Source organism: Streptomyces sp. NPDC021012, assembly GCF_044333355.1.
Classification (GTDB): Bacteria; Actinomycetota; Actinomycetes; order Streptomycetales; family Streptomycetaceae; genus Streptomyces.
The window spans coordinates 115,344-170,635 of record NZ_JBIRQU010000002.1 but is presented as its reverse complement, the minus strand read 5'-3'; the positions used below and the strand labels follow the sequence as shown (position 1 = coordinate 170,635).

Genomic DNA, 55,292 nt, shown 5'->3' with positions numbered 1-55,292 from the left:
CGCCTCGGCGAGGACGGTGACGGTGTCCCAGCCCTCGAAGGCGACGAACGAGGGCGCTTCGCCCAGCCGTTCGCGGAGCTCCTTCGCGACGCGCTCGCCGAGCGGGCCGAGGCGCTCGGGCAGGTAGCGCAGGAACGGGATCCCGGCGCCGTCCTCGCCCAGTGCCTCGGCCCATCCCGCGAACTCCGGCTGCCCGGCCGGGGCGCCGACCAGCAGCTCGGTGAGCCGCCGGTCGCCACGGACGGCCCGGACGATCGGCACCGCCGGCTCCGGACTGCCCACAAGCAGCAGGAGCGCGGTGACGCCGTGGTCGACGAGCGCGTCGCACAGGGCCCCGGGGGCGAGCGCGTTCGCGTCGAGCTCGACGACGCTGCCGCCGAGCGGGGCGAGGCGGTCCCGCAGGACGCGGGTGCCGGACGCCCAGTAGACGCTCGGCTGCGTCGCCACGGCGATCCGGTGCCGGCCCGTGGAGAGGAGGAAGTCCGCGTAGGTCCGCCAACCGTGCGACTGGGCCGGGGCCACGCGCGCGACCCACTCCGTCGGCTCCTCGGTCAGCCCGTCGAGCACCGCGGACGAGCAGAGGAACGGCAGCCCGAGGGCATCGGCCCGGGCGGCGACGGCGCGGGCGACGACGCTGTGGTACTCGCCCACCACGGCGGCCACGCCGAGGCCGGCCAGTTCGTCCACGGCCGCCACGGCGCGTTCCGGGTCGGCCGCGGTGTCCCGCACCACCAGCTCCAGGGGCCTGCCGTCGATCCCGCCCGCGTCATTGACCTCGCCCACGGCCAGGTCGAGCCCCGCGAGCAGGTGCCGTCCCGCCTCGACCCAGCCGGGCCGCGTCAGCGGGACGAGGGCTCCCAGGCGGATCGGTGATCCGGCTGCGGACGGCGACGGGGGCGTGTTCATCGGGGTGGTGTCTCCCTCGGACCCGGGTGGTGGTGCCGGTCATTGGAACCACGGGTGTCGCCCCCGGGCAACCGATTATCCGTTCGACGGCCCGACGGGTGCCGAGGTGGCGGTGAACAGGGCGTGCACGGCGGCCCGTACCTGGGTGGCGACCACCTCGGGGGAGGAGGCGTCGAGCTTGCCGTCGAGGTGCAGGAACGCCAGGCCGTGGACGAGGGCCCACACGGTGGTCGGAAGGGCGCCCGCCTCGTCCGTGCCGGGGAAGGCGTCGCGGACCATGCGGCGGACGTACTCCAGGATGACCTCGGTCGCGGCGACCCGTTCCTCGTCGGTCGGGTCGCACGGCTCGGCGAACATCGCCCGGAACAGGGCGGGGTGGTCGAGCGCGAACCGGACGTAGACGACGGCGACCGCGGCGAGGTCCTCGGGCGTCGACGGCGCGGGACGGGCCGTGGTCAGGTGCTGGGCGAGCTCGCGGTACCCCTCCGCGGCGACGGCGGAGACGAGCGCGTCGCGGTCCGCGTAGTGGCGGTAGGGAGCCGTGGCCGAGACGCCGGCCCGCCGGGCGACCGCGCGCAGGGAGAGCCCGGCGCTGCCGTCCTCCTCAAGGAGTTCCCGCGCGGCGCGCAGGCAGGCGGCGCGCAGATCGCCGTGGTGATACGTACCCGTTTGCGACATAGGTCACCCTCTCGAATGTTTGCGCCGCTTACATGGTGTCCTAATGTGAGTGGTGTACACATCGTAGGCGATCGCCATGGAAGAGGAAATCCACAGATGACCAGTGAGCTGTTCTCGCCGCTGCCCCTGCGCTCCGGGCGGACACTGAACAACCGGATCGCGAAGGCGGCCATGGAGGAGAACATGGCCGGTGACGGCCAGCTCCCCGACCGGCGGCTGATCACGCTGTACCGGCGCTGGGCCGCCGGCGGCACCGGGCTGCTGATCACCGGCAACGTGATGGTCCACGCCGAGGCGCTGACCGGCCCCGGCGGAGTCGTACTCGACGAGCACGCGCCGCTGGAGCCGTTCGCCCGCTGGGCCGAGGCGGGCAAGTCCGGCGGCGGCGCGATCTGGATGCAGATCAACCACCCCGGCCGCCAGGTCGCCTCCGACATGCCCGGCGTCGTCTGGGGCCCCTCCGACATCGGCGTCGACCTGGGGAAGCACAGCGGCCGCTTCGGCCGGCCGACCGCCATGACCGCGCGGCAGATCGAGGAGACCGTCGCCCGGTTCGCCGTCACGGCCCGGCGCGCGGAGCAGGCGGGGTTCGACGGGGTCGAGATCCACGCCGCGCACGGCTACCTGCTGTCCCAGTTCCTCTCCCCGCTGGTCAACAAGCGCACCGACCGGTGGGGCGGCTCACTGGAGAACCGGGCCCGGATGCTCCTGGACGTCGTCCGCGCCGTGCGCGCGGAGGTCTCCCCGTCCTTCGCGGTCGCGGTGAAGCTCAACTCCGCCGACTTCCAGCGCGGAGGCTTCGACGCCGACGACGCCCGGCAGGTCATCGCGATGCTGGAACCGCTCGGCGTGGACCTGGTCGAACTGTCCGGCGGCAGCTACGAGAGCCCCGCGATGACCGGCCGTCCCGCCGACGACCGCATCCGGGCCCGCGAGGCCTACTTCCTCGACCTCGCCGAGGACCTCGTCAGGACCAGTCCCGTCCCGCTGATGCTCACCGGCGGCATCACCCGGCGCGACACGGCCGAGAAGGTCCTCGACAGCGGAGTGGCGGTCGTCGGGATGGGCACAGCCCTCGCCGTCACCCCGGACCTGCCCGAGCGCTGGCGCAGCGGCCGCGAGGCCGACCGGCAGATGCGGCCGGTGACCTGGTCCGACAAGACCCTCGCCTCGGCCGCCGGCATGGCGGGGGTCCGCCACCAGATGCGCCGCCTCGCCCGCGGAAGGAACCCCAGGCCCGGCACCCACCCCGCGATCGCCCTGATCTCCGAGCAGCGGAAGCAGCGCGTGGCCCTGCGCGGCTACCGCGCCTGGCTGACCACGCCGCGGACCGGCGCCGGCCGGGGATGAGGGCCGGTCCGGAAGCAGGAACCTCCCGGACCTCCCGTACGTTCCGGAGGGCGACCTGATCGTTTTGACGTGTGACACGGCGGCGGCGCGCCACCGTCGGGGGAAGTGAGCAAGCCATGGCCATGGTGGGCCTGTTCTGGATCGCCGAGGGCGACGTGTACGTGGGCGCGAAACCGACCGGCCAGGCACCCGGGGTACGCCTGACCCCCGACGGCGTGGTGGCCCTCGGAGACGGACAGTCCGGCCTCCACCTGTGGGAGGACGTGCGCGCCCTGACGGTGTCGGACGTCCCCGTGAAGTCCCTGAAGCGACAGGTCGGCGTGGTCACGGAGGTGGCCCTCGACATCGTGATGAACCTGGCCATGACCCTGGGGCCGGGCGTGGGCGGCGAGGTCCCGCCGATGATGACGCTGGACCTGGAGTCGCACGACGGCGCGTACGAGCTGAAGGCCTACGTGGCCGCGGCCGTCGGCTACTCCCCGGCGGAGGTCGAGCTCTCCCTGGCCCTCCTGTCCCGCCTCACGGAGGGCGCCGCGACGATGGCGACGACGCTGGCGGCCATGGCGGAATGGGGCCGCTCCTGGGAGGGCGGAACACCGCGCGGGGCGCAGCGCGAGGAACTGCTGCGACGGTGGATGGGCTGAGACCGCCCCTCGGACGCGGGCCGGGACCGTCCCGGCCCCCGCCGGCATCGGGTTGCGCGCGCACCGCAGGCGGGGAGCATGGAAGGAGAACAGGGAACCGTCACGCACCCGCATCGGCCGGCAGCGACCGCACTCCCCTCAGGAGGCGCCATGACCGAACCCGACGATCCGCTCGGCTCCTGGACGGGTCGCTTGCTCCGGCTCGGCGTCGGCATCTCGCCGGACGACGCCCGGAAGTTCGTCCACGACCTGTACGCACGGGCCCAGGCCGATCTCGACGCGGAGCGGGCCGAGGCCGACTTCGAGCGGGAGGAGTGAACCCGGACGAGAGCCGTCGTGGACCTGGGAACGGATGAGGGCCCTGCCGCAGGAACGGAGTTCCACATGACCGAGGTGGAAGCGTGGGGCGACGACGTCTACCAGCCCGACGGTAGCGACGTCCAGGACGACGTCGGCCTCCTGGACTACGAGGACACCCTCGAGGGGCCGGCCGGCGACCCCCTCGACGCCGGGTACTCGCCGCCCGAACGGCCCCTCGGGGCCGAGCACACGGGGGTGACCGCCGCCGAACGGCAGCGCGGTGAGTCCCTCGACGAGCGCCTGGCGGAGGAGGAGCCCGACCTCCCGGTCCCCGACGGCGACGGCCTCGGCGACACGACGGACACCGACGGGGAACTCCTCGACGACCAGGTCGGCGGCCGTCGCGCGGGCCGGCTGATGGCCGAGGACCAGGGCACGGGACCCATCAGCTCGGAACTGAACGCCCGGGACCTCGGGCTCGACGGCGGCGCCGCGTCCGCCGAGGAAGCCGCGATGCACATCGTCGACGAGGAATGACCCCGCCCGGTGGCGGGGCCGTTCAGTTCGCCCCAGGATCGCGCACCGCGAGCAGCGCCGCGCCGATGTCCGCCGTCGCCCGCGGATCCGAGAGGGACCGGCCCGTCAGCTCCTCCACGCGCCGCAGGCGGTAACGGACGGTGTTGGGGTGCACGAACAGGGTCTTCGCCGCGGCACCGGCCGAGCCGGCCGCGGCGAACCAGTGCTCCAGGGTCCGCAGCAGCCGGGACCGCTCCGCGGCCGGAAGGTCCAGCACCGGCCGGAGCACCACCTCCATCAGGTGCGCGGCCTCGGCCGGGGCCGCGGCGACGACCATGGCCAGCGGGTTGTCGTCGAAGCGGGCCACACCGGGGCCGGTGCCCCCCAGACCGGCGAGGGCGAGACGGGCGAAGCGCAGGGCCTGCGGCGTGTCCCGCAAGGAGTGGAAGCACGGACTGAAGCCCACTCGGGCGCGCGTCCGGCGCAGGATGCGCAGACAGGCGGCCTCCGCCGCCGCCGTGGGCAGGGCGATCAGGGCGAGCTGCTGGTCCGGCAGGAGCCGCCAGGCGGAGGGGAGGTGCGCCTGGCGCAGCGCCGCCTCCGCCCCGACGAGCGGTTCCTCGCCGGGCGCGCCGGCCTTCGCGGCGGCGACCGCATAGGGCCCGTGCTCGGGCAGCTCCAGTTCGCGGGCGGTCTCCCACAGCGTGCGGTCGGTGGCGATGCCGGTGAACAGCGCCTCCACCAGGGCCGAACGCCTCGCCTGCCCCTGGGCGGTGAGCTCCGCGGCCGCCTCCCGGTAGGCCACCGCCACCTCCTCCGCGTACAGACCGGACAAGGCCCAGAACTCCGTCGACTCCGACAGCAGGAGACCGTCGGAGATCTCGGGGCGCGCACGGGCCTCGGCGAGGATCTCCGTCCACAGGAGCTGCGAGCCGATCCGGTACGCGTGCAGCGTGTCCGCCAGCGGAACCCCCTGCTCGGCACGGTGCCGCCCGGTCTCACGGGCCGAACTCGCGTCCGGGGCGCCTCCGAGGCGGAGGTGGGCGAGGATGAGGCCCGCGTTGGCGGTGCAGGAGCGGCGCAGCGAATCCAGCGGGATCAGCGCCTCGTCCTCGTACGCCTCGACCTCCGCGCGGATGCGCAGCGCCATGCGCTCGCCCAGCTCCGGAAGGCCCGCCTGAAGTGCCGCCGCCACGCCCGAAAGGATCATCAGCGCAGCTTAACGCCACCGGATTGTGACCGGGGACAATCCGGAGGGCAGTCCCTTGTCCCACCGGCCATAGGCCGGGGCCGCAGGCGCCTGCAATATGTCGACGATGTAAACATTCGGCGATTCCGTGTAACGGAGGCGGGTCATGGCCAATCTGGCAGGGTTCCTCGTGGAGACGGCCGGGCGGCAGCCCGAGCGCCCCGCGCTGCGCCTGGGGGAGCGGGTCATCACGTACGCGGAGCTGGACGAGCGCAGTGCCCGCGCCGCCGCCCTGCTGCGGTCCGAGGGCGTGCGGCCCGGAGACCGGGTCGCCCTGATGCTGCCCAACGTCCCCGAGTTCGTCGTGCTGTACTACGGCATCCTGCGCGTCGGCGCGGTCGTCGTGCCGATGAACCCGCTCCTCAAGACCCGGGAGACCGAGTTCCACCTCGCCGACTCCGGCGCGGTGCGGCTCTTCGAGTGGCACCAGGCGCCGGGCGAGGGCGCCCAGGGAGCCGCCGCCGCGGGCGTGCCGCACACGGCCGTCGAACCCGCCGCGTTCGCCGCGACGCTGGCCGGGCACGAGCCGCTGCCCGAGGTCGCCGACACCGGCGACGAGGACATGGCCGTCCTCCTCTACACCTCCGGGACCACCGGCCGCCCCAAGGGCGCCGTCCTCTCCCACGCGGGCCTGCGGCACAACACCGAGGTCAACAGCGTCCACGTCCAGCAGATGACGCCGGACGACGTGGTGGTGGGCTGTCTGCCGCTGTTCCACATCTTCGGCCAGATCTGCACCATGAGCGTGGCCGTCCGCAGCGGCGCCTCGCTCGTCCTGATCCCGCGCTTCGACCCGGGAACCGTCCTCGACGCCATCGCCCGCGAGCGGGCCACCGTCTTCGAGGGCGTGCCGACCATGTACGCGGCGCTGCTCCAGCACCCGTCGGAGGCGGACGTCTCCACGCTGCGGATGTGCGTCTCCGGCGGCGCCTCGCTGCCGGTGGAGATCCTGCACGGCTTCGAGCGGCGCTTCGGCTGTCCGGTCCTCGAAGGCTTCGGCATGTCCGAGACCAGCCCCGTGGTCACCTTCAACCACCCCGAACGGCCCCGCAAGGCCGGCTCCATCGGCACCCCCATCCGGGACGTCGAGGTACGGATCCTCGACGACAAGGGCCAGGACGTGGCCCAGGGCGAGACCGGCGAACTCGCCGTCCGGGGACCCAACGTGATGAAGGGCTACTGGAACCGCCCCGAGGAGACCGAGGCGGCGATCCCCGACGGCTGGCTGCGCACCGGCGACCTCGCCCGCGCCGACGAGGACGGCTACCTCTACATCGTCGACCGCAAGAAGGACATGATCATCCGCGGCGGCTACAACGTGTACCCGCGCGAGATCGAGGAGGTCCTCCACGAGCACCCGGCCGTCGCCCTCGCCGCCGTGGTCGGCATCCCGCACCCCGCGCTCGGTGAGGAGGTCGCGGCCGCGATCGTGCTCCGCCCCGCCGCGGAGGCCACCCCGGAGGAACTGCGGGAGTACGTCAAGGACCGCGTGGCGGCCTACAAGTACCCGCGCCGGGTGTGGTTCGTGGACGCGCTGCCGCTGGGACCGAGCGGCAAGATCCTCAAGAGGGAGATCACCGCGCCCGCGGAGTGAGGATCCGGGGCGGCCGCGGCGTCTCCCCGATCCGGCGCCCGGGCCTCAGTCCGCCCGCTTCCTGCCGTGGAGGTGGAGCGAGCGCAGGGCCGCCTCCAGGGCGAACCGGTGGTCGGGATCGAGGAGCCGGTCGCCGAAGTGGTTGTCCAGGTTCCGCAGGCGGTAGCGGACCGTCTGGGCGTGCACGCCCAGCATCTCGCCGACCTGTTCGGCGGGGGCCCGGGTGGAGACGTGGACGCGCAGGGTCTCGACGAGGCGGTCGCGCCGGGTGCCGGACAGGCCGTCGAGCGGTGCCAGTTCGCGCCGGGCGAGCTGGTCCATGAGGGCCGGGTCGGACAGCAGCCACAGGGTCGTCAGGTGGTCCTCGCAGCGCACGACGGGCGCGTCCGCCACGATGCCCTCGTCGATCAGCTGGAGGACCCGCCGGGACCAGCGCAGCGAATGGGCGGCCTGCGCGGTCGGCACGGTCAGCCCGAGGACGGCGGGAGTGCCGGACAGGGCGGCGTCGAGCATCGCGAGGCGCTCGCCGGTCAGCGGGCCGGGGACGAGCAGATACGGGTTCGGAAGGTCGGGATCGGCGAGGACGTCCCGGTCGAGCCGGGAGGGGATGACGCCGGTGGCGGGCGGCCGGAGCGCGACGACGGTGCACTCGGCGGGGAGCTGCCAGGACGCCTCCCGGCAGAGCTCGGCGATGGTCGCCCGGGGCAGCGGCGGTCCGGCGACGACCAGGTGGAGCAGCTTCCTGCGCAGCGCGGCCACGTCGGAGACCGCCCGGGCCTGGACGGTGACGTACCCCTCGCGGGAGAGGGCCTCCAGCTCGTCCACGTACGCGAAGAGGGCGTCCGCGAAGGCCAGGATGAGGGTGGGGGAGAGGTTGTAGGTGCGGCCGATGCTCTTGGCCCGGCGTAAGGCGACGCGCGCCCCGAGGCGGTAGGCGCCCTGCAGCGTGTCGAGGTCCCGGCCCTCGTACGCCTCCACCCGGCCGAACTGGCGCAGCAGTTCGTCGCGGAGGGCGGACTTCGTCCCGGGGTGGTCGACCCGGTCCACGAAGGCGGACAGGGCGTGCTCCACGCCCTGGCGGATGGCGTCGGAGTGGGGTCCGTTGAAGAGATGGGCGTAGACCGGGTAGGCCCGCTCGATCTCGACGCCGATCTCCTTGATGAGGCCCGGGATCTCCGGTCTCATCAGCGCGGCGAACTCTCTGGGCAGCGGGTCGAGCGGCTCACCGAGCGCCGGTGACTGTGCGATGGAGGGCATGAACCGATCCCTTGCTCTGCTACGCGACCGGTGGGGAGCGGCAGGGCGGCGCCCGACCTGGAGGGTCGGGCGCCGCCGTGGCCGTCAGGTACGTACCGATGTGGACTGCTGAAAGCTAGGGCAACTGTTGTGTGCTGTACACAACTTGAGCAAGAGTCAGGTCTCCAGGGAGGCGGTATGCGGCCGAGTCGTCCGGTAATCGCCCCTGAGTGGCCGTTAGTTGACGGCGGAGTGCCAGCTCTGCGAGAAGACCTTGCCGGCGTCGGGGGCGAGGACGCCGGGGGCGAAGAGGCCGGTCAGGTGGGTCTGGGTGTTGTTGAGGACGAGCTTGTTCTTCCCGGAGGCGGCGGGCAGCCCCGTCTTGAGGTTGACGGCGCCGTTGACCAGACCCAGCCCCAGGCCGCAGCCGCTGGCGCCCGGGACGGCGAAGGTGTCGTCGTACTGGGTGGAGCCGAGGAGGTTGAGGCGGCTCAGGTCGCCCTCCTCGTTCGCGGAGCCGTCGCCGTTGAAGCGCTCGACGCCGAACTCGGGCGCGTTCAGGTTCCGCGGGCGCAGCAGGATCGGGTTGGACTTCGTCCCGATGTAGCAGTTGTCGCCGAGGAACGGGTTCTGCAGGTGGATGCGGACCGGGATGGTCACGATCGGCTGGTCGGTGAGGACGCCCGCGATCTGGTCGAAGGCCGAGGGGGTGCCGACCGACTCCATGGTGGCGGTGATCTTGTTGAGGCTGGCGTCCGACAGCTGCCGGCAGATGTCGGTGATGAACGGGATGTCGCTCGGACACATCAGGCCCAGCAGACCGCCGGGGACGGTGGCGGGGTCGGCGATGAGCGCTCCGCCGGCGGGCGCGACGACCGAGTTGGTGCCGTCGGCGTTCTGCACGACGCCGATCTGGAGGTTGGTCTTCCCGGTCGGCACGGTCGTGTTGCCCAGCTTGATGGAGCCGCTGAAGGAGTACGAGACGACGCACTGCGGCGAGGTGTCGAGACCGTCCGAGGAGATCATCGCGCCGGCGTCGACGGGGCACCGGGTGGACGGCGCCCAGCCGCCGTTCAGCACGGGGGTGGCCGCGGTCGCCGTGCCCATGGAGGCGAAGGCGCCGAGCGCGGTGAGGGCGGAGACGGTGGCCAGCTTCGTACGGGCGGAGACGAGGGGCATGGCGGAGGCCTTCCTGGGAGACGGGGATGAGGGGTGGGGCGGCGTGGGGCGGGGCGGGTCAGCGCTCGGGCTTGGGGACCACGTACGGCTGGTGGTCCTCGGTGCACTCCGGGTCGGCGGGGGGGAACGGGTTGAGGATGTTGCAGGTCTGGCCCTGCATCTGCTTGATGTAGTTGCCGGGCCCGGAGATGGAGGCGGTGAAGAGCCGGTCGAGGTTCTCGCCGTTGGTGCCGCAGCCCTTGAAGGCCGGGATGGTGACCTCACCCGTGAGGGGGCCGCCACTGGTGAGTATGTAGCCCTTGGGCGACCCGCCGACGGGCATCATTCCCAGGCCCAGCAGCACCAGGTGGTCGCCGGGGTGCTTGGCGGGCTCGGGATCGGGTGAGGAGAGGGATTTCTCCGTACGGCAGGAGGTGCCCACGTCCAGCTTGACGCCGTTGACCTTGGCATCGAGGACGTGCAGGACGAGCGGGGCTCGAACCGTGTTCTCCAGGTAGTTGTCAAAGGTGGAGAGGGGGATGCGGAGCAACGTGTCGACCGCGATGGGTCCCGTCTGCTCCAGGACCATGGTCGCCGTGACCGGCTGGAAGCCGAAGGCCAGGAAAGTGGAGGTGAACGGTGGCGTCTGCTTGCGCCCTCGGTAGGAGAGGTTGCCCGGTGAGAAGGCGGTGAGGCGGAGCTCCCCCGGAGGGACAGGGTCGGTGGGTGGCTCCATGTCGCCCTGCTCGAGCAGCATGCAGGACAGCGGGAGGAGCGAGGCGCCGTTCAGTTTCCGTACGTTGGAGTAGCCGGTGATGTACGCCGACAACGACTTGGTGGTCGGCTTCTCGGTGATGCAGGGTGGCGCGGCCGGCCGGGGCGCCGGGGTGCCGGGGGCGTCCTCGTCGGCTCCCGTCGGTCCCGCATCCGCCCGTGGCCCGACGTGCGGGCCCTTCGAGGCCTCGCCCGCACCGTGAGGGATTCCCGGCCGGTTCGGGGCCGTCCGGTCCGGCGGAAGCGACGGCAGGGGGCGACCGGAGGGGGAAGGTGAGGAAGGGACCGGGGCGGTCGGCGTCGGGGGAGGGGTGCTCGGCTCCCCGGTACCGGTGCCGACCGGAACCTCGGCGAGCGTCGTACGGCCCTCCGCGTCCGGACCGGGGACGCAGGTGACGGAGAGGGAGGCGGGGTCGGTGGCGGCGCCGTCGGCCGTGCTCGGGGCGAGGTCGACGGCGAAACCCCCGGCTGTGAGGGTCAGTTCGCCGGCGGTGTCCGTCGTCAGGGAGGGCACGTCACCGGTCGTGGTGAGCACGAGGGGCCCTTCGGTGGGCACGGCGAGGGGCTGCGCCGTACCGCTCCAGGTGGCTTCCGCGCGCTGCTCGTCCTGGGCCATGCCGACCGTGAGCCGCGTCTCCGCCCGTACGGTGGCGGCCTTGAGCGCCCTGAGGTCGGCCACGGCCGCCGCCGGGAGCTCCACCGTCGTGGTGACGTCGGTGGGCAGGATCTCCTCGCCCACGGCCGCCCTTTCGGGGAAGGCCGCCGTGATCCGTACCGTCGCGGGCTGCTGTCCCGAGGGCAGGGTGCAGACATAGGGCAGCGCGGCGTCGACCTTCAGCGTCCCGACGGCGACGGCCGCCGCCGGCAGCAGGGGGGCGAGCGCCACGAACGCGGCGATCGTCGCGCCGCGCACACGGGCGCGGGAGGATCGAGGGGTGGGCCGGGGGCCGCTCATCTGGTGCTCCGCTCGGGTCGTGCGCGAACGCGGGGGCCTTGCAGGTGCGGGGAGTTACGGGTGGGTGCCGACGGTCGTCATGACGCGGGGGTCCCTGAGGGGGCTCGGGAACGCGGACAGGCCCGCGCCCGCCCGGCCGGGGGCGCCGGCCGGACGGACGCGGGTTGCCGATCCCTTACGGGTTCGAACCGACGATCGTCGGGATGGTGGTGCCCACCTTGAACAGGTAGGTGCCCTTGAAGGTCGGCTTGGCGCCGACCGGGACGGCCGCACCGCAGCCGGACGAGGAGACGACGGTGAGCTCGCCCGCGACGCTGTTGACGGCGAGCGCGCCCGTCGAGTTGGTGTACGTGCCGGACGCCTGTCCCGTCACGGTGAAGTTGCAGGCGCCGACGCTCACGTTGGCCTTGACGTTGCCGACGTAGCCCTTGGTGACGCCGGTCGCGGCGGTGTAGTCCTGCGCCACGATCGTCCAGGGGGTGACCGCCGTCGCGTTCACGTTGCCCAGCACGCTGGTGCAGGGGGCCCCGGTGGCGCCGAAGGCCATCGAGTTGATGTTGCCGATGGTCGCCGGGTTGCCGGTGGCGCTCTGTCCGACGCCCGCGCCGTTCGACTTCGTACACGTCATGGCGATGCCGTTGACGCTGAGGACGACGTTCCCGCTGTTGACCGCGGTGATGCTGGCCGGGGACGGGCTGACGGTCCAGACCGTCGAGGGCACCGCGGAGGCGGGGCTCACGGCGAGGGCGAAGGCGGCGGAGGCGCCACCGGCGACGACGGCGAGGTTTCTCAGGGACTTCTTCATGGCTCTGGGGTTCTCCTTGGGGATCGTCCGGCAGAGGGTGCTTCGGTGGGGGTGTGCCGCGGCGGGTGCGGACGTGGCCGGCGGCCAGGCCGTCCTACCGCTGCGAAACCAGACGTTACTTGCGGGAAACTTAGCCGAACAATGGCGCGAACCAAGATTCTTTGAAGATGCCCGATTGCCTGTCAAGAGGGTGAGCGATGGCGGGAATCCGCTTGGTTCCGAAGTGCGCAATGTCGACAATTATGATCGATCATGCGAGGTCGGGGAGGAGCTCTTCCGGTCAATATCGAGTTTTCCTGCGGCCGGTGACAATCCCTCACGTCGAATTGTCTGGCGGCTGATAAGTGGCCTCCTGCCCGGCCCTGTTCCGCGAAAACTCCGGATCCGGTATTGCCCCACGAGGTTACCCGGCCGTAGCGTTCCCGGAGTCGGCGCTCAGTCGCAGGTCGGCGCAGCACTCTGTCGTGGCGGTGACAAGAACATCTCCCGACTTTGTCTCCGTGGTGACAAACGCGGGAGCGGATCAATGAATTTGCGCCACAGCTATTGTCCGGGTGATCCAGAACGGCCTACCGTGCGCCCGCGGCGCACGCGTCACGCACGTCTGCTGGAGGTGGGATGGGAATCGAAGTAGTCGTCGAGGGGCTCACCATGTCCTTCGGCAAACAGAACATCTGGCAGGACGTGTCACTGACTCTCCCGGCCGGAGAGGTGAGCGTCATGCTCGGCCCTTCCGGAACCGGCAAGACGGTCTTCCTGAAATCGCTCATCGGGCTGCTCAAACCGCAACAGGGCCGTGTCCTCATCAACGGGGTCGACATGGTCAGCAGCCCCGAACGCGACATCTACGAGACCCGGAAACTCTTCGGCCTCATGTTCCAGGACGGCGCCCTGTTCGGCTCCATGAGCCTCTTCGACAACATCGCCTTCCCGCTGCGCGAGCACACCCGCAAGCGGGAGTCGGAGATCCGGCGCATCGTCATGGAACGGATCGAACTCGTCGGCCTCCTCGGCGCGGAGGACAAGCTGCCGGGCGAGATCAGCGGCGGCATGCGCAAACGCGCCGGCCTGGCCCGCGCGCTCGTGCTCGACCCGCAGATCGTCCTGTGCGACGAACCGGACTCCGGGCTCGACCCCGTCCGCACCGCCTACCTCTCGCAGCTGCTCATCGACCTCAACGCGCGGATCGACGCGACGATGCTGATCGTCACCCACAACCTCGACATCGCCGCCACCGTCCCCGACAACATGGGGATGTTCTTCCGCCGCAGACTCGTCACCTTCGGGCCCCGAGAGGTCCTCCTCACCAGCGACGAACCGGTCGTCACCCAGTTCCTCGCCGGCCGCCGCGAAGGCCCCATCGGCATGTCCGAGGAGAAGGACGCCGCCCTCCTCGCCGCCGAGGCGGTCGACCCCGCCGGCCACGCGACGGCGCCCCGGGTCATCGTCCCGCAGCTGGAACCCTCCCCCGGCCTGCCGCCCCGCGCCGCGGTCACCCGGCGCCGGGAGCGCGTCCTCGGCATGCTCGACCAGCTGCCGCCCGCCGCCCGCGCCGCCATCCGCGACACCTACGCGCGCAGTGCCGCGGCGCCCACCCTGACCATGCCGGCCCCCGGGAGCGGCTCGTGATCACCGGCGCGCTGCGGCAGACCGGCCGCCTCTTCGCCCTCGCCGCCGAGGTGAGCCGGGCCGTCTTCCGGCGGCCCTTCCAGTTCCGCGAGTTCATCGAGCAGTTCTGGTTCGTCGCGAGCGTCACCATCCTGCCCGCCGCACTCGTCTCCATCCCGTTCGGCGCCGTCATCGCTCTCCAGGTCGGCTCCCTCACCCAGCAGCTGGGGGCCCAGTCGTTCACCGGCGGCGCCAGCGTCCTCGCCGTCATCCAGCAGGCCAGCCCGCTCATCGTGGCCCTCCTGATCGCCGGCGCCGGCGGCTCCGCCATCTGCGCCGACCTCGGCTCCCGCAAGATCCGGGAGGAGCTCGACGCGATGGAGGTCATGGGCGTCTCGCCCGTCCAGCGACTGGTCGTCCCGCGCGTCCTCGCCACCATGGCGGTCGCCGTCCTCCTCAACGGCATGGTCTCCGTCGTCGGCACCCTGGGCGGCTACTTCTTCAACATCGTCCTCCAGGGCGGCACCCCCGGCGCTTACCTCTCCAGCTTCTCCGCCCTCGCCCAGCTGCCCGACCTCTACATCAGCGAGATCAAGGCGCTGATCTTCGGGTTCATCGCGGGCATCGTCGCCGCCTACCGGGGACTCAACCCCCGCGGCGGCCCCAAGGGCGTCGGCGACGCGGTCAACCAGTCCGTCGTCATCACCTTCATGCTGCTGTTCTTCGTGAACATGGTGCTGACGGGCATCTACCTCCAGATCGTCCCGCCGAAGGGAGGCTGAGACCGATGGCCTCCCCCTTCGTCTGGCTCGACCGCTCCGGAGACCAGCTCCTCTTCTACGTACGGGCGCTGCTCTGGATACCCAGGACCCTGCGCCGCTACCTCAGGGAGGTGCAACGGCTGCTCGCCGAGGTCGCCTTCGGCTCCGGCGGCCTCGGCGTCATCGGCGGCACCATCGGCGTCATGATCGCGATGACGCTGTTCACCGGCACCGTCGTCGGCCTCCAGGGCTACGCGGCCCTCGAACAGATCGGCACCGCCGCCTTCACCGGATTCGTCTCCGCGTACTTCAACACCCGCGAGATCGCCCCGCTCGTCGCCGGACTCGCCCTCTCCGCGACCGTCGGCGCCGGATTCACCGCCCAGCTCGGCGCCATGCGCATCAACGAAGAGGTCGACGCCCTCGAAGGCATGGGCATCCGCTCCATGCCGTACCTGGTCACCACCCGCATCATCGCCGGCGTCGTCGCGATCGTCCCGCTCTACGCGGTCGGCCTGCTCTCCTCCTACCTGGCCTCCCGCTACGTCACGGTCCTCTTCAACGGCCAGTCGCAGGGCACCTACGACCACTACTTCAACCTCTTCCTGTCACCGACGGACGTCCTTCTCTCGGTGCTGAAAGTGCTGATCTTCAGCGTGATGGTGATCATCGCCCACTGCTACTACGGCTTCCGCGCCTCCGGCGGCCCCGCCGGCGTCGGCATCGCCGTCGGTCGCTCCGTACGCAACGCCATCGTGCTGATCAGCGTCACCGACTTCTTCCTGTCGCTGGCCCTCTGGGGCGCGACCACGACCGTGAAGGTGGCGGGGTGAGATGAGCGACTCAACGGCCGAGACCGTCCGCCGCCGGTTCGCCGGCGTCGTCTTCCTCCTGGTACCCGTCCTGCTCGCCTCCCTCGCGGTCGCCGTCTACGACAAACGGTTCACCGACTCCGACCCGGTCGTCGTCGAGACCGGCAGCGTCGGCAACGAGATGCACCTCGGCGCCGAGGTGAAGCTCCGCGGCGTCGTCGTCGGCGAGGTCCGCGCCATCGACGCCACCGACGGCGGCGCCCGGCTCACCCTCGCCATGCGGCCCGGAGCCCTGCGCCACGTCCCCTCCGACGTCCGCGCGCAGATGCTGCCCACCACCCTCTTCGGCGAACGGTTCGTGGCCCTCGTACCGCCCGCGAACCCCTCCGCGAAGACGCTCGGCCCCGGAGACGTCATCCCCGAGGACCGCTCCGGCAACGCCGTCGAACTCCAGCAGGTCCTCGACAACGTCCTGCCCCTGCTCACCGCCGTCCAGCCGGAGAAACTGTCGGCCACCCTGTCCGCCGTCTCCCGCGCCCTGGAGGGCCGCGGCGACAAGCTCGGCGAGACCCTCAGCGAACTCGACGCCCACCTGCGCGAGTTCAACCCCCACCTGCCCGCCCTCACCCGCGACCTGAAAGAACTCGTGAAGGTCAGCAACCTCTACGCGGACGCCGCCCCCGACATCGTCACGGCGCTCACCGACTTCACCACCACCAGCGGCACCCTCGCCGAGAAGGAGGGCGAGTTGGCCGGCACCTTCGGCGCCACCACCCGGACCGCGCAGGACCTGACCGCCTTCCTGCGGCAGAACAAGAACAACATCATCCGGCTCAGCGCCACCGGCAGGCCCACCCTGGAACTCCTCGCCGAGTACTCCCCGTCCTTCCCGTGCACGCTGCGCACCCTCGCCCAGTTCGTGCCCGCGATGGACAAGGCGCTCGGCAAGGGCACGAACCAGCCGGGACTGCACGTCGAGGTCACCACCGTCCCCTCGCGCGGCGCGTACGTCCCCGGCCGTGACACCCCCTCGTACGGCTCCGGCGGCGGCCCGCACTGCTACCCCGTGCCGTACCTCGGCGTCCCCGCCGCACCCGCCGCGCGGGCGTCCGCCGCGGCCGACCAGCAGCTCGGGCCCGCCAACTCCCCGCAGGAGAACGACCTCGTCAACGAACTGCTCGCGCCCGCGGCGAACAAGCGGCCCGGCGACCTGCCGGACTGGAGCAGCCTGCTGGCCGGCCCCGCGTTCCGCGGCGCGGAGGTGACCCTCCGATGACGACGAGACCCGCCCACACCCGACGGCGCGGCCTGACCGGGACCGTGCTGAAGTCCCTCGCGTTCGTCCTGGTCACCGCCCTGGCCACCACCGTCCTCGGCTTCAGCATCGCCAACACCGGCGTCGGCTCCGGCACCCGCTCCTACAAGGCGCTGTTCACCGACGTCACCGGGCTCGTCGAGGGCGACTCCGTGCGCGTCGCCGGAGTGAAGGTCGGCGAGGTGACCGACGTGCGCGTCGTCGAACGGCGCACCGCCCAGGTCACCTTCACGGTCCGAGAGGACCGCACCCTGCCCCGGTCCGCGACCGCCGCCGTGAAGTACCTCAACATGGTCGGCCAGCGGTACGTCTCCCTCGGCCGCGGCACCGGCGACCTGACCGGCACCCTGCACGCCGGGGACACCATCCCGCTCGACCGCACCACCCCCGCACTCGACCTGACCCTGCTCTTCAACGGCTTCAAGCCGCTGTTCGAGGGCCTCTCGCCCGCCGACGTCAACGACCTCGCCGGCTCGCTCGTCCAGGTCCTCCAGGGCGAGAGCGGCACCGTCGACAGCCTCCTGCGGCACATCGGCTCCCTCACGAAGACCGTGGCCGCCAAGGACAAGGTCATCGGCGAGGTCGTCACCCACCTCAACACCGTCCTGACCACCCTCAACACCCGCGAAGCCGCCTTCGGGGACCTCGTCGTCACCCTCCAGAAGCTCGTCACCGGCTTCAACACCGACCGCAAACCCCTCGGCGAGGCGGTCAAGGCCATCGGCGACCTCACCACGACGACCGCCGGCCTCCTCCAGGAGGGGCGCGCCCCCCTCAAGAAGGACATCCGCGAACTCGGCCGGCTCTCGGGCACCCTCGGCGACCACACCCCCGACATCGAGAACTTCCTCGCCAACACCCCCGGCAAGATGACGGCCCTCGCCCGCCTGTCCTCGTACGGTTCCTGGTTCAACCTCTACCTCTGCGAGGCGCGCGTGAGCGGCGTGGGAACCTCCGACGGCTCCAAGCCGCCGACCGGCATCGCCGTGACCGAGCCGAGGTGCCGCCGATGAGCCCGCGCCCCCTGTTCAAGCCGGTCAAGGAGCGCAGCCCCGTCGGCGTCGCCGTCGTCGGACTCGTGTTCCTCGCCCTCATGGCCGTCCTGGCGTACAACGTGGAACGGCTCCCCCTCGTCGGCGGCGACACCGCCTACAGCGCCGACTTCACCGAGGCCGCCGGACTCGACGCCGGCGACGAGGTCCGCATCGCCGGCGTCAAGGTCGGCAAGGTCACCGAGGTCGCCCTCGACGGACCCAAGGTCAAGGTGACCTTCGAGGTCGGCGACGCCTGGATCGGCGACCGGTCGACCGCCGCCATCGCCATCAAGACCCTCCTCGGCGAGAAGTACCTGGCCGTCGACCCGCTGGGCTCCGCCCCGCAGGACCCCGGCACCCGCATCCCGCAGTCCCGCACCACCTCCCCGTACGACGTGACACAGGCCTTCCAGGACCTCAGCGGCACCGTCGACGCCATCGACAGCGAGAAGCTCGCGGAGAGCTTCCGGACGATCTCCGACACCTTCAGGAACTCGCCGCCGCACGTACGCAACGCCGCCACCGGCCTGTCCGAACTGTCGGAGTCCGTCTCCAAGCGCGACACCCAGCTCGCCCGCCTCCTGGAGAACAGCAGGAAGTTCACCAAGACCCTCCAGGACAAGAAGTCCAGCTTCGAGATCCTCATCGAGGACGGCGGCTCGCTGCTCGGGGAGCTCAGGAAGCGCCGCGAGGCCATCCGCGCCCTGCTCAAGGGGAGCAGGGAGCTGGGCACCGAGCTCAGCGGACTCGTCGGCGACAACAACCGGCAGCTCGGCCCCACCCTGAAGGCCCTCAGCCGCGTCACCGGCGTCCTGGAGAAGAACAGCGGCCAGCTCGACAAGACACTCGCGCTCATCGGCCCGTACTACCGGCTCGTCGGCAACACCCTCGGCAGCGGCCGCTGGTTCGACAGCTACCTGTGCGGCGTGGTGCCCCGCACCTACCTGCCCGAGGCCTCGCAGCCCAAGACCGGATGCATGCCGCCGAAACGGACGGCGACGCCCCAGGGGAGCGGTGAACGATGACCAAGCCAAGAAAGCCCCTCGTCGCCGGGCTCGCCCTCGCGGTGCTCGCCGCCGCCGGCCTCGTCGCCGTACGAGTCCTCGACGACGACGGCATCCGCGTCACCGCCTACTTCGACCGGGCCGTCGGCATCTACGCCGGATCCGACCTGCGCGTCCTCGGCGTCCGGGTGGGAGAGGTGGAGTCGGTGGAGCCGCAGGGCACCCGCGTACGCGTCGCCCTCCGCCTCGACGAAGGCGTACGCGTCCCCGCCGACGCGCGGGCCCTCGTCGTCGCCCCGAGCATCGTGGCCGACCGGTACGTCCAGCTCAGCCCCGCGTACAGCACCGGACCCACCCTCGCCGACGGCGCCCAGCTGCCCGCCTCCCGCAACCGCACCCCCGTCGAGATCGACCAGCTCTACGACTCGATCACCGAACTGAGCAAGGCGCTCGGCCCCGACGGCGCCAACTCCGCCGGAGCCCTCTCCGAACTCCTCGACACCGGGGCGAAGAACCTCAAGGGCAACGGCGCGGCCATCGGCACCTCCATCGAGCAGTTCGGCAAGGCCGCCAAGACCCTCGACGGCAGCAGCGACGACCTGTTCACCACCCTCGGCCAGCTCCAGACCTTCACCACCATGCTCAAGAAGAAGGACGGCGACGTCCGCACCGCGCAGGAACGCCTCGACGAGGTCGTCGGCTACTTCGCCGAGAACAAGGAGGACCTCGCCGGCGCCCTCAAGGAACTCGGCAAGGCCCTCGCCCAGGTCAAGACGTTCATCAAGGACAACCGCGGCGAGCTGAAGAAGAACATCGACCGGCTCGTCCCCCTCACCCAGACCCTCGTCGACCAGCGGGCCTCCCTCGCCGAGGCGCTCGACGTCGCCCCGCTCGCCGCCGGCAACCTCGTCAACGCGTACGACAAGGACACCCGCACCCTCGACGGCCGCGCCAACCTCAACGAGATCAGCATGGGCGGCCCGCTGCTGCCCCTGCCGGTCGCCGGGGCCTCCTCCACGGGCACCGGGGAGACGGGCATCGGGGAGGGGAAGCGATGAACCGGGACAGCCTGCCCTCCCGCAAGGCCGTCGGCGCCGCGGCCGCCGGAGCGGTCGCGCTCGGCCTCGGGTTCGCCGTCGTCCTCGGCGCGATCCCCGCGAACCCCGTCCGGTTCGACGGCATCGAGGACCTCCCGCTGCCCGGCGGCGCCGACCTCGGCTCCCACCCCTACACGGTCACCGCCGAACTCGACGACGTCCTGAGCCTCGTGCCGCAGTCCGCGGTCAAGGTCAACGACGTCGCCGTCGGCCGCGTCACCGCCATCGAGCTGGGGACCGACAACTGGTCCGCCCGCGTCACCCTGGAGATCAACGGCGACGTCCGGCTCCCCGCCGGCGCCGGCGCCCGCCTGGAGCAGTCCAGCCTCCTGGGCGAGAAGTACATCCAGCTCGTCGCCCCGCCGAAGGACGACGGCACCCGCCTCACCGACGGAAGCGTCATCCCGATCGCCCGCACCAACCGCAACACGGAGGTCGAGGAGGTGTTCGGCGCGCTGTCCCTGCTCCTCAACGGCGGCGGCGTCAACCAGCTCAAGACCATCACCCGGGAACTCAACGCCGCCCTCGGCGGACGCGAACCCGAGGTCCGCTCGATGCTGAACCGCGTGAACACCCTGGTGACGAACCTCGACGCGCACCGAGGCGACATCACCCGGGCCCTCGACGGCGTCAACCGGCTCTCCGCCACCCTCGCCGGCCGCAAGAAGGACGTCGACACCGTCCTCACCGGCCTCTCGCCCGGCCTGAAGACACTGGAGAACCAGCGGGGCTCCCTGCTGACCATGCTGCGCGCCCTCGACACCCTCTCCGGCGTCGCCGTCTCCACCGTCGACGCGAGCAAGAAGGACATGATCGCCGACCTCAAGGCCCTCGCGCCGACCCTCACGGCACTCGCGGACGCCGGGGCCGACCTGCCCGACTCCCTGCAGGTGCTCCTCACGTACCCCTTCACCGACGAGGTGATGAACGGCGTCAAGGGCGACTACCTCAACACCTACCTGCACCTCGCCGCCGCCCCCGGCACCGAGGTGATCCCGCCCCTGATCCCCGATCCCGATCCCGGCCCGACCGCTCCCGCTCCATCGGAGCCGACCCCGGACCCGGGCACGGACCCGACCCCGGACCCGGACCCGGGCACGGGCGGGCGAGCCGGAAGGAACACCTCCTCGCCGCTGCCCCTGCCCCCGGTCACGACGGGAACCACACCCAAGGACGGAGGCGAGAACCGGTGATCACCCGCACCGTACGGCTGAAGAACCTCGCGTTCCTCGTCATCGCCGTACTCGTCCTCGGCTTCGTCGGCGTCCGCTACGCCGACCTCGGCCGCTACGCCGGCATCGCCGACGACTACACCGTCCGCGTCCACCTCGCCCGCACCGGGGGCCTGTTCACCCACTCCGACGTCACCTACCGGGGCGTCTCCGTGGGACGCGTCGGCGCCATCGACCTCACCGCCGACGGAGTCGTCGCCGAACTGCGCATCAAGAAGTCGGCGCCCCGGATCCCCGCCGACGCGCGCGCCGTGGTCGCCGGACTCTCCGCCGTCGGCGAGCAGTACATCGACCTCCGCCCCGAGAGCGACGGCGGCCCCTTCCTCGCCGACGGCGCCCGCATCGAACAGACCGACACCGAGGTCCCGGCACCCGTCACCGACATGCTCGCCAGCATGAACGACCTCACCGCCTCCGTCCCCCTGGAATCCCTGCGCACGGTCGTCGACGAACTCGGCAAGACCTTCGAGGGACACGGCGACGACCTCCAGGTCCTCCTCGACAACGGCAGCCGGTTCGTCCAGGCCGCCGACCGGGCCCTGCCGGCCACCACCCGGCTCATCAACGACGGCGAGGTCGTCCTGCGCACCCAGGCCGACGAGAGCCGCGCCATCCGGGACTTCGCCACCGGCGCCCGCGACCTCGCCGCCACCCTCAAGGGCTCCGACGCCGACCTGCGCCGCCTCCTCGCCGTCACGCCCGAAGCGACCGGCCAGGTCAGCGGCCTCCTGCGCGACCTCGACCCGAGCCTCGGCGTCGTCCTCGCCAACCTCCTCACCACCTCGGAGGTCGCCGTCACCCGGCAGCGCGGCACGGAGGAGCTCCTCGTGAAGTTCCCGGCGGCCGTCTCGGCGGGAGCCACCACCGTCGACGGAGGACACCTGAACATCGGCATGGCCGTCACCTTCTTCAAACCCCTGCCCTGCACCTCCGGATACGGCGGTACGCGCTACCGCAACGGCCTCGACCTGGGGACCGCGCCCGCCCTCAACACCGGCGCCTCCTGCACGTCCCCCGCCTCCACCGGCGTCGACGTACGCGGCTCCGCCCACGCCCCCAGGAGCGGCGGCGTGCCCGCTCCGGCCCGGCCCGGCTCCCTGCCCTCCGGCAGCGCGCGCACCACGGCCGGCTCGCAGCCGACCCTGCCCGGCGCACTCGCCCTGCCCGGCCAGGCCGGCGGCCCGACGGACCTGGCCGGACTCCTCGGCCTGAACACCGGGAGCACCCGATGAAGCGCGCGAAGACCCTGGCCGTCACCGCCCTCGTCGCCGCCCTCGGCTTCTGCGGGACCGGCGCCTGGACCTACGCCCAGGCCCGCACCGACGAGGAGCTCGCCTTCGGCCGGGAACGCGACACCGCGCTCGCCGAGGGCCGCGACCGCCTCACCGTCCTGAACACGCTCGACGCCTCCACCCGCGAACGCGCCGCGGCGGGCATCCGGGCCTGGCGCGACGCCGCCACCGGACCGCTGCGCACCGAACTCGGCCGCACCGAGCCCACGGTGGGCGCCTCGGCCCGCGCCACCGTCACCGAGGCCGCGCTCACGGCGCTGGACGCGCGGGCCGGTACGGCGAAACTCATCGCGACCGTACGCGTCGACGTCACCCCGCGCGGAGCCACCACCGCGACCACCGACCGCAAACGCCTGGAGGCCGTCCTGACCCGCACCGGCGAGAACACCTGGCGTGTCGCGGCACTGAGCGCGGTCCCGGTCGCCGGAGCGGACGACGGCGGGAAGAACGAGAAGGGCGGGGACGAGTGACGCGGCTGCTGCGCACGACGACCGACGGGGGAGAGGCCACGGAGGCCACGGAGGCGGCGGTCGAGGAGAACACGTCCGTCGACGCGGTGCCGGCCACGGACGAAGGAGAGAAGGGGAGCACGTCCGTCGCCGCCGTGTCGGCCGCGGACGACGGGGACGGCGAGGACGGGACGGGAACCACGGACAGCCCCGGCCGCCGTTCCGCCACCGCCTGGCGCAGGGCCGCCCTCGCCACCGCCCTCACGGCCCTCCTCCTCGGCGGCAGCGGGTTCTTCCACGCCGCCCACCAGCTCCGTTCGGCCCCCTCGGCGCGGAACCACGCGCTCACCGACACCGGGGCCACCACCCGCGTCAGCGGCGACGTGGCCGAAGGCCTCGCCCGGGTGTTCTCCTACACGCCCGCCACCACCGACGCCGCCGAACGGTCCGCCCGCACCGTCCTCGCGGGGCGCGCCGCCCGCCAGTACGCGGACCTGCTCGCCCAGGTCCGCGCGAAGCTGGCCGAGCAGCGCATCACCCTCTCCACCCAGACCGTCCGCACCGGGGTGATCGAACTCGACGGGGACAGCGCACGCCTCCTCGTGTTCCTCGACCAGACCTCGCGGCGCGACAAGGGCGCCGCCACCTCCGCCGCGGCCCAGCTCACCGTCACCGCGAAGTACCAGGGAGACCGGTGGCTGATCGTCGACATCAAGGCCCGCTGACGATGAGCGGGAGACGGGAGAACCCCATGACACGCCAGGTCCGCGCCTCGGCGGGCAACCGGCCGGTCCTGGCCGCGGCCCTCGTGCTCACCCTGGTCGCGGGCGGCTTCGCGGCCTGGGAGGGGCGGAGCTGGTACGCGTCGTCCCACGACGACTCCGCGGCGTACGGCGTCCAGCGCGACGAGGCGCTCGCGGCGGGGGAGCAGGCGGTGCAGAACCTCAACACGCTCGACCACCGGCGCGTCGACCAGGGGCTGGACCTCTGGGAGACCTCGACGACCGGCGAGCTGCACAAGCAACTGGTCGACGGGCGCAAGGAGTTCACCAGTCAGGTGAAGGCGGCGAGGACGGTGACCACGGCCCGGGTGCTGTCCGGCGCCGTCACCGAACTCGACGACCGGGCGGGCCGGGCCCGGCTGCTCGTCGCGCTGCGCATCACCGTCACGACGCCCGACAGCAAGAGCACGGAGAAGGACAGTCGCATGCTGGGCGAACTCACCCGCGCCGACGGCCGGTGGAAGCTCAGCGGGCTGGGGCAGGCCCCCGTGGGCGGCACGGCGGCCGGCTGACCGGACCGTCCCGTACGCGAGAGCCGCCAGCACCCGAAAGGACACGCACGATGCCGACGCCCCGTCACCACCTCAACCGCCAGCGCCGCCGCCAGGCCCTCGCCGACCAGCCGACCCCCGCGTCCCGGGGGCACGCGCCGGTCGCCGTCCTGTCCGGGCCCGCCTCCGGGCCCGGGCGGCGACCGGCGGCGAAGCCCGTACGAGAGACGACGGAAGCACCGGACGATAAGGGCACCGCCGGCCGTCCGGGCGGCGCGGGGACGAAGGTCTCCGCCGGGACGGCGGAGGAGGCGACGGGACGGCGCCACCTCGCCCCCCTGGTGACCCTCTGTCTCCTGACCCTTCTCCTCGGCGGCTTCGCCGGATGGGCGCACAGCAGGGCGGGAGAGCTGCGGGACGATCCCGCGCGCGCCAACACGGCCCTCACCGACCTCGCCCGTACCAGTGAGATCAAGGGGCAGACCGCCGCGGCCGTCGCCGCGCTCTTCTCGTACGACCACGCCGACACGGGCCCCTTCGAGCGCGCGGGGAAGACCCTCCTCACCGGCAAGGCCGTCGCCCAGCACCGGACCCTGTTCGCCGGGGTGCTGGCCCAGGCGGCCCGGCAGAAGACGGTGATCACCACGACGGTCACCGACAGCGCGGTGGAGCGGATCGACGGCGACCGCGCCAGGGTCCTGGTCTTCGCCGACCAGAGCAGCGTGAGCACGGCGGGAACCGGCAAGGCCGGCGGGGGGAAGCAGAAGCCGAAGACCCAGGACCAGGGCGTCTACGCGGGCGCCATGTTCGCCTTGGACCTCGTGCACCGCGACGGCCGCTGGCTCGTGGAGGGCATCGACACCTTCGGCCGCTGACGGCGGTGGCGGGTGTGGGGGCGCTTGGACGGTGGATCGTCCAAGAGGTCGATGCTCTGTCAAAGGGCACATCCGCAACCCTTAACGGCGAAGAGGGACTGTCCGTCCCCCCGGACCGGACAGCCCCTCTTGATCCGAACGACCCCGGATCCGTTACGGCTTCTGGAAGCCCGCGTCCTGGAGGATCTTCTGGCCCTCGGGCGAGGACAGCCAGGCGACGAACGCGGCGGCGGCCTCGGAGTTCTTCGACTCCTTCAGCGTGGCGGCCGGGTACTGGGCGATGGCGTTCTGCGCGTCGGGGATCTCGACGGCGTCGACCTTGTCCTTGGCGCTCTCGGCGTCGGTCTTGTAGACGAGTCCGGCGTCGGCCTCGCCGAGCTCGACCTTGCTGAGCACCGCGCGGACGTTCGGCTCCTGGGAGACCGGCTTCACGGTGATCTTCTGGGCGTCGAGGACCTTCTTGCTGTACTTGCCGGCCGGCACCTCGGGCGCGGCGAGGACGACCTTGAGCTTGGTGTCCGCGAGGTCCTTGAGCTCGTCGACCTTGAAGGGGTTGCCCTTGCCGGTGGCGATGACGAGCCGGTTCCTGGCGATGACCGTCGGGGCGCTCGTGTCGGCCTTGACCTTGTCCATGCTCTTGGTGTCGGCGGTGACCAGGACGTCGGCGGGCGAGCCCTGCGAGACCTGGGCGACGAGCTCCTGCGAGCCGGCGAAGGAGAAGGTGAGCTTCGTACCCGGGTGGGACTTCTCGTACGCGGCGCCGGCGGTCTTGAACACGTCCGTCAGGGAGGCCGCGGCGAGCACCGTGAGGTCCGCCTTCGGCGCGGCGCTCGCGGAACCGGAGGCGGTGGAGCCGGCGGTGTCCTTCTTGGTGTCGTCGTTCGACGAGCAGGCGGCGAGCGGGACGAGGAGGGCTGCGGTGAGGGCGGCGGCAGCGGTACGACGTCTGGCAGGGGTGAGTGCGAGGGACATGAGGGTCTGAACTCCTTGGGGACGAACGGGAAAGTGCGGGGGAGGCCGGCCGCGCCGACGGCCGATGGTGCTGCGGTACCGCGTGAGGGGCGGTCAGGTGCGGTCGATGTGCACGCTGGTCGACTTCACGCGGGCGGTGGCCTGCATGCCGACTTCCGGTCCCAGCTCCTCCACGGCCTCACGGATGAGGAGGGGCACCAGGCGGTGCGGTCCGGCCTGGAGGGTGACCCGGCCCGCGCCCGCCCGGCGTCGCGCGGTGCCGGGGCTCACGCCCGGCAACCGCGAGACCCGCCCGGTGCTGTAGGACTGCATGTGCGACACCGTATGGCGATCAGGCTCTTATCTGCAACAAACCCGTAGGACTCTCCATCGCGAATGAGAGCGGGCTTGGAGAAAGGCATGAGGAGGGCGGGACGCTGACGTGCGGCCTGCGGGGAACCTCCGGTCCGAGGAGCCTGGCCAGGGGGGTGTCCGGGAGGTGTTTCGCCGTAATCTCTTCGCATCTACGATGGTCCGACTCGTACTCACCTGGTGAATGTGAGGCATGGATTTCGTTCGCGAGCACACAAGGAGTTCCCCGTGCAGGTCGCTCAGCTACTGCGCCTCGACCGTCTCGACCTCTCGCTCCTCTGGGGGGACGAGGCGCTGCTGGCCCAGGAGATCGGCGGCGTGACGGCGACCGATCTCGAGGATCCGGCCCGGTTCCTGCAGCCGGGCGAGATCGTGCTCAGCGGCCTCGTGTGGTGCGACCGCGAGGGCGACGCGGCCAAGACCGGCCGTTTCGTGTCCGCCCTGCGCGAGGCGGGCGCGGTGGCCCTGCTCGCCGGCGAGGAGACGCACGGCGAGGTGCCGGCGGAACTGGTGGACGCCTGCCGCGACCACCGCATCGCCCTGCTCGCCGTGCCGGCCCACACCAGCTTCCGGGCGATCACCGAGGCCGTCCACCTCCGGCAGCGGGGCGAGCCGAGCCGCCGCCCCACGGACCACTACGCCCTCCCGGAGAACGTCCGCGTCGACCTCGACCGGGCCCTGGAGCGGGGCGCGTCGGCGGGCGAACTGCTCGACCTCTCCTTCGCCCACCTCGGCACGCCCGCCTGCCACCTGCTCACCGGCAGCGGCCGCACCGTCGCCCGCACCGCGACCGCCCCGGAACTCCCCGCACCGCGCGCGGTGGAGGCGGTGCGCGGCCGGCACGGCACGACCGTACGGATCGAGGCCGACGACAGCGTCTTCGACGCCTGGTACCTGCACCTCCCGGAGGGCGGCCACGTCCCTCCCCGGATCCTCCACGAGATCGGCGAACTGGTCGGCCGCCACCGTCGGCGGCAGGACCGGCGGACGGCGCCCCGCGGACGGGCCCACGAGGAGCTGGTGACCCGGGTCGGCGCGGCGTACGGGGAGGCGAACGGCCTGGAGGAGGCCCTGCGCGCCTGCGGGCTCGCCGACGCCGCCGCGTACACCGTGGTGGTCGCCGCCTCGGGCCGCACCGAGGACCGGCGGGACGCGGCCGCGGCCCTCGCGGAGGCGCTCCGGCACCAGCGGCCGCTCGCCTTCGCCGCCGCCGGAGGCGCGGAGGGGGAGGCCGTCGCCGTGCTGGCCCACGAACAGGCCCCGGACGGCGAGGTGGCGGTACGGCTCCGGGAGGTGTGGCCGCTGCTCCACGCCTGCCGCCCCGGCGCCACGCTGCATGCCGGTGTCAGCGACCCCGTGCACAGGCCGGCCGACCTCCGGGACGCCCTCGCCCAGGCCCGCTACGCCCTCGCGGGCGCCCGGTCGACGGCACCGGCGTCGGCCGGGGTGGCACGGCTCGCGGACCTCGCCGACCTCGGGACGCTCCTCGCCGGCATCCCCGCCGACGTACGGGAGGTGTACCGGGACACCGTCCTCGGACCCCTGCTGCGCGCCGGGAAGGGCTCGCGCACCACCCTCCTGGACACCCTGGAGGTCTTCCTGGCGCACAACTGCTCCTGGGCCAGGACCGCGGAGGCGCTGCACCTCCACGTGAACACCGTCCACTACCGCATCGACCGCGTCGAGGCCCTCACCGGCCGGGACCTGTCCCGCCTCGACCACAAGCTCGACCTGAGGGCGGCCCTGCTCTGCCGCTGAGCGCCGTACGGGCCGTCGGTTCAGGAGAGGTCGATGTGCACGCTGGTCGACTTCACCCGCGCGGTGACCGTGACGCCGACCTCCAGCGCCAGCTCCTCGACTGCCTCGCGCGTCACAAGGGACACCAGGCGGTGCGGCCCGGACTGGACCTCGACCTGCGCGGCCACGTCGTCGGCCCGTACCGCGGTCACGATCCCGACGAACGAGTTCCGCACGGACGTCGGCACGTCGTCGTCCGGCACGGCATGCAGCCCCGCACCGCGCTCCGCCGCGAAGCGGGCCAGCGCCACCCCGTCGATCACGCGTTTGCCGGCGCCGTCCCGCTCCATGCCCAGCCTGCCGCCGTCCGCCCACCGGCGAACGGTCTCCGAACTCACTCCGAGCAGCTGCGCGGCCTGCCCAATGCTGTACGACGGCACACCCGCACTCTAGGCCACCGCGGTCGCCGGGAGGCGATGCGCCGGAAAACCCGCAGGCCCTAACGTTGGCCCATGATCAAGACGCCGTCGCGGGTCGAACTGCACCCGCTCACCCTCTCCGACCAGGACGAGTTCTGCGGCCTCGTGCGGGCCAGCGCCGCACTGCACGGGCCGTGGATGCAACTGCCCACCACAGCGGAGGAGTTCCGTACCTGGATGCGCCGCTTCGACGACGGAACCAACCTGGGCTTCCTGATCCGTGTCAGGGAGACCGGCGAGGCCGCCGGAACGGTCAACATCAACTCGATCATCCGGGGCCGCTACCAGGGCGCCTCCCTCGGCTACGCGGCCTTCGCCCCCTCCGCGGGCCGCGGCTACATGACCGAAGGGATCGCCGCCACCCTCCAGTACGCCTTCACCGACCTGCGCCTCCACCGGCTGGAGGCCAGCATCCAGCCCGGGAACGAACCGTCCCTCGCCCTGGTCCGGCGACTGGGCTTCCGCTACGAGGGGATCTCGCCCGCCTACCTCTACATCGACGGGGACTGGCGCGACCACGAACGCTGGTCCGTCACCGCACCGGCCCCCTGGACCCCGGATCCGTCCCTTCCCGAGGTCTGAGCCGCGCGCAGCTGGGCCTCCGCCCGGCCCAGGAGCGTGTCCAGGAGCACGGGATACGCGCTGTGGTTCATGCGGTCCGCCAGCAGGGGCGCGGTCGCGGCGATGTGGGGATGGGTCCCGGCGGGCAGCCGGGCGTAGGTGGAGGTCCACATCTCCTCGTCCGCCTCCCTGACCTCGTCCTTGACGGCCAGCGCGCCCGCGTCCAGGGCGGCGAAGGCCAGGGCCAGGTCGATGAAGGCGTGGTACACGGCGACGGCGGCCGCGTCGCCGAAGCCCGCGCCGCGCAGGATGCCGAGGATCGTCTCGTCCACCTCGATCTCCCGGGGCCGACCGGTGACACGGCTGGCGGTCAGCAGGGCGGCCTGGGGGTGGGCGAGGTAGGAGGCGTGGACGGCCAGGCCCAGCGCGCGCAGATCGGCGCGCCATTCCCCGGTGGCCGTCCAGCTGTCCAGGGCCCGCCCCATCAGCTCCTCGCCGATGGCCCGGGTCAGGCCGTCCAGACCGGCGAAGTACCGGTACACGGTGCTCGGGTCGGCACCGAGCGCGGCGCCGAGCCGGCGCGCGGTCAGCCCGGCGCTCCCGTGCTCGCGCAGCATCCGCAGCGCCGTCCGCACGATCAGCTCCTCCGACAGCACGGTGCCCTGCCGGGTCGGCCGCCGCCTGCGCCGTTCCGCCTCGGGAACCACCTTCTTCGGCACCCCGCACCCCCTCGTCGCTCCTTATGCCAACGCCGTAGACCCTAACCGTCCCGCTCGTGTTCCATCGGGGCGTTCCCGGGATCCCCCCGGGACCGACTCGACGAAACGGGTGTGTGACATGCGTGTACTTCTCGTGGGTGCGGGCGGCGTCGGAACCGCCGTCACCCGCATCGCGGCCCGCCGTGGCTTCCTGGCCCACATGGTCGTCGCCGACTACGACCCGGCCCGCGCCGAGGCCGCCGTCGCCGCGCTCGACGACCGGGAGGGCCGGTTCAGCGCACACCGCATCGACGCCTCCGACGAGGCCGCGGTCCGCCGCCTCCTCGCCGAGGAGAACTGCGACGTGCTGCTGAACGCGACCGACCCCAGGTTCGTGATGCCCCTGTTCCACGCGGCGCTGGCCGCGGGCGCGCACTACGTCGACATGGCGATGTCGCTGTCCGCACCCCACCCGACCGCCCCCTACGAGCAGTGCGGGGTCAAGCTCGGCGACGAGCAGTTCGCCCTGGCCGGGGCCTGGGAGAAGGCCGACCGCCTCGCCCTGGTCGGCATGGGCGTCGAGCCGGGCCTGTCGGACGTGTTCGCCCGGTACGCCGCCGACGAACTCTTCGACGAGATCGAGGAGATCGGCGTCCGTGACGGCGCGAACCTCACCGTCGAGGGGTACGACTTCGCGCCCTCCTTCAGCATCTGGACCACCATCGAGGAGTGCCTCAACCCGCCCGTCGTCTACGAGAAGGACCGCGGCTGGTTCACCACGGCGCCCTTCAGCGAACCGGAGGTCTTCGACTTCCCCGAGGGCATCGGCCCCGTGGAGTGCGTGAACGTCGAGCACGAGGAGGTCCTCCTCATGCCCCGCTGGGTCGACGCGCGCCGGGTGACCTTCAAGTACGGCCTCGGCGACGACTTCATCGCCAAGCTGAAGACCCTCCGCGACCTGGGCCTCGACTCCACGGCGAAGGTCACCGTCCCCGGCCCGGACGGGCCCGTCCGGGTCTCCCCGCGCGACGTGGTCGCCGCCTGCCTGCCCGACCCCGCCACGCTGGGCGACCGCATGAAGGGCAAGACCTGCGCGGGCACCTGGGTCAAGGGCACCAGGAACGGCGCGCCGCGCGAGGTGTACCTCTACCACGTCGTCGACAACGAGTGGTCGATGCGCGAGTACGGTTCCCAGGCCGTGGTCTGGCAGACCGCCCTCAACCCGGTGATCGCCCTGGAGCTGCTCGCCACCGGCACCTGGAAGGCAAGCGGGGTCCTCGGCCCCGAGGCGCTTCCCCCGCGCCCGTTCCTCGACCTCCTCGGCGCGTACGGATCTCCGTGGGGCCTCCGCGAGGAGCGCTGACCGAACCGCCCCCGCGGCGGTACCGGGCGCACCGGTCGAAGGGCTCGTCACGGCCGTCGCCGATCCGGCCAAACTTCCGCCGCGGCACGGCCCGTCCGGACGGGCTCTGGGACGATGGCCGGCGACCGCCCCAGCTGAGGAGCACAGTGTGAGCAAGCCACACGTGAGTTCGGCCGTCATGACCCATCCCGTACGCCTCGGTCAGGCCAAGGACCTCGCGGCCCGATTGAGGCTCGACCGCCTGGCCGTCGACCCGGACCCGGACGGCCCGCCCTCCGCCCTGCGCACCGCCGTGGTCGCCTGGGCGGCCGCGGACCCGGAGGCCGACCACCACCTGGTCGTCCAGGACGACGTCGACGCGCCCGACGAGCTCCTGGAGATCGTCGCCGAGGCAGCCGCCCGGTTCCCGGACGAGGCGCTGGTCTACTACACCAACTGGCACGCCCGGAACGGCGCCGCCGCCCGGCTCGCCGCCCTCGCCGGTGCCTCCTGGGTACGGGCGGTCCCCGACGAGTTCACCCCGTCCCTGGCCGTCTGCCTGCCCACCGCCACGGCCACCGCCTTCCGCACGTTCGCCCGTGGCAGCGACGAACGCCACGACGACGAACTGTTCTCGGTCTTCTTCCGCGGACGCGGACGGATGGGCCTGCTCGCCGTACCGAACATCGTCGAGCACATCGGCACCAGCAGCATCAACGGCCACGCGGCCCAGGGCATCCGCCTCGCCGTCTGCCCCACCCCGGCCGCCGACGCGGCCCCCCTGCTCGCCAAGGGCCGCGTCCTGGAGGAGCCGGGCTGGATCCCGTACATGCGGTACGGCGAGGGCTACATCCGGCTCGTCGGCCAGGAGCACGGCCCCGACGGCGGACGCGGCCACCACCGCTGGCGCGAGGCGCTGCCCGCGACGGGCCTCTCGGCGGAGACGGTCCGCGCCGCCCGGGACGCGCACCTGCCGGAGCGGCTCGCGGCGGAGGTGGCCCGCACCTTCGGCGACTCCTTCGCCGAAGAGCTGTGGACCCACTGCCTCCTGCTCGGCCGACAGGCCGCCCACGCGGCCCGCCGCCTCGGCCCGCCCCCGGCCGACGTCCCCGCCGCCGCCCTCGACCGGATGCGGCACTCCGCCGTCGCCACCGCGGGCCCCGCCGGCCTCCCGCCCGAGCGCCGCCCCGAGGCCGGGCCCGCCGAGGTCCGCGCGATGACCGACCTGGCCTGGAGCGCCGTCCGGGCGGGCGAACGGCTCCCCTGACCCGGGCCCGCGGGGCCCGTTCGCCGGACAGGACCTGAAAGGGTGTCTGCCCGCGTCGGGGCCGGACTATGGTTCGAGGCCGTCGTGATCGAGAACTCCCCGGATTGGCGGACGACATGGTGAGGGTCGAAGAACTGGAGGCCGTGCTGCCTTCGATGGCATGCTGGCGTGTCCCGGGCGGACGGAGCGTGGACTGGGCCGCCCTCGAAGCGGGTCTCGGGACGGCACTGCCTTCGGACTTCCGCTCTCTGGCGGAGGCGTACCCGGCACTCGTCATCGACGATTTCCTCATGGTGTCCCTTCCGGCGCCCGGCGCCGAGGCGCCCTGGGCCTCCGCGTCCAGGGACGACGAGATCCTCCAGGACCTGCACGAGATGGGCGACACCGAGGACTACGTCCCCTACCCGCAGCCGGGGGGCCTGATCTCCTGGGCGTCGTCCTCCTCGGGGGACACCTTCTACTGGAGGACCGGCCCTGCGGACCCGGATGCATGGCCCGTGGTCGTCCGCACGGACAACGCCGACTGGATCGAGTTCCCCGTCGGCGCCGTCGAGTTCCTGGCCGGCGTGTACGGACGCACCCTCGACGTGCCGGGTATGCCCGGGGACTTCCCCGGCGACGCCCCGAAGGTGCTGGGCCTGAGCGACCGCGTCGACTGAGGCGAACGGTGCGCCGTGACTTGTGCCGGCCGGCCGCCCGTCCCGGAACTCAGATGAGGTCCTCGTCGCCGGTGACGAGGGCGAGGGGCCGGCGAGCGGCACGGGGCAGGCCGAGCCGGGCCCGTGCCCGGTGGACCGAGGCGAGCTGCTCGGCGGCGCAGGGACCCCAGTCGAACAGTTCGAGGACCTGCTCGGGGGTGGCCAGCGCCCGGACGCGGGTCCGGCCGGTGGCCGGGTCGGGCCGGGAGGGGCCCACGTGCGTGAGGGCGGCGGCCATGCGGACGTGGGCACACGGCCCGCTGCCGTGACGCTCGTCCGGCAGGTGGCCGAGGAGGACCGGAGCGCTGATCCGGACGGCGGCTTCCTCGGCGGCCTCGCGGATCAGGGTGGCTGCTGGATCCCCCCCGGTCCTCGGCCTCGGGCGTACCACCGGGCAGGCGGGCGGAGCCGTTCGCGGGGTCGAGGAGCACCAGGACGCGGCCGTCGGGGGCGAACAGCCAACCCCGGCACTGCCGAACGGGCATCCCGGAGGGTACGGGCTCCGAGTGCCAGGGCCAGTGGTGGGTGGCGCGAGGCAGAGCAAAGGCGTGCACCTGGTCGAGCAGGGTGGGCGCGAGCGGCCGGCCGTCCTCAAGCAGGACGGCGCCCGCGCCGTTGGTACGGGCCCGCAGAGCGGCGAGGGCCCGTCGGGCGTCGCCGGGGGACATTAGACCGGGCAGGTCGGCGGGCTCGACGAAGTCGATGTCCGTGATCTCCCCCTCGGGGAGCACGACGGCGGCGATCCGGTCGCTGTCCCAGGTGCCGCCGTCGAAGACGTGCAGGATCTCGCCCGGGAACCGCACGGGCGCCGGCGCGTTCGCACCGTGGACGGAGACCCAGTCGACCGCCAGCCCGCGTTCGATCGCCATGCTGACACCGAGCTCCTCGTGCAGTTCGCGAGCGGCGCCGCGGGCCGGGGACTCTCCTTTGTCGAGGGCCCCTCCCGGCAGGAGACAGGTGTCGCGGTAATCGACGTGCTGGACCAGGACACGGCCCCGCTCGTCGGTGATCAGCACCGACGTGCCCACCCACAGGGCGGCTGACGCCCGATGCTCTCCGTACTCCTCGTCTGTCATCGCCGTGCCTGGTGACGCCTCAGGGCGGGGGGGGCGGGCATCTTTCCTCCGGTCGTGTCGAGGGTCCGGGGTGCGGCAGGGAGAAGGCCGGGTCCGTCGGCGAGGGCGACGGTCATCCACGGGACGGCCTCCTGCCGGTAGGAATGCCCGACGGGATCGGTGCCGCTGCGGTCGTCGAGGCTGAAGCCGGTGACCATGACCATGTCCGAGTCGTCGGCGACCGAGACGAGGTGCGTCCCGCAGCGCGGGCAGAAGCCACGGCGCAGGGTCGGCCAGGTCGCGTACCACCTCGGCTCACCACCGGGACCGGTCCACGTCAGCCCGTCCTTGCGGAAACCGACCCACAGGACGGCGGGGCCGCCGGAGATGCGCGTCTCGTGGCGGCATGAGCACAGATGCGGATCGTCCGGGACGCCTTCCACCCGGTACACGATGCTCCCGCACTGGCAGCGCCCCGTCCTCGGCGAAGGGTCCTCCCCGTCGGCGGCGGGGGTGGTTTCGCTGCCGCCGAGAGGTCCGCTCGGGCGGATGATCATGCTTCCCCCTTGGTCACGGTGATCGGGGCCGTGTACGTCAACGTGTCGCTCCTCGTGCGTAGTCGCGGTGGTGGTGGTCAGGGGCGTCGTGCGGTGCGGAGCCGGGCCAGGGTGCGGCGGCCGCGCTCCACCAGCTCGGGGTCGCCGTGGGTGGCGCCGTAGGAGATGCCGGAGACGGCATCCAGGACGGACAGGATCCTGAACCGGGCTTCTTCCGCCGGGGTGAAAGGACGGCCGTAGCCGTCCAGCACGGCTTCCAGGAGGTCGGGACGGCCGTGCCACGCATCGGAGAGCCGCACGAAGTCCCGTACCGCCGGCCCTTCTTCCGACCGTTCGAAATCGATCACATACAGGGCGTCGGCGTCTTCGTCCCAGCGCAGATTGCGCAGCTGGAGGTCGCCGTGCGTGGACACCACGTCCAAGGCGGGCAGACCGACGGCCTTCTCGGCCGCGGCACGGACGAACTCCTCGTCCCCGGGCGCGAGATGGGGCCGGGCTCCGTCCAGGTGCCGCTCCAGCTTCTCCACGGGCGGCATGCCGTCGGACGGCCGGGGCGGGGTGCCGCGGTGGATGGCCGCAGCGAGTCGCCCGATGCGGTGGAAGATCCTGCGCTGGGTCTCGGGCGGGTGGACGGCGCCGTGCAGGGATCGGCCCCCGACCGCGGTGAGTACCACGGCCCGCAGTGACGCGTCGGCGGCCACCAGGCGTGGCGCGGCCGCGCCCAGAGAGGGGACCCAGCTACGGAGGGCCGTCACCTCACGCCGGTGGAAGCGGTCGTTCTGGTGGACCTTGACGTACCAGCTGCCGCCCTCGGCACCACGCGCCCGCCAGACACGGCTTCCCTCACGGGCCCAGGAGACGTCCGTCCAGCCGGTGATCCGGCCCACCGCCCGCTCGGCGAAGGCGCGCACCGCCTCCTCCGGGACGGCGTCGCGGATGCCGCGGCCGGGGACCGGGACCAGCCGGTCGACGGCCTGGGCGTAGGCGATCGGGTCGCCGGGATCCTGGAAGTGCAGCGCGACCGGCGTGCCGGCCCGGTAGGCGTCAAGACCGGCCCGGCAGTAGGCGACCATCGGCTCCGGCAGGTCGTCGAGAGGGAACCACCCGATCGCGTCGCACTTGTCCGGTTCGATCACCTGCGGAACGCCGCGCCAGCGGCGGACCTCGAAGAAGAAGCCGACCCTCTCCTGTCCGCCCGGGGGCCGGTGGTGCACCGTGACCGCCGCGCGGACATCGGCCGGATCCACGACGAGCCCGGTCTCCTCCAGCGTCTCGCGCACGACGGCGGCGACGACGGTCTCCCGCTCCACGTGCCCCGACGGCGCATGCCACAGCCCCGCCGCGTACACGTCCCCGGCCCGCCGGGACAACAGCACCTCCGGGCCCCGCTCCCCGTCGCGGACGGCGAGCAGGTGCACGTCCACCGGCACGGTGTGCCGCCCGCCGCTCACGCGCCGCCTCCCGGACGCCGGGCGGGCAGGACAGAACGGTCGACCTCCCGCACCGTGCCCGCGAGGAGCGGGACGGCCTCGGCGGGGACACCTGGACGGAAGCGGCCGTAGCCCTCCGCCGCCGACGCGAAAGCCCTCCCGGGCCAGGGCGTCGTCATGACCGCGCCCGCCCCTCGCCGACGGCCTCGGCCGACCGGCCCGGCTTCTCCTCCGCGGGGGCGGGCTGCGCCGGCACCGACGGGTTCAGGAACTGGCGGGCCTGCAGCTCGTACATCTCGCGGAACGCACCGGCCCCGGTGGCGGGGTCCATGAGCTCGGCGAAGGTGCCGTGCTCGACGACCCGGCCCTCGTCGAGCACGTAGATGAGGTCCGCGTGCCGGACGCTGTGGAGGCGGTGGGTGATCAGGACCGTGGTCTGGCCGGAGCCGGCCAGCTGGTGGATCTGGTCGAAGACCCGCTGCTCGGCGGCGGGATCGAGCGCACTGGTCGGCTCGTCCACGATCAGGACGGTGCCGTCGCGATGCCGGGCACGGGCGAGACCGATCTTCTGCCACTGCCCGCCGGAGATCTCCTGGCCGCCCTTGTAGCCGCGGGCGAGCAGGCTGTCCAGGCCGCGCGGGAGACCCTCGATCACCTCGTCGGCTCCCGCATACGCCGCCGCCGCTTCGATGGTCCGGTCGTCCATCGCGGCGTGGCTGCGGCCGATGCCGATGTTGACGCGGGCGGTGAAGGGCCAGCGGAAGAAGTCCTGGGCGACCATCGCGACACGGTCGAAGACCTGCGCGCGGTCGGCATCGGCGGTGCTCACGCCACCCCACAGCACACGGCCGGAGTCGGGGAGCCGGGCGCCGCTCAGCAGGCGGACGAGGGTCGACTTGCCCGAGCCGTTCCTCCCGACCAGGGCGACGGTCCTGCCCCGGGGGATGACGAGGTCGACCTCGTGCAGGGACGGCTTGTCGGCGCCCGGGTAGGTGAAGGTCACCTTCTCGAAGCTGATCTGCTCCGCGTCCTCGGGCAGGGCGAGCCCGCCGGAGGGGATGGCGCGTCGGACCGCTTCCTCGCACAGCTTCTCCAGGTCGGCGACGAACAGGGCCTCCTCCTGGACGTCGGTGACGCGCAGGACCAGGTCCGTGATGCTCGCCGCTCCCGTACGGATCGCCAGCACCGCCGTGCCGGCGACGGCGAGGCCCATCTGCCCGTTCCACAACAGCAGCCCGAGGACGCCGTACGTGGCGACGGTCGCGACGCCGCGCGTCGAGTCGGCGACCATGGCCGTGCGGGCCCCGGTCCACGCGAGCCGGGTCTGCTCCCGCTCGCTGGTCTCGGCCATCTGCCGGAAGTGCTTCAAGAGGAACGGGGCCGCGTCGTGGACGCGGATCTCGGCGGCCGCCTGCTGGTTGATCAGCAGCTGGCTGATCAGCTTGGCGGCCCGGACGTGCTGGACGAAGCGGTGCCAGCTGACGTACCGGTGCCGGGCCATGGTCAGCGAACCCCACGCGCTCGGCAGCGCCATGAGGACCAGGAGCGGCAGCAGGACCGGGTGCAGGACGGTGAGCACGCCGGCCGCGGCGATCAGCGAGATGGCGGAGGTGACCACGGCGGTGCAGTAACCGACCATCCGCCGCGCCGAGTCGGCGCCCCACTGCGCGGAGTCCATCAGCTTGTGGAAGGCGTCGTCCTCGATCGCCTCCAGCTCCACCCGTGCCACCAGGCCGAGATACCGCTCGGTCGCCACCCGCTGGGCCTTCGGCTCCAGGATCCCCGTGGCGGCGGACGACGCCGACCGGCACACCGAGCCGATCACCGCGAGGACGGCCACCAGCACGAGCGAAGGCAGCGCCGCATGCAGCCGGTCCGTGATGTCGCCGGCGGCGAGCAGCTCGACGAGCAGGGAGTTGACCGCGATCAGGGACACCGCCTGGGCGACGCCGCGGACGACCTCGCTCACCGCGACCGTGGTGAACGCCCGCCGGTCGGCCTCGCGCGCCAGCCGGACCGCCACCGCGACCTGCCTCGGCAGCGAACCGGCCATCGCGCGCAGCCCCAGCTTCAGCCAGGCACCGTCATGGGCGCCCCACCCGTAGTCGTAGGTGAGCTCGCCCCCGAACAGCAGCCGCTCGGAGTCCGACGGGCTTTCCGCGGCGGCCGCCAGCGGATCACTGCCACCGCTCGTCATGCCCCCCACCTCGTATCGGGACGCGCCGCGCGGAAGCCACCGGCCGTGCGCCGCACGGGAGGGACAGCCGGAGGGAGAGGAGTTTCGAGGCAGGGCAGGGGGTACATGGAGCGCTCCGTCCAGGGGAACCGGGTGTTCGCGTGGCTCAACGACGCGACCCGGCACTTCGAACACACGTCTTTCGGACGGAGCGTCCGCCCCGCGTCGAGGGGAGCGACGAACGTGCGTGCTACATCGACCCTTACGGCACAAGAGGACGGCACTGAGGCGGACTTGGCCGAAACGCCGACGCTCAGGGAGTGCCACACGCCAGGCCGTCACGCCGCACCGGGGCCTGGCCCGGGTGTGATCCCGCTACCGGGACACGCCGTTCTCCGTACGGACGGGGAGCCGTCCCGCCGCTTCGAGCCGGGACAGCCGCCGGTGCTCCCGGTCGGCCCAGCGCCGGACCCGGTCGGGTTCCAGCGGGGTGCCGTGGCCGACGTGGAGGGCGGTGGGGTCCAGGGCGAGCATCTCGCGCAGGCTGGCGAGGTTGCGCAGCGGGTCGTCGTGGAAGGGAGGGTTGGCGGGACGGCCCCGCACGAGGCCGAAGAGGGAGGTGGCGATCAGGTCGCCGGCGACGAGGTCTCCCCCGTCGGTGAGGACGGAGACCGATCCGGCGGTGTGCCCGGGAGTGGGCATGACGCGTGCCGCGACCCCGAAGTCCTCCAGGTCGGTCTCGCCGGTCAGGACCACGTCGGGTTCGACCGGGGGGACCTCGATGTGCAGGTTCTCGCTCCTGGCCATGAGGCGGCCCGTCAGCCCGGTGGGCAGGTACGGCTCGCGGGCCCGGCCGGTGCGGTAGGGGCCGAGGTCGGCGATGTGCCCAGCGACGGGCGCCCCGGTCAGACGGCGCAGTTCGGCGGCGGAGCCGAAGTGGTCGATGTGGCCGTGGGTGAGGACGATCAGCGACACGTCGGCGGGGTCCACGCCGTGGGCGGCGACCTGGTCGTGGATCCTCCGGCCGTTGCCGGGCGTTCCCGCGTCCACGATGACGGGCCGGCGGCCCAGCAGCAGGTACGCGTTGATGTTGTGCCGGCCCATGACCGGGATGGGGACGACCTTGGTTCGGGACACGGTTCTCTCCTCGGGCATGACTGTCCTCCGCCGCGCGGTGGCCCGCGGGCGGCTGGGGGAAGGGCGGGGAGTTCAGCGGAAGCGACGCCGGTACTCGGCGGGGGTGGTGCCGAGACGGCGCCGGAAGGAACGGTGCAGGCTCTCCACGGAACCGAGGCCGCTGAGGGCGGCGATCTCGGGCAGGCCGTGGGTGCTGTCCTGGAGCAGCCGGCGGGCGGCCTCCAGACGGACGGACTCGACGTACGCGGCCGGGGTGGTGCCGGTACGCCGGCGGAACAGCCGTGCGAAGTGACGCACGCTCAGGTGCAGCCGGGTGGCCAGGGCTTCGGCGGACAGATCCTCGGTGAGGTGCTCACCGATCCACACGCGCAGGTCGTCCAGCCGGTCACCGGGCGCCGCGGGAGGCGCGAGCGGCACACTGAACTGGCTCTGGCCGCCCGCACGTTTGACGTACATGACCATCGCCCGGGCAGTGGCGAGCGCGAGTTCGGGACCGTGGTCCTCGGTGACCATGGCCAGCGCCATGTCCATCCCCGACGCGATGCCGGCGCAGGTCCACAGGCGGCCTTCCCGGATGAAGATCGGGTCCGGATCGACGGTGACGAGCGGATGGTCGGCGGCCAGCCGCGCGGCCGTCCGCCAGTGGGTCGTGGCGGAACGGCCGTCCAGCAGCCCCGCCGCGGCCAGCAGGTGCGCGCCCGAGCAGACGGAACCCAGCCGGGGGATTCCGGGGGCCGCCACGCGCAGCCAGTCGACGATCCCGCCGTCGATCACCGGCTCCACCTCGTGGTCGCGCACACGGACGGCGCCCGACACGAGCAGGGTGTCCACGTCGCCGTCCACCTCGTCCAGCGTCAGGTCGGCCATCAGCCGGATCCCGCTGGAGGTGGCCACCGGCTCGCCCCCGCCCGTCGCGATGCGGACGGTGTAGCCGGCCCGGTCGGAGCCGACGAGCCGGGTGGCCATCGAGAACACCTCGGCCGGGCCGGTGACGTTGAGCAGTTCGACGCCGGGGAAGGCCGCGAGGACGACTCTGTGGGGTGGGAGCATGTGCCGATCATTTCGCCCCGCCCCAAGGGCCGCAATGACCATGTTCTGTCAGATCCGGACACGGCGCCGCCCGGAGCGGAGGCGCTTTCACCGGCCGGTACCGCTGCGAACCACCCCGACGACACGGCGCGTGAGCGGGACGTCACGTTGCGCCGTTCATCCGTCGTTTACCGATTCTGGACGGGGCGCGGATGCACTGGTCTCTGCCATCAGGCAGCACAGCCGGAAGAGACAACCGACCGTTCTCGGGAGATCCCTATGTCCTCCGCACGACAGACGCGACAGACACGACACGCACGGAACGTACGACGCGCGGCGATCGTGATCGCCTCCGCGGGACTGGCGATCGCGAGCACCACCGCCTCCGCCTCCGCCACCACGCCCGCTCGGGCCAAGTCCGGCGCCCACTGCGTCGCCCACGTCAGCACGCACACGACCACGTGTTACGACACCTTCCGCGAGGCGATCGCCGACGCGACCGACGGCCGGGTCACCGACGCCCCCGCGGCGCCGGAGAAGGCCGCCAAGGACAAGGCGTTCGTGGCCGAGCTCAACGCCCCCGCCTCCGCCGGCGCGCGCGCCACGATGAACACCCAGGGCGGTGTCGTCGGCGCCGTCTTCTACTGGGACTGGAACTACGGCGGCGCGTCCTGGACCATGGAGATCCCCGAGAGGTGCAAGGACAACGGGACGTGGGACTGGGGCTACACCGACCTCAGCGGCTGGAACGACGCGATCAGCTCCGTGATCCCCGCGAACAACTGCTGGGTCGCGCTGTACTCGGACATCTACTACAACGGCACGAACCAGCTGTACACCAACTCCACGCCGTACGTCGGCGACGCGATGAACGACCGGGCCAGCTCGGTCCAGCTGACCTAAGGGAGTAGGGCGGGCAACCGCCTCCGCAGAGCCTGCCCGGCGGATCGGAACCGGCCCCGGCCCTGATCCGCCGGGCAGACCTCGGAGCGCAGACCTCAGCCCCCTGAGTCGAAGCGTCCGCTTCTATAGTGTGGGCGGCCTTCAGTCGACGCGGAAGCGATCGTCGACCGCGGTCGCCGGAACACAGGGGTGGAGAAACAGATGACGGATCAGCCGGTGTTCGTCCTGGGCGGCGACCTGGAGGCCCTGGAACCGGCCGCGTTCGAGACCGAGGAGGAGTTCCAGGAGCTCCTCGCGCGCCATCCTCGGGTCCTGGACTTCGGCTCGCTGGCCGACGGCCGGCCGTTGCGACTGATGCTGGTGGCGCGGGAGATGGGCGTTCCGACGAGCGCGGAGAGCGGTCCGGCGTACTGGCTGGACCACCTCTTCGTCGACGCCGACGGCGTACCCACGCTGGTGGAGGTCAAGCGGGCGAGCGATACGCGCATCCGCCGCGAAGTGGTGGGCCAGATGCTGGACTACGCGGCGAACGGGGCACGCTACTGGCCTGCGGCGCTCCTGCGGCGCTCCTTCGAGGAGACGTGCGCCGCGGACGGCCGGTCGCTGGAAGAGGCGTACGGGGAGCTGCTCGGCGACCGCTCCCCGGAAGAGTTCTGGACGACGGTCGAGGAACGCCTGGCCGCCGGACAGATGCGGCTGCTGTTCGTCGCGGACCGGATCCCGCTGGAACTGAGGGCGATCGTCGAGTTCCTGAACCGGCAGATGCGGCAGACGGACGTGTACGCGGTCGAGCTGACCCAGTACCGAGGCGACGGAGACCTTCGCGTCCTGGTCCCCCGCATCCACGGGGAGGTCGCCACGGCGGCGAAGTCTCCCTCCAGCCGCCGCACCACGGTGAAGACCACACGTGACGACATGGACACGGTGATACGGACCCGCCTCGCCCCCGCACCGAGGCGGATCGCCACCGCACTGCTGGACCACGCGGCGGCCCGGGGACGCCTGGAGGGCGGCACGGCCACCTACCCGAGCATGTCCGTCCACTACCCCGTCGCCGGCCGACAGGTACCGGTCTGGACGCTCTCCCTGTACGACACCCCCGCCAGGGAGGAGCTCGCCTTCAGCTTCCTCTCCATCACCCGTCACCTGGGCCTCGACGAAGCGGCCGCCTTCGCGGAGTCCTTGCCGACCGTTCCCGAGCTGACGAGGAAACTGGAGGCGCAACGGGAGAAGAACTACAAGGGCTGGCCATCGGTCCCTCTGACCGCCCTCGCAGCCGAACCCGACGCGGTGGAGGGGATCCTGGCCGCGATCGAGCAGCTCATGGACGGCAGGGAAGCCCCGCCTGATCGGTCGGCCTGACGGGGTCCGCCGGTGGGGTCGTCACTCGACCAGGGCGTCGTACAGCTCGGCGTCGTCGGGGATCCAGGGGAAGGCGATCGAGGGATACGCGGCCGATCTGTCCTGGAGGTCGAAGGCGAGGACGGCGTCGACGAACTCCCGGGGCGGCAGATAGCCGTGATCGAGCACGTAGTGCCCGATCACGGCGGGGGCCGCGTAGGCGGTCCCCGGCTCCCCGGGCACCCGGATCTCGCCCGTACCGACGCTGGCGCGTCGGTGCCCCGGCCGGGGCACGTACCAGGGGTGGGCGTCGTCGAGCGGTACGGGGCACAGGTCGCACTCGTGCAGACCGAGGGCCTGGTTCACGGCCTGCTCCTCCAGCACCGTCAGCAGCTTGGCCCCGAACCCCACGGGCGCCGACCCCGCGGTCCAGGGCCGTCCGGCCTCCAGCCAGCCGATGCTGAGCCGCCGATAGGCATCCCGCACGGTGACGAACCGCACGCCGGTGCCGACCTCGGTGAACACGTCGCCGTCCTCGGTGAAGGGGTAGGCGTAGGGGCTGAGATCGTCGTAGTACATGACCGCATCCCACCACTACGGGAAGGGCCAGTCGATGCCGTACAAGGCAAGTCGCGCGGTGATGCGAGGGCCCAGGCCCGGGTCCTGAAGCGGTGGGAGTGTCACGGCTGTGCGGCCGTCCGACGGGGTGCACAGGATCCGCTCGTGGTCGACGGTGAGGCCGAGGTCGGCCAGGGCGCGGGCGACGGCACGGCGGGTGGCGTCGAGGCGCAGGGGGATCTTGTCGGGCTTGCCGATGTCCGTCAGGGGCAGGGCCGGCAGGACGATCACGTCCTTGGGGGGGCGGCGCCGCGTTCGGGTACGTGTCGTGCGGCGAAGGCGATCAGTTCCCCGGGTGCGGTGTCGGCCACGTCCGGGGCGACAGAAAGCTGCCTCTCAGCCGATCAGGTGCTTGAGAGCGGCGTTAGTCCAGGTCGTCGCGGCATCGGCGGCCGGGCTGAGGTGGCCCATGCCGTAGAAGCCGTGGACGAGCCCCTCGAACCGGCGGTGCTCGACCCGTACTCCGGCGTCGCGGAGGGCTTCGGCGTACCGGTCGCCCTCGTCGAGCAGCGGGTCGAACTCCGCGGTGACGACGACCGCCGGCGCGAGACCCGCCAGGCTCTCGGCGCGAAGGGGAGCGACACGCGGGTCGGCGTGGAGGCGGGCGGCGTCGGGGGACGAGCGGGGGACGCCGAGGTACTGCTCGAAGAACCAGTGCACCTCCTCGGTGGTGAGGAAGTACCCCTCTCCGTTCTCCGTACGCGACGGGTACGCGCCCGAGACGTCGGTGCTGGGGTAGACGAGGAGCTGGGCTGCCGGGGACAGCCCGTCGGTGCGGGCCCGCTGGGCGCAGACGGCGGAGAGGGTCGCTCCGGCGCTGTCCCCGCCGATCACCAGCCGGGAGGCGTCGCCGCCGAAGTCGTCCAGGTGGTCCGCCACCCAGGTCAGGGCCGTGTACGCGTCGTCGACGGCGGCCGGGAAGTGCCCCTACGATCCGGTCTGTGCGCGATGAAGCCGTGCAAATGCCGGGAAGCATCCTGGAGCCGATGAACCCGCCGGATTCCCGCGCGCCCGATCCCGACGCCCGTTTCACGGAGCTGGACCTGGCGCTGGTCGAGGCGCTCCAGGCGGCCCCCCGTGCGCCGTGGTCCCGGATCGGCCGCGCGCTCGGCGTCGACGCGACCACCGCCGCCCGCCGCTGGGAACGCCTGCGCGCGAGTGGACTGGCCTGGGTCACCGCCTACGGCGCGGCGAAAACGACCACCGTCGCCTATGTCGACGTACGCTGCCGGCCCCGCTCCCTCGAAGCGGTCACCGAAGCCCTGAGCCGGCTGCCCTGGGTCTTCAGCGTCGACGAGACGGCAGGCGACTTCGACCTCTTCGCGTCCGTCGCGGCCGTCGACCTGCCCGCCCTGGGCCGCTCGGTCAACCGCGTCATCGGCGGCATGCGAGGGGTGCGCTCCACGCGCACACGCCTTGGCATCACCCTGTACGGCGAGGGCGGCGACTGGCGCATGCGGGCCATGGAACCCGCCGGCCGGGCGGAACTCACCGTCCCGCGCGCCTCCCGCCGCGCCGTGTACAGCGCCCACATGCACGACCGGCCGTCCCCGGAGGACCAGGCCCTGATGACGCTGCTCGGCGGCAACGGCAGGCTCGGCTACACCGAGCTCGGAGCCGCGACGGGCATGAGCGAGCACACCGCCCGCCGCAGGGTCCAACGGATGATCCGCGAAGGCGACATCACCATCCGCTGCGACCTCGCCCACCCCCTGGCGGGCCTGTCGACGACGGTCCTCTACCGCGCGACCGTCCCGCATTCCCAGGTGGAAGCCACGGGCAACGCGCTGGCGCGGATGGAGGAGGTCCGGCTGTGCGCGTCCGTCAGCGGTCCGGACAACCTGCTCGTGATGGTCTGGCTCCACGGCCTCCACGCCGTCGACCCCTTCGAAGCCGTCCTCGCGGAACGCTTCCCGCTCCTCGGGATCAAGGACCGCACGGTCGTCCTCCGCTCGCCCAAGCGCATGGGCTGGCTCCTCGACGAGTCCGGCCGCGCCACCCGGCGCGTCCCTCTCGCCCTGCCGCGGCCCTGACGGCCGGGCGGGGGAGGCCGGTCGGTGGAACGCGGCCGGTCGCCTCGGCCGTGACGACCGGTCAGGCCCGCGGGGCGCGCGGCTCCATCTGGAACTCGAAGCCGAGGGTGCCCGGGTCGAGCGCGGTCGCGCCGCCGTCGACGGTGAGCACCGCGCCGTTCACGAACGAGGCGGCGGGCGACAGCAGCCAGGCGATGGCCTCCGCGACCTCGCGCGGCTCACCGGGCCGCCCGGCGGGCAGGACCCGGGTCACCTCCTCGTACGCCGCCTCCAGACCGTTCCCGCCCAGGCCCGCCTCGTCGGCGAACCGGTTCATCCGGCGGTCGGCCATGTCGGTGCGCACCCAGCTCGGGCACACGGTGTTGGCACGCAGCCCCGCGCCCCCGTAGTCGACCGCGAGCGAGCGGCACAGCTGGAGCAGCGCCGCCTTGGAGGTGGCGTAGGCGGCGTTCCCGACGCCGCCCAGCAGGGCGGACACCGAGGCCACCGCGACCACCGCGCCGCGGGCGTCGAGCAGGTGCGGGAGCGCGGCGCGCAGCAGCAGGAACGGACCGGTGAGGTTGGTCCGCATGACCTCGTCCCAGTCCTCCGGGGTCACCTCCCCGACCCCGCCGCCCCGCCCGATGCCGGCGTTGAGCACCAGACCGTCGAGCCGCCCGTACGTGCCGACCACCGTCTCGACGAGCGAGGCCACCGCGGCGGGATCGCCGATGTCCGACGGTACGGGCAGGGCGCCGGTCTCCTCGGCGACCAGCCGCAGCGGCTCGGGGCGGCGCCCGGACACCGCCACCTTGTGTCCCGCCCGGGCCAATGACTGGGCGGTCGCCGCCCCGATCCCCGTTCCGCCCCCGGTCACCAGGTACACACGCTCGTCCGCCATGCCCGCCGCCTCTCCCGTGCCTCGCCCGCCGTGCCCCGTCCCGGTGATCTTAGGCACGCGGCCGGTGCCGGGGCGGGCCTTGGCGCGAGGGGCGACCAGGTGTCAGGGCAGACGCCCTCCGGTGCGTGGACGCGCCCCGCTCAGGACGGGTCGCGGGCTCCGCGGGGAATCGCCAGGTCCGTCAGGAGCGCCTCGCCGGGGCGGAGGTCCGTCCAGGTGCCGGACCAGGTCAGGACGGCGATCGCGGAGGTCGGGAACTTGGTCCGTACGCGGTCCAGGGCGTCCCCGACCGCCCCGCCCGCCAGCAGCAGGACCAGGTCCTCGAGGCCCGGGTTGTGCCCGACCAGGAGCAGGGTCGCGACCTCGTCGGGAACGCCGTGGAGGACATCGAGCAGTTCCGGTGCGTCCGCCCCGTACAGCCGCGGGTCGTGGCGGGTCGGCACGGGGCCGTCCAGCTCCGCGGCGGCGAGCTCCCAGGTCCGGCGGGCGCGCCGGGCAGGGGAGCACAGGGCGAGGTCGGGCAGGACGCCGCTTCCCGCCAGGAAGCTCCCGGCGGCCGGGGCGTCGCGCAGCCCGCGCGGGCCGAGGGGACGGTCCCGGTCGGCGACGCCCTCCGGCCAGGCGCTCTTGGCATGCCGCAGGACGAACAGTCGGCGCGGTCGAGCGCCGGCGGATCCGGCGCGCTCAGGAGTCTCGGTGGAGGGCGGCACGTTTCCGAGCCTAAGGGGCGGCCCGCCGGACGGCCGTAAACGCTACGGGTACGTCCGTACGTCGTCGTTGTAGTCGCGGGCCCGGTCCCGTACGAGCTCGGGCAGCGTGCCCGTCGCCAGATCCGCGAGGGTCGTGCCCTCCAGGACCTGGCGCAGACTCGTCCGCACGGCGCGCCACACATCCGGCAGGGGCGCCGCCGCGCCCTGGTACTCGAGACCCGTCAGCTTCAGGTCCCGCACGCTGACGAGCGGTCCGTCCATCGCGCGGATGACGTCGGCGAGGGTGATCTCCGCGGGCGGCCGGGTGAGGGAGTAACCCCCGTCGGGGCCGCGCACGCTGCGCACCAGATGTGCCTGCCGCAAGTCGCTCAGCACGACGAAGAGAAAGCGGCCGGGGATGTCCTGGCGGCCGGCGATGTCCTCGGCCTTGAGGGGCTGGTCGGGGGAGCAGGCCAACTCGGCCATGGCCCGGATGGCGTAGTCCGTTCGCGCTGAGATCCTCACGGACTCAATGTCTCACGAGATGCCTCACGAGAGGTGTCAGGAGGTGTCTCAGGAGTGCGGGACCTGACTCGCGGAGGTAATCGCAGCAGTCAACACCACTACGCCATATCGGTATTGACAGGAAGCGCCCTTGCGACTCCACTTTGTTCATCGACATAGTGAACATCAGCTGTGCAGCGTCCACCCCTGGCCGGAGGTTTCCGTGGTACCCGTCGTGTCCTCGCCGTCCGCCGAGTCCGCTCGCCCCCGACCGACCGTGGCGGTCGTCGGCGCGGGCGCGGCCGGTGCGCTCGTCGCCGTCCAACTGTGCGAAGGGGCGGCCCGCCGCCGCATCCCGCTCGACCTGGTACTCGTCGACCCCGCACCGGAGGCGGGCCGGGGCACCGCCTACGCCACCGAGGTTCCCGAGCACCGGCTCAACGTGCCCGTCGGCGGCATGAGCTGCTACCCGGACGACCCGGGCCACTTCCGGCGCTGGCTCTGCCGACACGGCGAATCCACCGTCACCGCGGCGGACTTCGCCTCCCGGTACCGTTACGGCTCCTATCTCGCCGACACGCTCGGCCGGGCCATCATCACGGCGCACGGCACGGTCTCCGTACGGCGGCTGCGCACCAGGGCGACGGGGTGCGCCGACGCGCCCGGAGGGCGTCTGAAGCTCGAACTCGCCGACGGCGGCACGGTGACGGCGGACAGCGTGGTCCTCGCCACCGGGCCCGCGGCGGGCCGGTCCGCCTGGGCCCCGGCCGAACTGGCCGCTTCCGACCGGTTCGTCCCCCGCCCCTGGACGCCGGGCGCGCTCGACGCCGTCGGCGACTCGGACGACGTCCTCCTCGTCGGCACCGGCCTCACCGCCGTCGACCTCGCGCTCGTCCTCGACCGTCCCGGCCGCACGGTGCACGCCGTGTCCCGCAGCGGGCTGCTTCCCCAGCCGCACGCGGTCGCCCCGCTGCCCCCCGTACCGCCGCCGCCGGGCCTCACGTCCCTCCCGTTCCACCGCCTCCGCAGGGAGCTGCAGCGGCACTTCGCCGCCACGCGCCGCGCCCACGGCGACTGGCGGCCCGCGCTCGACGGGCTGCGGCCCGAGATCGTACGGCTCTGGCAGGGCCTCACCGACGACGAGCGGGCGGAGTTCCTCGGCCGCGACGCCACCCCGTGGAACGTGCACCGGCACCGCATGGCACCCTCCACCGCCGAGACCGTCGCCCGGGCGCGCGCCGCCCGCAGGCTCCGCGTCCACGCCGGCCGGGTCGCCTCCGCGACACCGCAGGAGGACGGCGGCCTCATCGTCTCCCTCGCCGACGGCCGTGAGCTGCGCGTGGCCTGGGTGGTGGACTGTACGGGGCCGGGGCTGCGGGCCGACGCCGGCGGCGACCCGCTGTGGAGCGGGCTGCTGTCCGACGGCCTCGCCGCACCCGGACCGCTGGGCATCGGCGTCTCCACCGACGGCGGCAGGCTGCTCGACGCCCAAGGGCGCCAGGAACGGCCGCTGTTCACCCTGGGCGCGCCCCGCCGGGGCGAGCTGTGGGAGACGACCGCGATCCCCGAGATCCGCAACCAGGCCAAGGAGGTCGCCGAGGCCGTACTCGCCCCGCTCGCCGGCGCCCCCCGGCCGGTACGCCGCCGGCCCACCGACCAGTTCGGACTGCCGCTGTCCACCCATGCCGCGGCGGCGGCGTCCTTCCGCTGCGGACTCGCCCGGGTCATCACCGTACGGGCGAAGGCGGCCGAGGCGTTCGCGCGCGCCACCGAACTGGACCCCGGGTTCGCGCTCGGGCACGCCGCACTCGCCCTGCTCGGTCACGAGTGCGGAGCGGACGTCGACGTCGACCGGGAACTGGCGGACGCCCAGCGCAGCGTGCGGGAACGCGGCGACGAACGGGAGCGGTCGTTCGTCGACGTCGTCACGCGCCGCATCAAGGACCACGAAGCCCACGGAGGCGCCGCGGGCGACGGCGACACGGCCCTCGTCGACCACCTCGGCCGCTTCCCCGCCGACGCGTTCGCGCTCGGCATCGCCGTCCCCACCATCGCCTTCTCCGGCGTCACGGACCTCGACGGCACACTGGCCCTCGACCTGGTGGAGCGGACCGCGTCCGCCTACGAAGGACACTGGTTCCACACCTCGCTCCTCTCCTTCGTCCGGCAGGAGCAGGGAAGGATCGAGGAGGCCGGCGAGCTCGCCCGGACGGCACTCGCCGCACAGCCCGCCTCCGGCCACGCCGTGCACGCCCTCGCCCACGTCCACTACGAGTCCGGCGAGCACCGCGCCGGCCGGGACTGGCTCGACGGCTGGATCGGCGGCCAGGGGCGGGGCGCCGTGCACCGGGCGCACTTCTCCTGGCACGTGGCGCTCCACGAACTGGCCCTCGACGACTCCGCGGCGGTACGCCGCCGCTGGTTCGCCCAGCTCGCCCCGGGCCAGGTGAACGGGGTGCGGGCCCTCGTCGACTCCGGCTCCCTGCTGTGGCGGGCCCGCATGTCCCGGAACTGGACCGGACGCGTCCCCGTCGACGGCGTGCTCGACGCGGTCGCCCGCGATCTGGTCGAACGCCCCTCGACCGCGTTCACGGCCCTCCACAGCGCCATCGCCCTCGCCGCCGCCGGCGACCTTCCCGCGCTCCGCCGCCTGCGCACCCACGCGTCCGGCGCCGACGCGGTGCAGAGGGAGGTCGTCGTCCCGCTGTGCAACGCGCTGGAAGCGGTCCTGGAGGAGGAATGGGCCACCGCGGTGCGGGAACTGCGCGGCCTCCTGCCCTCCCTGCGCCGCGTGGGAGGCAGCGCGGCCCAGCGCGAGATCGTCGAGGAGACCCTCCTGTACGCGCTGGTGGAGGCGGGCCACCGCGACACCGCCCGCCACCTCCTCGAACAGCGCCTCGACCGCCGCGCGTCCCCGCTCGACCGGCGCAGGCTGGCCGGCCTGAGCCTCTGACGCCGAGGTGCTCGGCGGCGGCGTCCGGTGGCGGTCGCCGCCCGCCCTCCCGCGCGTCTCACTGGCCGGGCGGGCGCTGCGGGACCTCCGTGTCCGGGGCCGGGGGGTTCGGGCCCCGGAAGCGGGAGAGCGTCTTCGTGAGGGCCTTCCACGGCGAGGCGTCCTCCTTGGCCGTCGCCGGCGATGCCGTCCGGGGCGCGCCGGCGCCGCCGGTCGCCTCGGCGAGGGCTTCGAGCGCCGACTCGGCGGCCTCCCGGTACAGGTCGCAGGAGGCCGTCATGGCTTCGAGCGCCTTGGCGTACTGGGTGACCATGGCCCGGGCGTGGGCCAGTTCCTCGTCGGGGGTGAGCAGGTGCCAGCCTTGGCGCAGCCGTGTCAGGACCTGTTCGGCGTCGGCCGGCATCGGCTGGGGCAGCGAGGCGAACTCGATGATCTTGTCGAGGAGTTCGGTGGGTTCCGTGCCGTCCAGGAAGACATTGCGTACGGTGAAGCGCTCCGCGTCGTACTCGATGACCTGCGGTGTCGGAGGCAGGATGACGGCGCCGCCGCGCGGTATCCCCACACCCAGCTCGCGCTTCATCACGAAGTCGGCGATCAGGGCCTGGTCCGGTGCGGCCCGGTGCTCGACCACCCGGTGCCGCAGGCCCGGCGGCAGGAACGCCGTGACCGGTCGGCGTCCCAGGGCGTCCGGCGTCATCGCCTCGTGCACCACGACGTGGATGGACCAGCTCTGCCGGGTGCAGGCCCGCAGCAGGCGGCGCAACTCGTCGTCGTCCTCCGGCAGGTGGTTCGCCGCCCGCAGACGCACGCCCGGCACCGTCTCGTGGTCCCACGCGACCTGGTCGCTGTCGGGCCAGAACACGGTGGCCGGCGAGGGCCAGCCCGCCTCCCACGCCCGCTCGGCCTCGGCGGCGAGGACCCAGGAGACACCCTCGCCCTTCGTGCGGCGGGACTCGGGATCGTACGTGGTCAGCTGCGCGCGCACCGTGACGTCCTCGGCCACGCGCCAGCGGGCCTCGAAGAGGCGGCGGGCGGACGGGCCGGGATCGGCGGACTCGTCCCGGGGGTACAGGTCGGTGGAACGCGCCGCTTCGACGGGGTCGAGCTCCAGGAAGTCGTCGATCACCCGGGCCGCCTTGAGGGCGAGCAGGTTGCGCCGGACGTCCCGCTCGGGCTCGGGCCCGAGGTGACGCCCACGCCCGAGCCAGGCGGTGCCGGGGACGGTGGTCGATGAGGTGCTGTTCTTGGCCATGGAACCTTCAGTGGGTGATCAGGGCCCGACCAGTATGGTCCGCAGCCCGGACGAGGGAAGCGGTATCCCGTCCGAGCAGTCGTCCGAGCCGTCCCCCGAGCCGCCGTCCGGGAAGGCCGGCGACGGGCTCGACCGCCGGCATCGGTCCACGCCGGCCCGTGCGTGCCGCACCCCGCCTGAAGGCATGGACCCCAGACGGCCAGTGGCGGAGCGACGCAGAGGTGGACGGGCGGGCCCCGGTCCGGCCCCGGGCTTCGTGGGTCTACGCCCCGCCCGGCACCTCCGCCCCTCCCGCCGAGGCATGCCGGGCGAGCCGCTCCCGCAGGGCCGTCAGCCGGGCGATCTCCGTGTCCAGGGCGGCGAGCCGGGCCGTGATCACGGGGGCGAAGGTCTCCGGTCCGGCGGCGCCGGAGCAGCGCCGGGGAGGATCCTCAAGGAGCGCGTCCAGCCGGTGGGCACGGCTGGCCAGATCGTCCACCGTCAGCCCCGCGGCCAGCAGTTCGCGGATCACCCGCACCCGGGCGACCTCCCCCGGCCCGTACTCGCGCTGTCCGGCAGGGGAGCGGACCGGCGGCGGCAGCAGCCCGCGCTGCTCGTAGAAGCGCAAGGCCCTGGGTGTGGTGCCCGCCGCTGCCGCCGCGTCGCCGATCCGCATGTCCGCCCCCTCTTCTTTCAGAGCTCCGTGATCGTCGCCCCGAACCCGCCACCGGTGAACAACCCGACCAACGCCTCGGGGGCCCGATCGATGCCCGCCACCGACGTGTACGGGAAGACGATCCGCCCCTCGCGCAGCCAGCCGCCCAGCCGCTCGCGCCACTCGGCCTCCAGATCCGGGTGGTCGAGAACGGTGAAGCCGCGCAAGCTCAGGCCCAGCGTGCCGATCCGGAAGGAGTCGACCACCGCCGGCGCGTCACCGCCCCGGCGCGCCGGATCGAGCTGCCCGGCGATCGCCCCGGCCAGCGCGAAGCGGGCACCCGGGCGGGCCGCGTCCACGGCCGCGGTCAGCTGCTCGCCGCCGACCAGGTCCAGCACCACGTCGAGGCCCTGCGGCGCCGCCTCGGCCAACTGCTCGGCGAACGGCTCACCGGCCACCAGCACGGCGTCGTAGCCGAGTTCGTCGACGAGCCGCTTCGCCTTCTCCGGCGAGCGGGTGGTGCCGATCACCCGGCTCGCGCCCAGGAGCCGGGCGATCTGCCCGGCCATCGAGCCGACCGCGCCCGCCGCGGCCGTCACCAGCACCACGTCGCCCCGCCGCACCTCGGCGGTGCGCGTCAGCGCGCCGTAACCGGCCGAGGCGGCCGAGACCAGGGCGAGCGGCTGCGGGAACCCGGGCTCCACCGCCGTGAACCGATCAGCGCCCGCGACCACCGCCTCCCGCCAGCCCGCGAGATGGGTGACCCGGTCGCCGGGGCGCAGCGGCCCGCCCCCGGGCGCGGCCAGCACCTCGCCCAGCGCCGGACCGAACAGGGCGTTCCCGGGGTCGAGGTGCCCCACCGGCAGGTTCTCGCCCCCGCCGCCGATCAGCGTCCGCAGCCCCGGAAAGAGCAGGAACGCCCGGTTGCGCACCAGCACCTCCCCTGGCCCGGGTGCCGCCAGCGGCTCCTCGACCACGGCGAAGTCCGAGGCGACGGGCAGCCCCCGCGGCCGGGACTTCAACCGGACGACACGGGCGGTGCTGGGCAGGTCCATGACGGCGCTCCTCCGGGGACTGCGGCGACGTGTCCGCCGCACGGTGCCCGGACGCTAACCCCTGACCCGCACGTCAAGGGCAAGCCCACCCCGACGGCGTCCGCGCCCGAGACGGCGCCGCAGACGGACGCGCCGCAACCGGCACACCGCCCCGGCCTGCCCCAGGACGCCGCGGCGGAGGCCTCCGCCTCCGCCTTCCAGCCATGAGCGGACTTCCTGCTCTCAGCCCAGCTGCTCCGCCAGCGCGAGGATGATTCCACTCGGCCCGCGGAGATAACAGAGCAGATAACTGTCCTCGTAGCGCGTCACTTCACCGACGAGTTCGGCGCCGTGCGGCCGGAGACGCGCGAGGGTGTCCTCGATATCGTCCACGGCGAACATGACGCGATGCAGGCCCAGCGTGTTCGCCGGTGCGATCCCCGGCTCGGGGGTGATCGCCTTCGGGGCGTGGTACTTCGCCAGTTCGAGCCGGCCCGGGCCGTCCGGGATCCGCATCATCGCGATCTCGCACCGCATGTCGTCGAGCCCGACGACTCTTCCCGCCCAGCTCCCTTCGACCGGCATCCTGCCTTCCAGCTCCATGCCGAGCTCGGTGAAGAAAGCGACGGCGGCGTCGAGGTCGTCGACGACGATGCCGACGTTGTCCATGCGCTGAATCGTCATGTTCCCGAGAATAGGCACCGAAACCGGTACCGCCCGCTCAACCGGCCGCCCCGCCACCCACCGCTTGACCGACGACCTGCGACCCCCGGGAGGAAAGCCGCGACGCATCGTGTCCGTCGCGGGTCTACGGCGGGCACCTGCCGGATACCCGATGCCGGCATGTCGTTTCCGCAGCCGGTGACGTGCACGAGATCGAGTCGAGTCACGCGGACCCCCCTGGGCATCGCCTTCCGGAGTTTCGCGCTCCGTGCGTGGAAGGCCGGCCCAGCTCCTGGAGAACGGGGCTTGCGGTCGGGGCTCACCGACTCCACGAGGCCGACGGTGTCACGGCGCACCGGTTCGTCGGCATCCCTGGTCACCGCGCTCGGCGAGCACGCGGCCCCGGTACGGTCCGAGTACGAGTCCGTGCTCTCCGGCCTCGGGGCCGCACCCGTGATGGACACCGCGCGAGCCTTCGCGGCCGAGGACGACCCGTGTACGCGATCGCCCGCGGCGATCCGACTGTCGCCCGCGGTGGCGCCGATGCAGCGCCACCCGGCCGACGACCTGCCCCGTCCCGTGACGGTCCGGGACGTCGCGGCCCCCGTCGCCCCAGCGCACACCGCATGTCCGCCGTCGGACACGCCCACATCGACACCGCCTGGCTCCGACCGCTGCGCGAGTCCGCCCCGACGGCGGCACCACCTGCGGTACGGGTTCGTGATCGGCGCCGACACCGCGGACGCGGTACGCGAGGGCCACGGCTTCAACGCGTTTGAAGGCCCGGTGCCCCGGCGGAGACCGCACCCCTGGTGGCCACGGACGACGACGCCGTCGTCATCGACACGCGGCAGACCGGTGGCCGTCACCCTCGGTTCCGGTCCGGTCGGCGGGCCAGGGTGTGTACGAGGTGGCCCAGATCCCGGTACGGGCTGCGCCAGGAGGCGGCCCATTCCAGGTCAAGGGCCGCCTCGTACGCGGCCCTTCCCGGGGCCCAGGTGTCGTCGAGGTGGTCGTGGAAGATCCGCACGCCCTGCCAGGTCAGCGGCGTGAGACCGTGCCCGGCCGCAAGCTCGTCGAGGGCTTCGGGAGTGTCGCCGCGGGTCTCCAGGCCGAGGTTGCCGGGGCTCCTGTCCGCCCCGGACGCGATGAGCCGGTGCGCGCTCCGGCAGTCGCCGGTCAGGGCCTCGCGTACACCGATCGCCCGGCGGTTCTTGGCGAGGACGCTCAGCAGGCCGCCGGGAGCGACCTGCTCGGCCAGCCGGGCGAGCGCCTCACCGGGTGCGTCCAGGTACATCAGCACGCCGTGGCAGCAGACCGCGTCGAACCCCTCACGGCCGAAGGAGAGGCCTTCGACGCCGGCCTCCACCAGCTCCACGCGG

Annotated in this window: 55 protein-coding genes and 2 pseudogenes (2 of these 57 cut by a window edge); 27 read left to right on the top strand and 30 right to left on the bottom strand. The window is 72.7% G+C overall.

The window, feature by feature from the left end:
* Together ACH4TP_RS06060 and ACH4TP_RS06055 are read right to left on the bottom strand one after the other, a co-directional pair.
* Positions 1-906: the 5' portion of an ABC transporter substrate-binding protein gene (locus tag ACH4TP_RS06060; RefSeq protein WP_398180132.1), read on the bottom strand. The gene continues 195 nt to the left of window position 1, outside the view; the window shows 906 of its 1,101 coding nt (coding positions 1-906); its start codon is at positions 904-906; its stop codon lies beyond the left edge, outside the window.
* Positions 907-981: 75 nt separating this feature from the next.
* The gene (locus tag ACH4TP_RS06055; protein WP_389234430.1) at positions 982-1,584 is read right to left on the bottom strand and encodes a TetR/AcrR family transcriptional regulator; all 603 of its coding nucleotides are present in this window, start codon (positions 1,582-1,584) and stop codon (positions 982-984) included.
* A gap of 96 nt (positions 1,585-1,680) precedes the next feature.
* Here ACH4TP_RS06055 and ACH4TP_RS06050 point away from each other — a divergent pair, with 96 nt between their 5' ends.
* The 4 genes from ACH4TP_RS06050 to ACH4TP_RS06035 all read left to right on the top strand — a co-directional run bounded on the left by ACH4TP_RS06050 (position 1,681) and on the right by ACH4TP_RS06035 (position 4,415).
* A complete protein-coding gene (locus ACH4TP_RS06050; protein WP_398435998.1) occupies positions 1,681-2,934 on the top strand; it encodes an NADH:flavin oxidoreductase/NADH oxidase family protein in 1,254 nt (417 codons plus the stop codon).
* Positions 2,935-3,050: 116 nt separating this feature from the next.
* Positions 3,051-3,578 (top strand): hypothetical protein, encoded by a 528-nt coding sequence (locus tag ACH4TP_RS06045; RefSeq protein WP_398435996.1) that lies wholly within the window; start codon positions 3,051-3,053, stop codon positions 3,576-3,578.
* A 150-nt stretch (positions 3,579-3,728) separates the two neighbouring features.
* On the top strand, positions 3,729-3,896 hold the full coding sequence (locus tag ACH4TP_RS06040; protein WP_398180143.1) for a hypothetical protein: 168 nt from the start codon (positions 3,729-3,731) through the stop codon (positions 3,894-3,896).
* 66 nt (positions 3,897-3,962) lie between these two features.
* A complete protein-coding gene (locus ACH4TP_RS06035; protein ID WP_389234440.1) occupies positions 3,963-4,415 on the top strand; it encodes a DUF5709 domain-containing protein in 453 nt (150 codons plus the stop codon).
* A gap of 22 nt (positions 4,416-4,437) precedes the next feature.
* Here ACH4TP_RS06035 and ACH4TP_RS06030 read toward each other — a convergent pair whose 3' ends face one another.
* A complete protein-coding gene (locus tag ACH4TP_RS06030; RefSeq protein ID WP_389234475.1) occupies positions 4,438-5,589 on the bottom strand; it encodes a PucR family transcriptional regulator in 1,152 nt (383 codons plus the stop codon).
* 160 nt (positions 5,590-5,749) lie between these two features.
* Between ACH4TP_RS06030 and ACH4TP_RS06025 the strand changes: the two genes are divergently transcribed.
* The gene (locus tag ACH4TP_RS06025; RefSeq protein ID WP_398435994.1) at positions 5,750-7,237 is read left to right on the top strand and encodes a long-chain fatty acid--CoA ligase; all 1,488 of its coding nucleotides are present in this window, start codon (positions 5,750-5,752) and stop codon (positions 7,235-7,237) included.
* Positions 7,238-7,282: 45 nt separating this feature from the next.
* On the opposite strand, the gene ACH4TP_RS06020 is transcribed toward ACH4TP_RS06025, so the two are convergent.
* From ACH4TP_RS06020 to ACH4TP_RS06005, 4 genes are all read right to left on the bottom strand, one after another.
* A complete protein-coding gene (locus tag ACH4TP_RS06020; protein ID WP_398435992.1) occupies positions 7,283-8,494 on the bottom strand; it encodes a helix-turn-helix domain-containing protein in 1,212 nt (403 codons plus the stop codon).
* A gap of 216 nt (positions 8,495-8,710) precedes the next feature.
* Positions 8,711-9,652 carry a hypothetical protein gene (locus tag ACH4TP_RS06015; protein WP_398180154.1) on the bottom strand — a complete coding sequence of 314 codons (942 nt, stop codon included), beginning with the start codon at positions 9,650-9,652 and terminating at the stop codon, positions 8,711-8,713.
* Between the two features lie 58 nt (positions 9,653-9,710).
* Positions 9,711-11,360, bottom strand: a complete 1,650-nt coding sequence (locus tag ACH4TP_RS06010) for a DUF6801 domain-containing protein (RefSeq protein ID WP_398435991.1) — start codon at positions 11,358-11,360, stop codon at positions 9,711-9,713.
* Positions 11,361-11,535: 175 nt separating this feature from the next.
* Positions 11,536-12,165 carry a hypothetical protein gene (locus ACH4TP_RS06005; protein ID WP_398180160.1) on the bottom strand — a complete coding sequence of 210 codons (630 nt, stop codon included), beginning with the start codon at positions 12,163-12,165 and terminating at the stop codon, positions 11,536-11,538.
* A gap of 618 nt (positions 12,166-12,783) precedes the next feature.
* Here ACH4TP_RS06005 and ACH4TP_RS06000 point away from each other — a divergent pair.
* The 13 genes from ACH4TP_RS06000 (at position 12,784) to ACH4TP_RS05940 (ending at position 24,917) form a co-directional block, all read left to right on the top strand.
* Positions 12,784-13,794 carry an ABC transporter ATP-binding protein gene (locus tag ACH4TP_RS06000; RefSeq protein ID WP_398180163.1) on the top strand — a complete coding sequence of 337 codons (1,011 nt, stop codon included), beginning with the start codon at positions 12,784-12,786 and terminating at the stop codon, positions 13,792-13,794.
* Positions 13,791-14,555 (top strand): MlaE family ABC transporter permease, encoded by a 765-nt coding sequence (locus tag ACH4TP_RS05995; RefSeq protein WP_388854348.1) that lies wholly within the window; start codon positions 13,791-13,793, stop codon positions 14,553-14,555. Before ACH4TP_RS06000 ends, ACH4TP_RS05995 begins: the two co-directional genes overlap by 4 nt.
* Before the next feature lie 5 nt (positions 14,556-14,560).
* Positions 14,561-15,367: an ABC transporter permease gene (locus tag ACH4TP_RS05990; RefSeq protein ID WP_073812955.1), complete on the top strand. Its 807-nt coding sequence runs from the start codon at positions 14,561-14,563 to the stop codon at positions 15,365-15,367.
* Position 15,368: 1 nt separating this feature from the next.
* Complete coding sequence (locus tag ACH4TP_RS05985) at positions 15,369-16,622, top strand: MCE family protein (protein ID WP_389236276.1); 1,254 nt, start codon at positions 15,369-15,371, stop codon at positions 16,620-16,622.
* Positions 16,619-17,674 (top strand): MCE family protein, encoded by a 1,056-nt coding sequence (locus ACH4TP_RS05980; RefSeq protein ID WP_389236278.1) that lies wholly within the window; start codon positions 16,619-16,621, stop codon positions 17,672-17,674. Before ACH4TP_RS05985 ends, ACH4TP_RS05980 begins: the two co-directional genes overlap by 4 nt.
* A complete protein-coding gene (locus tag ACH4TP_RS05975; protein ID WP_398180168.1) occupies positions 17,671-18,720 on the top strand; it encodes an MCE family protein in 1,050 nt (349 codons plus the stop codon). Before ACH4TP_RS05980 ends, ACH4TP_RS05975 begins: the two co-directional genes overlap by 4 nt.
* Entirely contained in the window at positions 18,717-19,757 is a 1,041-nt protein-coding gene (locus ACH4TP_RS05970; RefSeq protein ID WP_398435989.1) for an MCE family protein, read from the top strand. Before ACH4TP_RS05975 ends, ACH4TP_RS05970 begins: the two co-directional genes overlap by 4 nt.
* On the top strand, positions 19,754-20,989 hold the full coding sequence (locus ACH4TP_RS05965) for an MCE family protein (RefSeq protein ID WP_398435988.1): 1,236 nt from the start codon (positions 19,754-19,756) through the stop codon (positions 20,987-20,989). Before ACH4TP_RS05970 ends, ACH4TP_RS05965 begins: the two co-directional genes overlap by 4 nt.
* Positions 20,986-22,260 carry an MCE family protein gene (locus ACH4TP_RS05960; protein ID WP_389236286.1) on the top strand — a complete coding sequence of 425 codons (1,275 nt, stop codon included), beginning with the start codon at positions 20,986-20,988 and terminating at the stop codon, positions 22,258-22,260. The genes ACH4TP_RS05965 and ACH4TP_RS05960 overlap by 4 nt, the downstream gene beginning before the upstream one ends.
* Positions 22,257-22,790 (top strand): hypothetical protein, encoded by a 534-nt coding sequence (locus tag ACH4TP_RS05955; protein ID WP_398435986.1) that lies wholly within the window; start codon positions 22,257-22,259, stop codon positions 22,788-22,790. The genes ACH4TP_RS05960 and ACH4TP_RS05955 overlap by 4 nt, the downstream gene beginning before the upstream one ends.
* A gap of 86 nt (positions 22,791-22,876) precedes the next feature.
* A complete protein-coding gene (locus tag ACH4TP_RS05950) occupies positions 22,877-23,494 on the top strand; it encodes a hypothetical protein (RefSeq protein ID WP_398436843.1) in 618 nt (205 codons plus the stop codon).
* A 26-nt stretch (positions 23,495-23,520) separates the two neighbouring features.
* Entirely contained in the window at positions 23,521-24,063 is a 543-nt protein-coding gene (locus ACH4TP_RS05945; protein ID WP_398435985.1) for a hypothetical protein, read from the top strand.
* Between the two features lie 50 nt (positions 24,064-24,113).
* Positions 24,114-24,917 carry a hypothetical protein gene (locus tag ACH4TP_RS05940; RefSeq protein WP_398435983.1) on the top strand — a complete coding sequence of 268 codons (804 nt, stop codon included), beginning with the start codon at positions 24,114-24,116 and terminating at the stop codon, positions 24,915-24,917.
* Between the two features lie 153 nt (positions 24,918-25,070).
* On the opposite strand, the gene modA is transcribed toward ACH4TP_RS05940, so the two are convergent.
* Both modA and ACH4TP_RS05930 read right to left on the bottom strand, forming a co-directional pair.
* Complete coding sequence (gene modA, locus ACH4TP_RS05935; protein ID WP_398435982.1) at positions 25,071-25,889, bottom strand: molybdate ABC transporter substrate-binding protein; 819 nt, start codon at positions 25,887-25,889, stop codon at positions 25,071-25,073.
* Positions 25,890-25,982: 93 nt separating this feature from the next.
* A complete protein-coding gene (locus ACH4TP_RS05930; RefSeq protein ID WP_398180190.1) occupies positions 25,983-26,201 on the bottom strand; it encodes a TOBE domain-containing protein in 219 nt (72 codons plus the stop codon).
* 267 nt (positions 26,202-26,468) lie between these two features.
* Between ACH4TP_RS05930 and ACH4TP_RS05925 the strand changes: the two genes are divergently transcribed.
* Positions 26,469-27,998 carry a PucR family transcriptional regulator gene (locus ACH4TP_RS05925; protein WP_398435980.1) on the top strand — a complete coding sequence of 510 codons (1,530 nt, stop codon included), beginning with the start codon at positions 26,469-26,471 and terminating at the stop codon, positions 27,996-27,998.
* 20 nt (positions 27,999-28,018) lie between these two features.
* Here ACH4TP_RS05925 and ACH4TP_RS05920 read toward each other — a convergent pair whose 3' ends face one another.
* Positions 28,019-28,417 (bottom strand): molybdopterin-binding protein, encoded by a 399-nt coding sequence (locus ACH4TP_RS05920; protein WP_389236300.1) that lies wholly within the window; start codon positions 28,415-28,417, stop codon positions 28,019-28,021.
* Between the two features lie 72 nt (positions 28,418-28,489).
* On the opposite strand from ACH4TP_RS05920, the gene ACH4TP_RS05915 reads away from it, so the two are divergent.
* Positions 28,490-29,038 carry a GNAT family N-acetyltransferase gene (locus tag ACH4TP_RS05915; RefSeq protein WP_398435978.1) on the top strand — a complete coding sequence of 183 codons (549 nt, stop codon included), beginning with the start codon at positions 28,490-28,492 and terminating at the stop codon, positions 29,036-29,038.
* On the opposite strand, the gene ACH4TP_RS05910 is transcribed toward ACH4TP_RS05915, so the two are convergent.
* Positions 28,948-29,736 carry a TetR/AcrR family transcriptional regulator gene (locus tag ACH4TP_RS05910; protein ID WP_398435976.1) on the bottom strand — a complete coding sequence of 263 codons (789 nt, stop codon included), beginning with the start codon at positions 29,734-29,736 and terminating at the stop codon, positions 28,948-28,950. The genes ACH4TP_RS05915 and ACH4TP_RS05910 overlap by 91 nt on opposite strands.
* A 118-nt stretch (positions 29,737-29,854) precedes the next feature.
* Between ACH4TP_RS05910 and ACH4TP_RS05905 the strand changes: the two genes are divergently transcribed.
* The 3 genes from ACH4TP_RS05905 to ACH4TP_RS05895 all read left to right on the top strand — a co-directional run bounded on the left by ACH4TP_RS05905 (position 29,855) and on the right by ACH4TP_RS05895 (position 32,983).
* A complete protein-coding gene (locus ACH4TP_RS05905) occupies positions 29,855-31,078 on the top strand; it encodes a saccharopine dehydrogenase family protein (RefSeq protein WP_398435974.1) in 1,224 nt (407 codons plus the stop codon).
* 148 nt (positions 31,079-31,226) lie between these two features.
* Positions 31,227-32,324, top strand: coding sequence for a hypothetical protein (locus ACH4TP_RS05900; RefSeq protein WP_398435972.1), 1,098 nt, complete (start codon positions 31,227-31,229; stop codon positions 32,322-32,324).
* A gap of 116 nt (positions 32,325-32,440) precedes the next feature.
* Positions 32,441-32,983: an SMI1/KNR4 family protein gene (locus tag ACH4TP_RS05895; protein ID WP_398435971.1), complete on the top strand. Its 543-nt coding sequence runs from the start codon at positions 32,441-32,443 to the stop codon at positions 32,981-32,983.
* Positions 32,984-33,032: 49 nt separating this feature from the next.
* Here ACH4TP_RS05895 and ACH4TP_RS05890 read toward each other — a convergent pair whose 3' ends face one another.
* The 8 genes and pseudogenes from ACH4TP_RS05890 to ACH4TP_RS05855 form a co-directional block, all read right to left on the bottom strand.
* A complete protein-coding gene (locus tag ACH4TP_RS05890; protein WP_398435969.1) occupies positions 33,033-33,413 on the bottom strand; it encodes a hypothetical protein in 381 nt (126 codons plus the stop codon).
* A 322-nt stretch (positions 33,414-33,735) separates the two neighbouring features.
* A pseudogene (locus ACH4TP_RS05885) lies at positions 33,736-34,098 on the bottom strand (NUDIX domain-containing protein); the annotation flags it as partial.
* The gene (locus ACH4TP_RS05880; protein ID WP_398435968.1) at positions 34,095-34,634 is read right to left on the bottom strand and encodes a GFA family protein; all 540 of its coding nucleotides are present in this window, start codon (positions 34,632-34,634) and stop codon (positions 34,095-34,097) included. The pseudogene ACH4TP_RS05885 and the gene ACH4TP_RS05880, both read right to left, overlap by 4 nt.
* A 77-nt stretch (positions 34,635-34,711) precedes the next feature.
* Positions 34,712-36,085: a phosphotransferase gene (locus ACH4TP_RS05875; RefSeq protein ID WP_398435966.1), complete on the bottom strand. Its 1,374-nt coding sequence runs from the start codon at positions 36,083-36,085 to the stop codon at positions 34,712-34,714.
* Positions 36,082-36,243 (bottom strand): hypothetical protein, encoded by a 162-nt coding sequence (locus ACH4TP_RS05870; protein WP_398435964.1) that lies wholly within the window; start codon positions 36,241-36,243, stop codon positions 36,082-36,084. Before ACH4TP_RS05870 ends, ACH4TP_RS05875 begins: the two co-directional genes overlap by 4 nt.
* Positions 36,240-38,261 carry an ABC transporter ATP-binding protein gene (locus ACH4TP_RS05865; protein ID WP_398435962.1) on the bottom strand — a complete coding sequence of 674 codons (2,022 nt, stop codon included), beginning with the start codon at positions 38,259-38,261 and terminating at the stop codon, positions 36,240-36,242. Before ACH4TP_RS05865 ends, ACH4TP_RS05870 begins: the two co-directional genes overlap by 4 nt.
* A 354-nt stretch (positions 38,262-38,615) precedes the next feature.
* Entirely contained in the window at positions 38,616-39,377 is a 762-nt protein-coding gene (locus ACH4TP_RS05860; protein ID WP_398435960.1) for an MBL fold metallo-hydrolase, read from the bottom strand.
* A gap of 72 nt (positions 39,378-39,449) precedes the next feature.
* Positions 39,450-40,427: a GlxA family transcriptional regulator gene (locus tag ACH4TP_RS05855; RefSeq protein WP_398435958.1), complete on the bottom strand. Its 978-nt coding sequence runs from the start codon at positions 40,425-40,427 to the stop codon at positions 39,450-39,452.
* A gap of 321 nt (positions 40,428-40,748) precedes the next feature.
* Here ACH4TP_RS05855 and ACH4TP_RS05850 point away from each other — a divergent pair, with 321 nt between their 5' ends.
* Positions 40,749-41,309 (top strand): peptidase inhibitor family I36 protein, encoded by a 561-nt coding sequence (locus tag ACH4TP_RS05850; protein ID WP_398435956.1) that lies wholly within the window; start codon positions 40,749-40,751, stop codon positions 41,307-41,309.
* A 201-nt stretch (positions 41,310-41,510) separates the two neighbouring features.
* Positions 41,511-42,671 carry a hypothetical protein gene (locus tag ACH4TP_RS05845; RefSeq protein ID WP_398180232.1) on the top strand — a complete coding sequence of 387 codons (1,161 nt, stop codon included), beginning with the start codon at positions 41,511-41,513 and terminating at the stop codon, positions 42,669-42,671.
* 21 nt (positions 42,672-42,692) lie between these two features.
* Here the strand turns inward: ACH4TP_RS05845 and ACH4TP_RS05840 are convergent, their stop codons facing one another.
* From ACH4TP_RS05840 to ACH4TP_RS05830, 3 genes and pseudogenes are all read right to left on the bottom strand, one after another.
* A complete protein-coding gene (locus ACH4TP_RS05840) occupies positions 42,693-43,229 on the bottom strand; it encodes a hypothetical protein (RefSeq protein WP_398435954.1) in 537 nt (178 codons plus the stop codon).
* 15 nt (positions 43,230-43,244) lie between these two features.
* A complete protein-coding gene (locus ACH4TP_RS05835; protein ID WP_398435952.1) occupies positions 43,245-43,499 on the bottom strand; it encodes a hypothetical protein in 255 nt (84 codons plus the stop codon).
* A gap of 105 nt (positions 43,500-43,604) precedes the next feature.
* Positions 43,605-44,180: pseudogene (locus tag ACH4TP_RS05830) on the bottom strand (alpha/beta hydrolase); the annotation flags it as partial.
* A gap of 50 nt (positions 44,181-44,230) precedes the next feature.
* Here ACH4TP_RS05830 and ACH4TP_RS05825 point away from each other — a divergent pair.
* Entirely contained in the window at positions 44,231-45,301 is a 1,071-nt protein-coding gene (locus ACH4TP_RS05825) for an Lrp/AsnC family transcriptional regulator (RefSeq protein ID WP_398435950.1), read from the top strand.
* A 61-nt stretch (positions 45,302-45,362) separates the two neighbouring features.
* Here the strand turns inward: ACH4TP_RS05825 and ACH4TP_RS05820 are convergent, their stop codons facing one another.
* From ACH4TP_RS05820 to ACH4TP_RS05810, 3 genes are all read right to left on the bottom strand, one after another.
* Positions 45,363-46,181 carry an SDR family NAD(P)-dependent oxidoreductase gene (locus ACH4TP_RS05820; RefSeq protein ID WP_398435948.1) on the bottom strand — a complete coding sequence of 273 codons (819 nt, stop codon included), beginning with the start codon at positions 46,179-46,181 and terminating at the stop codon, positions 45,363-45,365.
* Between the two features lie 140 nt (positions 46,182-46,321).
* On the bottom strand, positions 46,322-46,891 hold the full coding sequence (locus ACH4TP_RS05815; RefSeq protein ID WP_398435946.1) for a SixA phosphatase family protein: 570 nt from the start codon (positions 46,889-46,891) through the stop codon (positions 46,322-46,324).
* A 42-nt stretch (positions 46,892-46,933) separates the two neighbouring features.
* On the bottom strand, positions 46,934-47,395 hold the full coding sequence (locus ACH4TP_RS05810) for an RrF2 family transcriptional regulator (RefSeq protein WP_389236356.1): 462 nt from the start codon (positions 47,393-47,395) through the stop codon (positions 46,934-46,936).
* A gap of 202 nt (positions 47,396-47,597) precedes the next feature.
* Between ACH4TP_RS05810 and ACH4TP_RS05805 the strand changes: the two genes are divergently transcribed.
* Positions 47,598-50,327 carry an FAD/NAD(P)-binding protein gene (locus ACH4TP_RS05805; protein WP_398435944.1) on the top strand — a complete coding sequence of 910 codons (2,730 nt, stop codon included), beginning with the start codon at positions 47,598-47,600 and terminating at the stop codon, positions 50,325-50,327.
* A gap of 58 nt (positions 50,328-50,385) precedes the next feature.
* Here ACH4TP_RS05805 and ACH4TP_RS05800 read toward each other — a convergent pair whose 3' ends face one another.
* The 5 genes from ACH4TP_RS05800 to ACH4TP_RS05780 form a co-directional block, all read right to left on the bottom strand.
* Positions 50,386-51,579 carry a hypothetical protein gene (locus ACH4TP_RS05800; protein ID WP_398435942.1) on the bottom strand — a complete coding sequence of 398 codons (1,194 nt, stop codon included), beginning with the start codon at positions 51,577-51,579 and terminating at the stop codon, positions 50,386-50,388.
* A 262-nt stretch (positions 51,580-51,841) separates the two neighbouring features.
* Complete coding sequence (locus ACH4TP_RS05795) at positions 51,842-52,234, bottom strand: MerR family transcriptional regulator (protein WP_398435940.1); 393 nt, start codon at positions 52,232-52,234, stop codon at positions 51,842-51,844.
* A 17-nt stretch (positions 52,235-52,251) separates the two neighbouring features.
* A complete protein-coding gene (locus tag ACH4TP_RS05790; RefSeq protein WP_398435938.1) occupies positions 52,252-53,268 on the bottom strand; it encodes an MDR family NADP-dependent oxidoreductase in 1,017 nt (338 codons plus the stop codon).
* 222 nt (positions 53,269-53,490) lie between these two features.
* On the bottom strand, positions 53,491-53,931 hold the full coding sequence (locus tag ACH4TP_RS05785) for a VOC family protein (RefSeq protein ID WP_398180260.1): 441 nt from the start codon (positions 53,929-53,931) through the stop codon (positions 53,491-53,493).
* A gap of 844 nt (positions 53,932-54,775) precedes the next feature.
* Positions 54,776-55,292, bottom strand: partial view of a class I SAM-dependent methyltransferase gene (locus ACH4TP_RS05780; protein WP_398435936.1) — the 3' portion only. 272 nt of this gene lie beyond the right edge of the window; 517 of the gene's 789 nt are visible here — the last part of the coding sequence; its start codon lies off the right edge, out of view; it ends in the stop codon at positions 54,776-54,778.

Bases quoted from the DNA above. Each gene is read 5' to 3' on its own strand.
- ACH4TP_RS06055 (WP_389234430.1), bottom strand. From the start codon at position 1,584: ATGTCGCAAACGGGTACGTATCACCACGGCGATCTGCGCGCCGCCTGC.
- ACH4TP_RS06050 (WP_398435998.1), top strand. From the start codon at position 1,681: ATGACCAGTGAGCTGTTCTCGCCGCTGCCCCTGCGCTCCGGGCGGACA.
- ACH4TP_RS06045 (WP_398435996.1), top strand. From the start codon at position 3,051: ATGGCCATGGTGGGCCTGTTCTGGATCGCCGAGGGCGACGTGTACGTG.
- ACH4TP_RS06040 (WP_398180143.1), top strand. From the start codon at position 3,729: ATGACCGAACCCGACGATCCGCTCGGCTCCTGGACGGGTCGCTTGCTC.
- ACH4TP_RS06035 (WP_389234440.1), top strand. From the start codon at position 3,963: ATGACCGAGGTGGAAGCGTGGGGCGACGACGTCTACCAGCCCGACGGT.
- ACH4TP_RS06025 (WP_398435994.1), top strand. From the start codon at position 5,750: ATGGCCAATCTGGCAGGGTTCCTCGTGGAGACGGCCGGGCGGCAGCCC.
- ACH4TP_RS06020 (WP_398435992.1), bottom strand. From the start codon at position 8,494: ATGCCCTCCATCGCACAGTCACCGGCGCTCGGTGAGCCGCTCGACCCG.
- ACH4TP_RS06015 (WP_398180154.1), bottom strand. From the start codon at position 9,652: ATGCCCCTCGTCTCCGCCCGTACGAAGCTGGCCACCGTCTCCGCCCTC.
- ACH4TP_RS06010 (WP_398435991.1), bottom strand. From the start codon at position 11,360: ATGAGCGGCCCCCGGCCCACCCCTCGATCCTCCCGCGCCCGTGTGCGC.
- ACH4TP_RS06005 (WP_398180160.1), bottom strand. From the start codon at position 12,165: ATGAAGAAGTCCCTGAGAAACCTCGCCGTCGTCGCCGGTGGCGCCTCC.
- ACH4TP_RS06000 (WP_398180163.1), top strand. From the start codon at position 12,784: ATGGGAATCGAAGTAGTCGTCGAGGGGCTCACCATGTCCTTCGGCAAA.
- ACH4TP_RS05990 (WP_073812955.1), top strand. From the start codon at position 14,561: ATGGCCTCCCCCTTCGTCTGGCTCGACCGCTCCGGAGACCAGCTCCTC.
- ACH4TP_RS05985 (WP_389236276.1), top strand. From the start codon at position 15,369: ATGAGCGACTCAACGGCCGAGACCGTCCGCCGCCGGTTCGCCGGCGTC.
- ACH4TP_RS05980 (WP_389236278.1), top strand. From the start codon at position 16,619: ATGACGACGAGACCCGCCCACACCCGACGGCGCGGCCTGACCGGGACC.
- ACH4TP_RS05975 (WP_398180168.1), top strand. From the start codon at position 17,671: ATGAGCCCGCGCCCCCTGTTCAAGCCGGTCAAGGAGCGCAGCCCCGTC.
- ACH4TP_RS05970 (WP_398435989.1), top strand. From the start codon at position 18,717: ATGACCAAGCCAAGAAAGCCCCTCGTCGCCGGGCTCGCCCTCGCGGTG.
- ACH4TP_RS05965 (WP_398435988.1), top strand. From the start codon at position 19,754: ATGAACCGGGACAGCCTGCCCTCCCGCAAGGCCGTCGGCGCCGCGGCC.
- ACH4TP_RS05955 (WP_398435986.1), top strand. From the start codon at position 22,257: ATGAAGCGCGCGAAGACCCTGGCCGTCACCGCCCTCGTCGCCGCCCTC.
- ACH4TP_RS05945 (WP_398435985.1), top strand. From the start codon at position 23,521: ATGACACGCCAGGTCCGCGCCTCGGCGGGCAACCGGCCGGTCCTGGCC.
- ACH4TP_RS05940 (WP_398435983.1), top strand. From the start codon at position 24,114: ATGCCGACGCCCCGTCACCACCTCAACCGCCAGCGCCGCCGCCAGGCC.
- modA (WP_398435982.1), bottom strand. From the start codon at position 25,889: ATGTCCCTCGCACTCACCCCTGCCAGACGTCGTACCGCTGCCGCCGCC.
- ACH4TP_RS05930 (WP_398180190.1), bottom strand. From the start codon at position 26,201: ATGCAGTCCTACAGCACCGGGCGGGTCTCGCGGTTGCCGGGCGTGAGC.
- ACH4TP_RS05915 (WP_398435978.1), top strand. From the start codon at position 28,490: ATGATCAAGACGCCGTCGCGGGTCGAACTGCACCCGCTCACCCTCTCC.
- ACH4TP_RS05905 (WP_398435974.1), top strand. From the start codon at position 29,855: ATGCGTGTACTTCTCGTGGGTGCGGGCGGCGTCGGAACCGCCGTCACC.
- ACH4TP_RS05895 (WP_398435971.1), top strand. From the start codon at position 32,441: ATGGTGAGGGTCGAAGAACTGGAGGCCGTGCTGCCTTCGATGGCATGC.
- ACH4TP_RS05880 (WP_398435968.1), bottom strand. From the start codon at position 34,634: ATGATCATCCGCCCGAGCGGACCTCTCGGCGGCAGCGAAACCACCCCC.
- ACH4TP_RS05870 (WP_398435964.1), bottom strand. From the start codon at position 36,243: ATGACGACGCCCTGGCCCGGGAGGGCTTTCGCGTCGGCGGCGGAGGGC.
- ACH4TP_RS05865 (WP_398435962.1), bottom strand. From the start codon at position 38,261: ATGACGAGCGGTGGCAGTGATCCGCTGGCGGCCGCCGCGGAAAGCCCG.
- ACH4TP_RS05855 (WP_398435958.1), bottom strand. From the start codon at position 40,427: ATGCTCCCACCCCACAGAGTCGTCCTCGCGGCCTTCCCCGGCGTCGAA.
- ACH4TP_RS05845 (WP_398180232.1), top strand. From the start codon at position 41,511: ATGACGGATCAGCCGGTGTTCGTCCTGGGCGGCGACCTGGAGGCCCTG.
- ACH4TP_RS05840 (WP_398435954.1), bottom strand. From the start codon at position 43,229: ATGTACTACGACGATCTCAGCCCCTACGCCTACCCCTTCACCGAGGAC.
- ACH4TP_RS05825 (WP_398435950.1), top strand. From the start codon at position 44,231: ATGCCGGGAAGCATCCTGGAGCCGATGAACCCGCCGGATTCCCGCGCG.
- ACH4TP_RS05820 (WP_398435948.1), bottom strand. From the start codon at position 46,181: ATGGCGGACGAGCGTGTGTACCTGGTGACCGGGGGCGGAACGGGGATC.
- ACH4TP_RS05800 (WP_398435942.1), bottom strand. From the start codon at position 51,579: ATGGCCAAGAACAGCACCTCATCGACCACCGTCCCCGGCACCGCCTGG.
- ACH4TP_RS05795 (WP_398435940.1), bottom strand. From the start codon at position 52,234: ATGCGGATCGGCGACGCGGCGGCAGCGGCGGGCACCACACCCAGGGCC.
- ACH4TP_RS05790 (WP_398435938.1), bottom strand. From the start codon at position 53,268: ATGGACCTGCCCAGCACCGCCCGTGTCGTCCGGTTGAAGTCCCGGCCG.
- ACH4TP_RS05785 (WP_398180260.1), bottom strand. From the start codon at position 53,931: ATGACGATTCAGCGCATGGACAACGTCGGCATCGTCGTCGACGACCTC.